49 protein-coding genes, 1 tRNA gene and 1 pseudogene (2 of these 51 cut by a window edge) are annotated in these 56,226 nt (G+C 67.8%); 22 read left to right on the forward strand and 29 right to left on the reverse strand.

Annotated features, from left to right (window positions below):
- From SNE35_RS01855 to SNE35_RS01915, 13 genes are all read right to left on the reverse strand, one after another.
- On the reverse strand, positions 1 to 1,291 hold the 5' portion of the coding sequence (locus SNE35_RS01855; RefSeq protein WP_320421082.1) for a dihydroorotase. The gene continues 17 nt to the left of window position 1, outside the view; the window shows 1,291 of its 1,308 coding nt (coding positions 1-1,291); it begins with the start codon at positions 1,289 to 1,291; the stop codon falls past the left edge of the window.
- Positions 1,288 to 2,250 (reverse strand): aspartate carbamoyltransferase catalytic subunit, encoded by a 963-nt coding sequence (locus SNE35_RS01860; protein WP_320421083.1) that lies wholly within the window; start codon positions 2,248 to 2,250, stop codon positions 1,288 to 1,290. The genes SNE35_RS01855 and SNE35_RS01860 overlap by 4 nt, the downstream gene beginning before the upstream one ends.
- A gap of 3 nt (positions 2,251 to 2,253) precedes the next feature.
- Complete coding sequence (gene pyrR / locus SNE35_RS01865; protein WP_320421085.1) at positions 2,254 to 2,754, reverse strand: bifunctional pyr operon transcriptional regulator/uracil phosphoribosyltransferase PyrR; 501 nt, start codon at positions 2,752 to 2,754, stop codon at positions 2,254 to 2,256.
- Positions 2,751 to 3,158 carry a Holliday junction resolvase RuvX gene (ruvX, locus tag SNE35_RS01870; RefSeq protein ID WP_320421086.1) on the reverse strand — a complete coding sequence of 136 codons (408 nt, stop codon included), beginning with the start codon at positions 3,156 to 3,158 and terminating at the stop codon, positions 2,751 to 2,753. The genes pyrR and ruvX overlap by 4 nt, the downstream gene beginning before the upstream one ends.
- Entirely contained in the window at positions 3,155 to 3,730 is a 576-nt protein-coding gene (locus SNE35_RS01875; RefSeq protein WP_320421088.1) for a YqgE/AlgH family protein, read from the reverse strand. Before SNE35_RS01875 ends, ruvX begins: the two co-directional genes overlap by 4 nt.
- An 86-nt stretch (positions 3,731 to 3,816) precedes the next feature.
- Positions 3,817 to 4,686, reverse strand: coding sequence for a poly(3-hydroxyalkanoate) depolymerase (gene phaZ, locus SNE35_RS01880; RefSeq protein WP_320421089.1), 870 nt, complete (start codon positions 4,684 to 4,686; stop codon positions 3,817 to 3,819).
- Positions 4,670 to 6,445: an alpha/beta fold hydrolase gene (locus SNE35_RS01885; RefSeq protein ID WP_320421091.1), complete on the reverse strand. Its 1,776-nt coding sequence runs from the start codon at positions 6,443 to 6,445 to the stop codon at positions 4,670 to 4,672. Before SNE35_RS01885 ends, phaZ begins: the two co-directional genes overlap by 17 nt.
- Positions 6,446 to 6,536: 91 nt before the next feature.
- Positions 6,537 to 12,359, reverse strand: a complete 5,823-nt coding sequence (locus SNE35_RS01890; protein WP_320421093.1) for a hybrid sensor histidine kinase/response regulator — start codon at positions 12,357 to 12,359, stop codon at positions 6,537 to 6,539.
- 2 nt (positions 12,360 to 12,361) lie between these two features.
- Positions 12,362 to 14,635: a methyl-accepting chemotaxis protein gene (locus SNE35_RS01895; RefSeq protein WP_320421094.1), complete on the reverse strand. Its 2,274-nt coding sequence runs from the start codon at positions 14,633 to 14,635 to the stop codon at positions 12,362 to 12,364.
- A gap of 85 nt (positions 14,636 to 14,720) precedes the next feature.
- Complete coding sequence (locus SNE35_RS01900; protein ID WP_320421096.1) at positions 14,721 to 15,272, reverse strand: chemotaxis protein CheW; 552 nt, start codon at positions 15,270 to 15,272, stop codon at positions 14,721 to 14,723.
- A gap of 12 nt (positions 15,273 to 15,284) precedes the next feature.
- The gene (locus tag SNE35_RS01905; protein WP_320421098.1) at positions 15,285 to 15,650 is read right to left on the reverse strand and encodes a response regulator transcription factor; all 366 of its coding nucleotides are present in this window, start codon (positions 15,648 to 15,650) and stop codon (positions 15,285 to 15,287) included.
- 38 nt (positions 15,651 to 15,688) lie between these two features.
- Positions 15,689 to 16,084 carry a response regulator gene (locus SNE35_RS01910; protein ID WP_320421099.1) on the reverse strand — a complete coding sequence of 132 codons (396 nt, stop codon included), beginning with the start codon at positions 16,082 to 16,084 and terminating at the stop codon, positions 15,689 to 15,691.
- 63 nt (positions 16,085 to 16,147) lie between these two features.
- Complete coding sequence (locus SNE35_RS01915) at positions 16,148 to 16,300, reverse strand: rubredoxin (protein ID WP_320421599.1); 153 nt, start codon at positions 16,298 to 16,300, stop codon at positions 16,148 to 16,150.
- Between the two features lie 231 nt (positions 16,301 to 16,531).
- On the opposite strand from SNE35_RS01915, the gene thiD reads away from it, so the two are divergent.
- Genes thiD through mpl form a run of 3 tightly spaced genes read left to right on the forward strand, consistent with a single transcriptional unit; the run spans position 16,532 to position 20,237 of the window.
- A complete protein-coding gene (thiD, locus tag SNE35_RS01920; RefSeq protein WP_320421100.1) occupies positions 16,532 to 17,485 on the forward strand; it encodes a bifunctional hydroxymethylpyrimidine kinase/phosphomethylpyrimidine kinase in 954 nt (317 codons plus the stop codon).
- A gap of 36 nt (positions 17,486 to 17,521) precedes the next feature.
- Positions 17,522 to 18,808 carry a glutamate-1-semialdehyde 2,1-aminomutase gene (gene hemL, locus SNE35_RS01925; RefSeq protein ID WP_320421102.1) on the forward strand — a complete coding sequence of 429 codons (1,287 nt, stop codon included), beginning with the start codon at positions 17,522 to 17,524 and terminating at the stop codon, positions 18,806 to 18,808.
- 13 nt (positions 18,809 to 18,821) lie between these two features.
- Positions 18,822 to 20,237 carry a UDP-N-acetylmuramate:L-alanyl-gamma-D-glutamyl-meso-diaminopimelate ligase gene (gene mpl / locus SNE35_RS01930; protein WP_320421103.1) on the forward strand — a complete coding sequence of 472 codons (1,416 nt, stop codon included), beginning with the start codon at positions 18,822 to 18,824 and terminating at the stop codon, positions 20,235 to 20,237.
- On the opposite strand, the gene SNE35_RS01935 is transcribed toward mpl, so the two are convergent.
- From SNE35_RS01935 to SNE35_RS01965, 7 genes are all read right to left on the reverse strand, one after another.
- Entirely contained in the window at positions 20,208 to 21,290 is a 1,083-nt protein-coding gene (locus SNE35_RS01935) for a hypothetical protein (protein WP_320421105.1), read from the reverse strand. The genes mpl and SNE35_RS01935 overlap by 30 nt on opposite strands.
- Positions 21,291 to 21,435: 145 nt before the next feature.
- Positions 21,436 to 21,594: a hypothetical protein gene (locus SNE35_RS01940; protein ID WP_320421106.1), complete on the reverse strand. Its 159-nt coding sequence runs from the start codon at positions 21,592 to 21,594 to the stop codon at positions 21,436 to 21,438.
- Positions 21,595 to 21,786: 192 nt separating this feature from the next.
- A complete protein-coding gene (locus SNE35_RS01945) occupies positions 21,787 to 22,050 on the reverse strand; it encodes a GNAT family N-acetyltransferase (protein WP_320421107.1) in 264 nt (87 codons plus the stop codon).
- A gap of 268 nt (positions 22,051 to 22,318) precedes the next feature.
- On the reverse strand, positions 22,319 to 22,474 hold the full coding sequence (locus tag SNE35_RS01950; RefSeq protein ID WP_320421108.1) for a hypothetical protein: 156 nt from the start codon (positions 22,472 to 22,474) through the stop codon (positions 22,319 to 22,321).
- A 156-nt stretch (positions 22,475 to 22,630) separates the two neighbouring features.
- Positions 22,631 to 23,269 (reverse strand): ATP-binding protein, encoded by a 639-nt coding sequence (locus SNE35_RS01955; protein WP_320421109.1) that lies wholly within the window; start codon positions 23,267 to 23,269, stop codon positions 22,631 to 22,633.
- Positions 23,188 to 23,997 (reverse strand): ATP-binding protein, encoded by an 810-nt coding sequence (locus tag SNE35_RS32055; RefSeq protein WP_431312698.1) that lies wholly within the window; start codon positions 23,995 to 23,997, stop codon positions 23,188 to 23,190. The genes SNE35_RS01955 and SNE35_RS32055 overlap by 82 nt, the downstream gene beginning before the upstream one ends.
- Before the next feature lie 290 nt (positions 23,998 to 24,287).
- Entirely contained in the window at positions 24,288 to 27,032 is a 2,745-nt protein-coding gene (locus SNE35_RS01965; protein WP_320421112.1) for a zinc-dependent metalloprotease, read from the reverse strand.
- An 85-nt stretch (positions 27,033 to 27,117) separates the two neighbouring features.
- Between SNE35_RS01965 and SNE35_RS01970 the strand changes: the two genes are divergently transcribed.
- The 12 genes from SNE35_RS01970 (at position 27,118) to SNE35_RS02025 (ending at position 37,982) form a co-directional block, all read left to right on the forward strand.
- Complete coding sequence (locus tag SNE35_RS01970; RefSeq protein WP_320421114.1) at positions 27,118 to 27,705, forward strand: YqiA/YcfP family alpha/beta fold hydrolase; 588 nt, start codon at positions 27,118 to 27,120, stop codon at positions 27,703 to 27,705.
- Between the two features lie 25 nt (positions 27,706 to 27,730).
- The gene (locus SNE35_RS01975) at positions 27,731 to 29,779 is read left to right on the forward strand and encodes a ribonuclease catalytic domain-containing protein (RefSeq protein ID WP_320421115.1); all 2,049 of its coding nucleotides are present in this window, start codon (positions 27,731 to 27,733) and stop codon (positions 29,777 to 29,779) included.
- Positions 29,780 to 29,791: 12 nt separating this feature from the next.
- Positions 29,792 to 30,655: an energy transducer TonB gene (locus tag SNE35_RS01980; RefSeq protein WP_320421116.1), complete on the forward strand. Its 864-nt coding sequence runs from the start codon at positions 29,792 to 29,794 to the stop codon at positions 30,653 to 30,655.
- Entirely contained in the window at positions 30,652 to 31,518 is an 867-nt protein-coding gene (gene aroE, locus SNE35_RS01985) for a shikimate dehydrogenase (RefSeq protein ID WP_320421117.1), read from the forward strand. Before SNE35_RS01980 ends, aroE begins: the two co-directional genes overlap by 4 nt.
- Positions 31,515 to 32,252, forward strand: a complete 738-nt coding sequence (mtgA, locus tag SNE35_RS01990) for a monofunctional biosynthetic peptidoglycan transglycosylase (RefSeq protein WP_320421118.1) — start codon at positions 31,515 to 31,517, stop codon at positions 32,250 to 32,252. The genes aroE and mtgA overlap by 4 nt, the downstream gene beginning before the upstream one ends.
- Complete coding sequence (locus tag SNE35_RS01995; protein WP_320421120.1) at positions 32,249 to 32,851, forward strand: hypothetical protein; 603 nt, start codon at positions 32,249 to 32,251, stop codon at positions 32,849 to 32,851. Before mtgA ends, SNE35_RS01995 begins: the two co-directional genes overlap by 4 nt.
- A complete protein-coding gene (locus tag SNE35_RS02000) occupies positions 32,848 to 33,387 on the forward strand; it encodes a TlpA family protein disulfide reductase (protein ID WP_320421121.1) in 540 nt (179 codons plus the stop codon). The genes SNE35_RS01995 and SNE35_RS02000 overlap by 4 nt, the downstream gene beginning before the upstream one ends.
- Before the next feature lie 131 nt (positions 33,388 to 33,518).
- Positions 33,519 to 33,965, forward strand: a complete 447-nt coding sequence (gene aroQ / locus SNE35_RS02005) for a type II 3-dehydroquinate dehydratase (RefSeq protein WP_320421122.1) — start codon at positions 33,519 to 33,521, stop codon at positions 33,963 to 33,965.
- A gap of 76 nt (positions 33,966 to 34,041) precedes the next feature.
- The gene (gene accB / locus SNE35_RS02010; protein ID WP_320421123.1) at positions 34,042 to 34,521 is read left to right on the forward strand and encodes an acetyl-CoA carboxylase biotin carboxyl carrier protein; all 480 of its coding nucleotides are present in this window, start codon (positions 34,042 to 34,044) and stop codon (positions 34,519 to 34,521) included.
- A 10-nt stretch (positions 34,522 to 34,531) separates the two neighbouring features.
- A complete protein-coding gene (accC, locus tag SNE35_RS02015; protein ID WP_320421124.1) occupies positions 34,532 to 35,881 on the forward strand; it encodes an acetyl-CoA carboxylase biotin carboxylase subunit in 1,350 nt (449 codons plus the stop codon).
- 19 nt (positions 35,882 to 35,900) lie between these two features.
- Positions 35,901 to 36,782: a 50S ribosomal protein L11 methyltransferase gene (gene prmA / locus SNE35_RS02020; RefSeq protein ID WP_320421600.1), complete on the forward strand. Its 882-nt coding sequence runs from the start codon at positions 35,901 to 35,903 to the stop codon at positions 36,780 to 36,782.
- Between the two features lie 39 nt (positions 36,783 to 36,821).
- Entirely contained in the window at positions 36,822 to 37,982 is a 1,161-nt protein-coding gene (locus SNE35_RS02025; protein ID WP_320421125.1) for a zinc-ribbon and DUF3426 domain-containing protein, read from the forward strand.
- A gap of 61 nt (positions 37,983 to 38,043) precedes the next feature.
- On the opposite strand, the gene SNE35_RS02030 is transcribed toward SNE35_RS02025, so the two are convergent.
- The 7 genes from SNE35_RS02030 to SNE35_RS02060 all read right to left on the reverse strand — a co-directional run bounded on the left by SNE35_RS02030 (position 38,044) and on the right by SNE35_RS02060 (position 48,206).
- A complete protein-coding gene (locus SNE35_RS02030; RefSeq protein WP_320421126.1) occupies positions 38,044 to 38,607 on the reverse strand; it encodes a histone in 564 nt (187 codons plus the stop codon).
- A gap of 234 nt (positions 38,608 to 38,841) precedes the next feature.
- Complete coding sequence (locus SNE35_RS02035) at positions 38,842 to 40,035, reverse strand: ribonucleotide-diphosphate reductase subunit beta (RefSeq protein ID WP_320421127.1); 1,194 nt, start codon at positions 40,033 to 40,035, stop codon at positions 38,842 to 38,844.
- Between the two features lie 233 nt (positions 40,036 to 40,268).
- The gene (locus tag SNE35_RS02040; RefSeq protein ID WP_320421601.1) at positions 40,269 to 43,115 is read right to left on the reverse strand and encodes a ribonucleoside-diphosphate reductase subunit alpha; all 2,847 of its coding nucleotides are present in this window, start codon (positions 43,113 to 43,115) and stop codon (positions 40,269 to 40,271) included.
- Positions 43,116 to 43,766: 651 nt separating this feature from the next.
- Positions 43,767 to 45,227 carry a sigma-54-dependent transcriptional regulator gene (locus SNE35_RS02045; RefSeq protein WP_320421129.1) on the reverse strand — a complete coding sequence of 487 codons (1,461 nt, stop codon included), beginning with the start codon at positions 45,225 to 45,227 and terminating at the stop codon, positions 43,767 to 43,769.
- Positions 45,224 to 47,092, reverse strand: coding sequence for a sensor histidine kinase (locus SNE35_RS02050; protein WP_320421130.1), 1,869 nt, complete (start codon positions 47,090 to 47,092; stop codon positions 45,224 to 45,226). Before SNE35_RS02050 ends, SNE35_RS02045 begins: the two co-directional genes overlap by 4 nt.
- Positions 47,089 to 47,346, reverse strand: coding sequence for a PP0621 family protein (locus SNE35_RS02055; protein WP_320421131.1), 258 nt, complete (start codon positions 47,344 to 47,346; stop codon positions 47,089 to 47,091). Before SNE35_RS02055 ends, SNE35_RS02050 begins: the two co-directional genes overlap by 4 nt.
- An 11-nt stretch (positions 47,347 to 47,357) precedes the next feature.
- Positions 47,358 to 48,206 (reverse strand): cytochrome C assembly family protein, encoded by an 849-nt coding sequence (locus tag SNE35_RS02060; RefSeq protein ID WP_320421132.1) that lies wholly within the window; start codon positions 48,204 to 48,206, stop codon positions 47,358 to 47,360.
- A gap of 50 nt (positions 48,207 to 48,256) precedes the next feature.
- Between SNE35_RS02060 and ffh the strand changes: the two genes are divergently transcribed.
- Positions 48,257 to 49,660: a signal recognition particle protein gene (gene ffh / locus SNE35_RS02065; RefSeq protein WP_320421133.1), complete on the forward strand. Its 1,404-nt coding sequence runs from the start codon at positions 48,257 to 48,259 to the stop codon at positions 49,658 to 49,660.
- A gap of 3 nt (positions 49,661 to 49,663) precedes the next feature.
- Here ffh and ftsY read toward each other — a convergent pair whose 3' ends face one another.
- Complete coding sequence (ftsY, locus tag SNE35_RS02070) at positions 49,664 to 50,743, reverse strand: signal recognition particle-docking protein FtsY (protein ID WP_320421134.1); 1,080 nt, start codon at positions 50,741 to 50,743, stop codon at positions 49,664 to 49,666.
- Between the two features lie 83 nt (positions 50,744 to 50,826).
- Here ftsY and SNE35_RS02075 point away from each other — a divergent pair.
- Together SNE35_RS02075 and SNE35_RS02080 are read left to right on the forward strand one after the other, a co-directional pair.
- Positions 50,827 to 50,903: transfer RNA gene (locus SNE35_RS02075), tRNA-Met, on the forward strand.
- Between the two features lie 116 nt (positions 50,904 to 51,019).
- On the forward strand, positions 51,020 to 51,979 hold the full coding sequence (locus SNE35_RS02080) for an acyltransferase family protein (protein ID WP_320421135.1): 960 nt from the start codon (positions 51,020 to 51,022) through the stop codon (positions 51,977 to 51,979).
- A 146-nt stretch (positions 51,980 to 52,125) separates the two neighbouring features.
- On the opposite strand, the pseudogene SNE35_RS02085 reads toward SNE35_RS02080, so the two are convergent.
- Positions 52,126 to 52,602, reverse strand: a pseudogene (locus tag SNE35_RS02085) (transposase); the annotation flags it as partial.
- Here SNE35_RS02085 and SNE35_RS02090 point away from each other — a divergent pair.
- The 4 genes from SNE35_RS02090 to tssA all read left to right on the forward strand — a co-directional run.
- Positions 52,601 to 52,837 carry a hypothetical protein gene (locus SNE35_RS02090; protein WP_320421136.1) on the forward strand — a complete coding sequence of 79 codons (237 nt, stop codon included), beginning with the start codon at positions 52,601 to 52,603 and terminating at the stop codon, positions 52,835 to 52,837. The pseudogene SNE35_RS02085 and the gene SNE35_RS02090 overlap by 2 nt on opposite strands.
- Positions 52,834 to 53,547 carry a response regulator transcription factor gene (locus SNE35_RS02095; RefSeq protein WP_320421137.1) on the forward strand — a complete coding sequence of 238 codons (714 nt, stop codon included), beginning with the start codon at positions 52,834 to 52,836 and terminating at the stop codon, positions 53,545 to 53,547. Before SNE35_RS02090 ends, SNE35_RS02095 begins: the two co-directional genes overlap by 4 nt.
- Entirely contained in the window at positions 53,544 to 55,382 is a 1,839-nt protein-coding gene (locus tag SNE35_RS02100; protein ID WP_320421139.1) for an ATP-binding response regulator, read from the forward strand. Before SNE35_RS02095 ends, SNE35_RS02100 begins: the two co-directional genes overlap by 4 nt.
- Before the next feature lie 118 nt (positions 55,383 to 55,500).
- Positions 55,501 to 56,226: the 5' portion of a type VI secretion system protein TssA gene (gene tssA / locus SNE35_RS02105; RefSeq protein WP_320421140.1), read on the forward strand. The gene runs 270 nt beyond the window's last position; only the first 726 of its 996 coding nucleotides appear in the window; it begins with the start codon at positions 55,501 to 55,503; its stop codon lies off the right edge, out of view.

Raw genomic sequence — 56,226 nt, forward strand, 5'->3', positions numbered from 1 at the left:
AGGCCAGTTGCCCCGCCACCAGCGTATAGCGCACGCGGGCCGGCAGCTCGAAGCCGCTGATCTCGAACGCGAACGGCGTGTGCTTGCCCTGACTGCGCAGCAGCTCAGGTCTAACCGACCAGCTCGCATCGGCGTCGAACACGCAGACGTCCGCCACGCCGCCGGCCACCAGGCGGCCGGCACTGTTGCCCAGCGAACCGAGCGCGGCACCGAGCACCCGCACCGGCTCCGAGGTGATGGCCGCCAGGCCGCGCGACAGCGGCAGCTTCTCGTCGGCCGCCCAGCGCAGCGCCAGGCTCAGCAGCAGCTCCAGGCCGGTGGCGCCCGGCGTGGCCTCGGCGAAGGGCACGTTCTTCTCGTCGGCGCCGACCGGCATGTGGTCGCTGACCAGCGCGTCGATCGTGCCGTCGGCCAGGCCGGCGCGCAGCGCGTCGCGGTCGCGGCCCTGGCGCAGCGGCGGCGTCACGCGCATCGCGGGGTTGAAGTAGCCGATGTCCACGTCGGTCAGGTGCAGCGAGTTGATCGACACATCGGCCGACACCTTCAGGCCTTCCTTCTTCGCCGCGCGGACCATCTCGACGCCGGCGGCGCTCGAGATCCGGCACAGGTGGACGCGCGCGCCGGTGGCCCGCATCAGCTCGAAGAGCGTGTGCAGCGCCACAGTCTCGGCCATCACCGGCACGCCGGAGAGGCCCAGTCGCGTCGCCACCGCGCCGCTGGCCGCCACGCCCTTGCCGAGCCAGGCATCCTGCGGCCGCAGCCAGACCGTGTAGTCGTAGGTCGCGGCGTACTGCAGCGCGCGCACCAGCACCAGCGTGTCCTGCACCGGCACCTCGGCCTGCGAGAAGCCGACGCAGCCGGCCTCGGTCAGCTCGGCCATCTCGGTGAGCGCCTCGCCCTCGAGGTTCTTCGTCAGCGCGCCGAGCGGGAACAGGCGGCAACGGCTGAGCTTGCGCGCGCGCAGCTTCAGCATCTCGACCAGGCCCGGCTCGTCCAGCGTGGGGTCGGTGTCCGGCGGGCAGACGAGGCTGGTGACGCCGCCAGCGGCCGCGGCCTCCAGCTCGGTTTCCAGCATGCCCTCGTGCTCGTGGCCGGGCTCGCGCAACCGCGCGGCCAAGTCCACGAGACCGGGGGCGACGACCAGACCGGTGGCGTCGATCGTGCGCTCCGGCTCGAAGTTGCCGGCATCGCCGATGGCGACGATGCGGCCAGCGGCGATGGCCAGGTCGCCGACCTGGTCCAGGCCGGAGGCGGGGTCGATCAGGCGACCGTTCTTGATGAGGATCTTCATGCTTCGTTCCCGGCCAGGATGCTCATGACGGCCATGCGCACGGCGATGCCGAAGGTGACCTGCGGCAGGATCACGCTCTGCTTGCCGTCGGCCACGTCGGAGGCGATTTCCACGCCGCGGTTGATCGGGCCCGGATGCATCACGATCGCATCGGGCTTGGCCAGCGCCAGCTTCTCCGGCGTCAGGCCGAAGTGCTTGAAGAACTCGCCGGCGGAGGGCAGCATCGCGCCGCTCATGCGCTCGTTCTGCAGGCGCAGCATGATGATCACGTCGGCGTCGCGGATGCCTTCGGCCATGTCGTGGCAGACCCGCACGCCCATCTCGCGCAGGTCGCCCGGCACCAAGGTCTTAGGACCCACCGCGCGGATCTCCGGCACGCCGAGGATGTTCAGCGCGTGGATGTCCGAGCGGGCCACGCGGCTGTGCACGATGTCGCCGACGATCGCCACCGTCAGCTTCGTGAAGTCCTTCTTGAAGTGGCGGATCGTGTACATGTCCAGCAGGCCCTGCGTCGGGTGCGCATGGCGGCCGTCGCCGGCGTTGACGACGTGGACGTGCGGCGCGCAGTGCTGCGCGATCAGGTAGGGCACGCCGGACTCGCTGTGGCGCACGACGAACATGTCCGCGTGCATCGCGCTGAGGTTGGCCACCGTGTCGAGCAGGGTCTCGCCCTTGGCGGTCGAGCTGCGCGCGATGTCGAGGTTGATCACGTCGGCGGAGAGGCGCTTGGCGGCGATCTCGAAGGTCGTGCGGGTGCGCGTGCTGTTCTCGAAGAACAGGTTGAACACCGACTTGCCGCGCAAGAGCGGCACCTTCTTGACCTCGCGATCGTTGACCGAGAGGAAGGTCCCGGCCGTGTCCAGGATCTGGTGGATCAGCGGCCGGGGCAGGCCTTCGATCGACAGCAGGTGGACCAGCTCGCCGTGCTTGTTCAGTTGGGGGTTTCGTTTGCTCAGCATGTCTTACCTGGCTTGGATGTCGAAGCTGAAGCGGCCGGCCTCGTCCTTGGCCAGCTGCAGGTTCTGCGATTCGGCGAGGCTCACCCTCGCGGCCGAGAAGGCCGGCTCGATCGGCAGCTCGCGCCCGCCGCGGTCCACCAGCACGGCCAGCGTGACGCCGGCGGGCCGGCCGAAGTCGAACAGCTCGTTGATCACGGCGCGGGTGGTGCGGCCGGTGAAGAGCACGTCGTCGATCAGCAGGATCGGGCGGCCGTTGACGTCGAAGGGCAGCTTCGTGTGGTCGGGGCTCGCGCTCATGCCGCGCGAGCCGAAGTCGTCGCGGTGCAGCGAGCTGGAGATCACGCCGTGGCTGCCGGCCAGTTGCAGATCCTTCTGCAGACGCTCGGCCAGCCAGGCGCCGCCGGACCAGATGCCGACCAGCGCGGTGTCGGGCTGCAGCAGGCGGCGCACGCCTTTCAGCAGCTCGGCATACAGGGCTTCGGCATCGAGATGGAGAGTGCTCATCGGTCTTCCCTGAGAAATTGTTCGAGGATCAGCGCGGCGGCGGCGGCGTCCACGTCGCGCGCGCCATGGCTTTCAGCTTCGACGGAGGTGTAGCGCTCATCCACCTCATGCACCGGCAGGCGGAAGCGGCCGTGCAGCTGGCGGCCGAAGCGGCGCGCGCGCTGCGTGGTCTCGTGCTCGGCACCGTCGGGATGGAAAGGCACGCCGATGACCAGCGCGTCGGGTTGCCATTCCTTGATCAGCGCGGCGATGGCGTCGAAGGGGGCGTTCCCGGCGATGCTGCGCAGCGGCTCGGCCTGCCCGCTGAAGCGGCTGCCGGTGGCCACGCCGATGCGCTTGGTGCCGAAATCGAAAGCCAGAAAGGAGTTTTGCGAACGAGCGGCTGGAGCTTCCACAGCCGTCATGCGTGACCGGCGTCGCTGCTGAGCATGCGCGGATCGATGCCCAGCAAACCCAGTGCGCGCTCGTAGCGCTGCTCGATCGGCGTCTCGAAGATGATCTCCGGCGCCGCGCTGACGGTCAGCCAGCCGTTGCGGCCGATCTCTTCCTCGAGCTGGCCGGCGGCCCAGCCGCTGTAGCCCAGGGTCACCAGCACGCGCCTCGGGCCGGCGCCGTTGGAGAGCGCTTCCAGCACGTCGCGGCTGGTCGTCATCTCCAGGCCGCCGGGCACGGCCAGCGTGGCGTTGTAGTGGCCGCCCTCGGCGTCCAGCGGTTCGTGGAGCACGAAGCCGCGCTCCGTCTGCACCGGGCCGCCGTAGTACACCGGCTCGGCGGCGAGCTCGTCGTGCGGCAGGCTCAGCTCGACCTTTTCGAACAGATTGCCCAGGGTCAGCGAGATCGGCTTGTTGATCACCAGGCCCAGCGCGCCCTTGTCGTTGTGCTCGCACATGTAGACGACGCTGCCGGCGAACGCTTCATCGGCCATGCCGGGCATGGCGATCAGGAACTGGTTGGTAAGGTCGATCCGGTCGGGCATGTAACCATTTTAAGGCGGAACGGATGGCCGCCGGACCGTCAGGCCGCTCGCCCGAGGGCGGTTTAAGCGCTGGTTCAGGCGGCGCCTCAGGCCGCGCGTAAAAAGTCACCGATCACCTCGGCCGTCTCGGCCGCCCGGGTCAGCAGGAACAGGTGGCCGTCGTCGAACACGTGCAGCGTGGCGTTGGGCAGCAGCAGCGCATGCAGCCGGGCGTTGATCAACGGGATCAGCGGGTCGTCGTTGCCGGCCAGCACGAGCACCGGCATGCGCATCCGCCACAGCCAGGGCAGGCTGCTCCAGCCGAGCATGGCCAGCAGCTGGTACTGGTAGCCGCGCTTGTCGCCACCCTTGGCGTGATCGGTGAACAGCTTGATCGCCTCGGGGTTGTCGCGCAGGTCGCCGCCGTAGAGCTCCGGCGCGATGCGCTTCATATAGCCCTTCTCGGTGTAGCGCTTGGGGCTCGCCATCTTCATCAGCACGCTGGGCTTGCCGGGCACCATCGCCATGCCACCCATCGAGGTGGCGGCGAGGATCAGCCGGCGCACGCGGTCCGCATGCTTGATCGCGAATTCCTGCGCGAGGCCGCCGCCCCAGGACACGCCCATCACGTCGACCGGCCCCGTCACGCCCAGGCGCTCCAGCACCTCGCAGGCCAGGTCGGTCAGGAAGGACAGCCGGTAGGGCCGCCTGGGGGCCGGCGATTTACCGGCGCCGGGCACGTCGAAGATGATCGTCGCCACGCCGGGCAGCTTGGCCATCAGCGGCGCCGCCAGTTCGAGATTGGCGCCGATGCCGTTGAACAGCAGCATCGGCGGCCGGCCGACGGCGCCGGAGTGCCTGGCGGCGGGCCGCACGCCCACGCGCAGCCGCTGCTCGCCGATCGTCATCTCACCGATGTGGACGCCGGTGGCGGCGTCGAGGGTGGCGTCTTTCAGGGCATCAAGCTTCAAGGACATAGGTGCCGGGAGCGGCTTCCATCGGTCGGTATTTGCGATTGCCCGGCTTCTTCGGCGCCACCACGCGCTCGCCGGAGCGGGCGGAGATCCAGCGGAACCAGTGCGGCCACCAACTGCCCTCTTCCCGACCGGCGCCAGCGGCCCAGGCATCGCCGTCCGCGGCCGTCGCCTTGCCGGCGAAGAAGTAGGCCTTGGGTGCGCCCGGCGGGTTCAAGAGGCTCTGCAGATGCCCGGCATTGGCGAGCACGAACTCGCTGCCGGGGCCGTAGATCCGCGCCGTGTCGTAGCAGGCCTTCCAGGGCGTGATGTGGTCGGTGATGCCGGCGACGATGTAGGCGTCGACCTTGACCTGCTGCATGTCGATCGGCTCGTCCATCACGACCATCTTGCCGGCGTTGACGAAGGGACTGTGCTCGAAGATCGCCAGCAGGTCACTGTGGAAGGCGGCGGGCAGCCGCGTCGTGTCGGCATTCCAGAACAGGATGTCGAAGGCCGGCGGGTCGTTGCCCATCAGGTAGTTGTTGACCCAGTAGTTCCAGATCAGGTCGTTGGGCCGCAGCCAGGCGAACACTCGCGCCATCTCGTTGCCATCCACGTAGCCGCGTTTCTTCACCGTGGCGCGCAGAGCCTTGAGACTCTCCGGCGTGACCAGCAGGCCCATCGTCGTGTCGGCCGTCTTGGTCGGGTCCAGCACGCAGACCGGCGAGATCACGTTGACGACCTTGCCGCCCTGCCCCGTGGCGGCCAGCCAGCCGAGATAGGCCGCCACGGTCATGCCGCCCGAGCAGGCGCCCCATAGGCTGACGTCCGGGCTGCCGCTGATCTTGCGGGCCACGTCCACGGCCTCGTCCAGCGCCTCCACGTAGGTGGACATGTCCCAGCCGCGCTGGGCCTTGGTCGGGTTGCGCCAGCTGACGGCGAAGACCTGCACGCCCGCGTCCACCGCGAACTTGACGAAGCTCTTCTCCGGCGACAGGTCCAGCGCGTAGAACTTGTTGACCTGCGGCGGGCAGACAACCAGCGGCCGCTGCAGCACCTCAGGCGTGGACGGCGCGTACTGGATCAGCTCCAGCACCTCGTTGCGGAAAATCACCGCGCCGGGCGACAGGCAGATGTTCTGGCCGAAGGCGAACTTGCTCTTGTCGACCGAGGACGGCAGGCCGCCGTTGTGGCGCAGGTCGTGGACGAGGTTCTTCGCCCCCTTCAGCAGCGAGAGGCCGCCGCTGTCGATCGCGCGCTTCAGCGCGGTCGGGTTCATCAGCGTGTTGCTCGGCGCGATCGCATCGATGTAGATGGACGCGACGAGCTTGGCCCGCGCCCGGTCGCGCGGCTTCAGCTTGACGCTGTCGAGGTAGTCGTTGAGCGCAGCGCCGGTGGTCGCGTGCGCCTGCTGCAGGCGCCGATGGACGGGGCTGTGCTGCCAGGCCGGGTCGGCGAAGCGACGATCCTTCGTATCGGGGGCGGCCTCGCCGTCCTTCTTGCCGCGCAGCACCTGGCCCAGCGCCTTGGCGTAGGCGCCCAGGTGCCTGGCCGCATTGGCCGGCTGGGTGATGAAGGTGCTGAAGATCGCCTGCGCGCCTTCGCCGAAGTCGCGCGGGTTCAGGCCGATCAGCGGATTGACGGCCAGCGTGTTGCGCGCCGCCGCGTCCTCCAGCGGGCTGGACGGCGCCTCCGGAGCCGGCTCGGCGGGCTTCTTGCGCGCCGCCCGCTTGCGGGGCGGCGACACGCGGGGCTGCTCGGCGCGCGGTGACTTCGGCATCAGCTTGTCTCCGGATCGTTATCGGACAAGCTTCGCACGCACCCGGGCGGTGATCCACCCTGGAAACCCTTCATCAGGCTGAAGGGCGCCTCTACTGGACGGCCGCCAGATGCTCCGGGCTCGTGTAGCGCTGGATCAGGCCCAGCAGGTGCTCTTCGTCATAGGGCTTGCCGAGGTAGTGGTCGACGCCCAGCTGGCCCGCGTAGTCGCGGTGCTTCTGCGCGATCCGCGAGGTGATCATGATCACCGGCAGGTGCGACAGGCGCGCGTCGTTGCGCATATTGCGCACCAGGTCGAACCCGTCCATCCGCGGCATCTCGATGTCGGACAGCACCAGCGCGGGCAGTTCCTCGCCGGCCAGCTTCTCCATCGCGTCCATGCCGTCCTTGGCGAGCTGCACGCGATAGCCCTCGCGCTCCAGCAGGCGCTGGGTCACGCGGCGCACGGTCAGCGAGTCGTCGACGACGAAGATCAGCGGCGCCAGCGCCGGAGCCGCCACCACCTGCGGCACATCGGCCTGCGGCTGCTGCGTCTGCCGCACGCGCTCCTGCGCCGCCACCCCGTACCAGTTGGCCAGGGCCACCGGGTTGTAGATCAGCGCCACATCGCCCGAGGCCAGCAGGCTGATGCCCGCCAGGCCCGGCACGCGGTGCAGTTGCGGGCCGAGGTTCTTGACCACCACTTCCTGGTTGCCCATCACCTCGTCCACATGCAGCGCCAGGCGCTGCTGCGCGCTGCGCACCAGCACGACCGGTTGCGTCTTGCCGTGGCCGTGGCCGCGGTCGCTCTGGCCCATCAGGCCGCCGAGCCAGTAGAAGGGCTGGGCATTGCCGTCCAGCTCGATCTGGCCGGCGGCGTAGCCCGCCTCGACCTGGTCGCTGGGCAGGCGCAGCACGGCGTCCATCAGGCCCGCCGGCACCGCCACCGTCTGCTCGCCGCAGCGCAGCACGACGATCTGCGTCAGCGCCGTCGTCAGCGGCAGGCGCAGCAGGAAGCGCGAGCCCTTGCCGGGCGTGGATGCCGTCTCGATCGAACCGCCCAGGGTGCTGACCTCGGCCCGCACGACGTCCATGCCGACGCCGCGGCCCGACAGCTCGGTGACCTTGCCGGCCGTCGAGAAGCCCGGCGCGAAGATCAGGTCCATCAGCGCCTTCTCGTCCGGTGCATCCTCAGGCTTGATCAGCCCTTGCGCGAGGCCGCGTTCGCGGATGCGGTCCAGGTCCAGGCCCTGGCCGTCGTCGCCGAATTCGAGCAGGACTTCGTTGCCCTCCTGGCGCACCTGCACGCGGATCGTGCCGGTGGCGTCCTTGCCGATCATCGAGCGCAGCTCGGGCAGCTCGATGCCGTGGCTGACGCTGTTGCGCAGCAGGTGCTCGAAAGCGCCGGCCATGCGCTCCAGCACCGAGCGGTCCAGTTCCGTCTGGCCGCCGACGATGTCGAGCCGCACCTGCCTGCCCGCGTCGCGCGCGGCCTGGCGGACGACGCGGTGCATCCGCTCGCCCATCGCCGTGTCGAACTCGACCATCCGCGTGCGCAGCAGGTCGTCCTGCAGCTCGCGCGTCAGCCGCGACTGCGCGGCCAGCTCGTCTTCGCCCAGTTGCACATTGCGCTGCAGGCTGCGCTGCACGGTGGCCACGTCGTTGACCGACTCGGCCAGCATCCGGGTCAGTTCCTGGAAGCGGGTGTAGCGGTCGAATTCCAGCGGATCGAAGTCCTGCGAGGCCGCGGCCGCGGCTTCCTGCTGGCGGCCCATCTGTGCCTCGGCCTGCAGCTCCAGCTCGCGCAGCTGGCCGCGCAGGCGGTCGAGGTTGTCGTCCAGGTCCAGCAGCGCGGACTTCATCTGCGCCAGCTCGGACTCCAGGCGCGAGCGGCGGATGCTGACCTCGCCGGCCTGCGCGGCCATGCGTTCCAGCAGGCTGCCGCGCACGCGCACCAGCGCCTGCAGGCCAGTGGTTCCGGCTTCGGACGTGTGCACCTCGCCCTCGTTGGCGGCCAGGCGAGCCCAGTCGATCTGCGGGCCGATCACCGGCTCGGGCGGCATCTCCAGGTCGATGTCCAGCGTGCCATCGAAAGCTTCGGCTACCTCGGTGTCAGCTACCGCCATAGGCATGGTTCGCCCGGCTCGCTGGTCGTGGCACAGCCGCTCGAAGCTGGTCTCCAGCGCGTCGCCGGCGTCCTGCAGCTTCGCCAGGTCGGCGGGCTGCACGGCGCCGGCCGCCAGCACGGCCTCGATCGCGGATTCCAGGTCGTGGGCCTGTTCGCCCAGCTGCATGGCGCCGCACAGCCGCGCGCCGCCCTTGAAGGTGTGCAGCGCGCGCATGCAGGCGGCGGCGCGGCGGCGGTCATCGGGCCGCTCGGCCCATTCGCGCAGCGCGCCGTGCAGGTCTTCCAGCAGGTCGTGCGCCTCTTCCTCGAAGATCGGGAACAGCTCGCTCTCGATCTGGTCCGGCAGGCCGGGCTCGACCTCGTCGGCATCGGCCGAGGGCATCTCGAGGGCAAGCGCCTCTTCGATGTGCGGCTCGGGCTGCGGCTGCGGCTCCGGTTCGGGTTCAGCTTCGGGTTCGGGCGCCGCCTGCAGTTCGGGTTCGGGCGCGGGCGCCTCGACCGGCGAGGCCTCGACAGCCGTGAGTTCCTCCAGCGTCGGCGACTGCGTGCTCGGCTCCGGCACCGGCAGGTAGTCGTTGAGCCGCGCCACCAGCTCGGCGTCGTGCGGCTTCAGGAAGCCGGCGGCGAACTGGTGCAGCAGGTGGCGGATGTCGTCGGCGGCGCGGACGAACATCTGCGCTTCCGCCTCGGTGTAGCGGCTGGTGCGCTGCGCGCGGGCCAGCGCATGCTCCAGCGCGCGGGCCAGCGAGGACAGGTCCTCGTAGCCGACGGTGCCGGCATTGCCCGCGAGCGCATGGGCCAGCGATTCGCTGGCCGCCGGGACGGGGCGGGACAGCTCCAGCGCCCATTCGGCCAGCGACACGCCGAGGCGGCGCGACAGCTCGTCGGCCTCGTTCAGGAACACGTTGAACAGCGCGATGCTGATGCGCAGCGGGCCGATCACCTTGACGTCGTCGTCCTCGCCCTCTTCCTCCGGCTCGGGTTCCGGCGCCGCGGGCGGCGGTACCAGTTCGAGCAACGGAGCCGGCGGGGCGGGCTCGGGCTCGGGCTGGAGTTCAGGCTCGGGCTCAGGGATCGGAGCCACAGGCTCGATCAGCTCGCCGATCTCCAGGTTCAGGTGGAAGTCCGGCAGTTCGAAGCCGGTGGCGGGCGCGGGCTCTGCAGCCGCATCGATCAGCGGCATCGGCACGCTGCTCAGGTCGAGCTCGAAGGGCTCGTCGATGACAGGTTCCGGGATCGGCTCGGGCTCGAGTTCCGGCTCGGGTTCCAGTTCGGCCAGGGCCTCGGGGAAGACCAGGTCCAACGCGGGCTCGGCCACCGGCTCCGGCGGCGGGGCCGAGGCCCAGTCCGCCGGCAGCGCCTCGATGACGGGCTCAGCGATGGGCTCGACTAGCGGCTCAACCACAGGCTCGACCGGCGGCGCCAGCCGCAACGCATCGGCACCGCGGCGCAGCGGGTCGGGCAGGTACTGGCCGCCCTGGCGGCCGGCGATCTGCTCGCGCCAGCCGGCCATGTACTCCAGCGCCTCGCCGACGAAGCCCAGCAGCGGCGCGTTGGCATGCGGCTCGGCATCGGCCAGGCGCGCGTTCATCAATTGCTCGCAAGCCCAGCCACCTTCGCCGAACTCGTTCAAGCCGACCATCCGCGCGCTGCCCTTCAGCGTGTGGAAGGCGCGGCGCAAGGTGGTCATCTGCTCGCGGTCGTGGCTGTCGCGCTGCAGCGCGGCGACCGCACCACGCGCTGTGTCCAGCACCTCGCCGGCTTCCTCGAGGAAGATCTCGAGCATCTCCGGGTCGACGTCCATGACCGGGGCCGGCGCAGCCACCGAGACCGGTGGAGGCGGTGCGGGCGCAGGTTCCGGCACGGGCGCAGGCGCAGGGGCCGGCGTTTCGCCCAGATCCAGCGAGGGCAGGTCCAGCGACGGCAAGTCCAAGGAGGGAAGATCCGGCGGGAAGCCCAGCGCCGGCAGTTCTTCCGCCACGGGCGCGACGACCTCGACCGGCGGCACCGGCCGCGCGCCGCGGCGCCGGCCCATCACCGGATCGAGTCGGCCGCTGGCCTCGTCGAAGCGGAACATGCGTTTGGCCAGCGCCGGCTGGACGCTCAGCATGTCGATCAGGAAGCCCAGCGCGCCGAGATTGTTGGCGAGCCGCTCGAACAGCTCGCGCGGGCCGGGCAGTTCGGGGTCGACCTCGGTATTGGCGAGCTCGTCGACCTCGTCGCGCATGCGCAGGCAGGCGAGCGCGGCCTGGTCCAGGCCCAGCACGGTCAGCACGCCGCGCATCGCCTGCAGCTGGCCCGGCACCGGGATCAGCAGCTCGCGCCGCGAGGGCATGCGGAAGTATTCGTCCGCCTCGCGCTCGATCTCCGACAGGCTGGCGCGCAGCTCGTGAACGACGCTGCCCATGGTCTGGCGATCGGACACGCGGCGGTACAGGTCCTCCATCCAGGCTTCGAGCGCCTCGGGCGCTTCGCCGTGGGCGACGTTCTCGACCCGGCGTGCCAGCCGGTCGACGCGCGCGCCCTGCTCGGGCCGGTCGAAGGCGGCATCGTCCAGCGCCGCTTCCACGTACAGCAGGCTGGTCGCGACTTCCATCGCCAGCGCCGGATGCGGCGGCTGGCCGGAGCGCAGGGTGGCGACGACGGCGCGCTGCAGCACCTCGCCGAGCACCGCGCCGTGCGGGAACAGCCGCGACAGCGATTCGGCCAGCTGGGCGAACTGCTCGTCCAGCCCGGCGACGCGATGCATGTCGCCCTCGGCCGCGCTGGACCAGGATTCCTTGGCCAGCGTGACGCGCCGGCGCGCCTGCTCGACCCAGTTCGGATCGATGCGGCCCAGGGTCTCGTCCTCGTAGTCGCCGCGCTCGTCCTCGCCGAGGCCGTAGCTCTCCAGCACGGTCTGCAGCCGCGGCGCGGACTGGCCCGGCGACAGCGGCCGCGCCTGCGCGCAGAAGAACAGCAGGTCGGAGGCGAGTTGCTCGGCGATGCCGGCATCGCCACGGGCGATCACGCGCAGCTGCGACAGCAGCCGCGAGCCGAGGCGCTTGACGAAGGCGTCGGGCACCAGCAGGTCCAGCGCCTGCGCCTGGAACACCGCGGCGGCCAGCTGCCACAGCGTGCGCGAATGCGGCTGCTCGGGCGGCAGGCCGGCGGCCAGCGCGGCGCACAGCTCACTCAGCGCGGCTGCGTGCGCGGGCTGGGCCTGCGGGTTCTGCTCGCGCATCGCCTTCAGCAGCGCGGCCTCGAAGGCGGCGCGTGCGGACGAGGCCGGCAGCGGCCGGGCGCTCGCGTCGGCCGGCAGCTCCAGCCAGCGCCACTCCTGCTGCCACATCTCGGCCGGGTGGATGCGCTCGGCGTGATTGAACTGCTGCAGCTCGCGGTAGGCCGGGAACAGCGCCAAGGTGGAGGTCTTGTTGCCGGCGAGCGCGCGAGCGATGTAGGACATCAGCGCGAAGTCGGCCCGCTCGATCGTCTCGACGGCCGGCAGGTCCACCGAGGTCGGATGCTCGGCCAGGTTCTCGACCGCACGCTCGGCCGCGCGCAACAGCGTCGCGCCGGCCGGCAGGCCCACCAGTTGCAGCACGCCGGCCACCTGGTGCAGTTGCTGCGCTGCCGCCAGCAGCGGCGGGCTGGGTTGCGGCGTGAGGCCGTCCGCGCCAGCGAAATTGGACAGGCGCGTGTCGGTCTCGCGCAGCATCCGGCGCAGGGTCTTGTGCACGGTGTCCAGCGTGCGCTGCATTTCCTCCTGAACCCAGGCCAGGGGGCTCAGGTCGTCCGGAAATTCCGAGTCACGCGTCAAGGAATCCATGGTCAGTTCACCTTGAAGCGGGCCACGGTGGCCTTCAGCGCATCGGCCGAGCGGGACAGCTCATGCACCATCAGCGCGGTGGAGCGCGTGCCTTCGGAGGTCTGCTCGGTCACCGCGAAGATGTGCTGGATGTTCGAGGCCACCTCGTTGGCGGAGCGGGCTTCGCCGAGCGCCTGCGTGGAGATCTGCGCGATCAACTCGTCCAGGCGGCGCGACACGCTGTCGATCTCTTCCAGCGCCTTGCCGGCCGCGTCGGACAGCTTCGTGCCCTGGACCACGCCCAGCGTCGAGCGCTCCATCGCGGCGACGGCGTCGTGCGTGTCGGTCTGGATGGTCTTGACCAGTGCGGCGATCCGGCGCGTCGCGTCGCCGGAACGTTCGGCCAGGCGCTGCACCTCTTCAGCCACGACCGAGAAGCCGCGGCCCGCCTCGCCGGCCGATGCGGCCTGGATGGCGGCGTTCAGCGCCAGCACATTGGTCTGCTCGGTAATGTCCGAGATCAGCTCGGTGATCTCGCCGATTTCCTGCGAGGACTCGCCCAGGCGCTTGATGCGCTTGGAGGTCTCCTGGATGTGCTCGCGGATCGAGTTCATGCCGGAGATGTTGTTCTGCATCGCCTCCAGGCCCGACTCCGCCGCCTGGCGCGACTGGCGCGCCACCTGGGCCGTCTGCTGCGCCTGGGCGGACACGTCGTTGATTCGGCCGGCCATCTGCAGCACCGCCTCGCCGGTGGCGCGGATCTCGTGCAGCTGTTCCTTGGATGCGGCCAGCAGGTCGGTGGAGGTCTGGTCGACCTGGTCGGTCGTGTCGGTCACGCGGGCGGCGGTGGCCTGCACCTGGCCGACCAGGTTGCGCAGCTCTTCCACCGTGTAGTTGACCGAGTCGGCAATGGCGCCGGTGATGTCCTCGGTCACCGTGGCCTGCTGCGTCAGGTCGCCTTCGGCCACCGACTGCAGTTCGTTCATCAGCCGCAAGATGGCGGCCTGGTTCGCATCGTTGACGCGCTTGGCCTCCTGCTGCTCGGCTTCGGCCTGGCGCTTCTGCTCCTCGGCGAAGGCGGCGCGCGAAGCCTGGTCGGCCACGTAGAGGCGCAGAAAGCCCAGCGCGCCGATGACCAAGGCGGCGAGCGAGGCAACCATCAGCAGCACCAGCCACAGGCTCGCGCCGCCGGTGCCCTCCAGATCGGCGGAGACCTGCTCCAGGCCTTTGCGCAGCGATTCGCTGTCGGCCAGGATGCTGTTCTGCGCCTCGCGCGCCGAGACCAGGCCCTGCAGGTTCGACAGGATGGCCGAAGCCTGCACGCGGGTCTGCTCGTACTGCGTCTGCAGCGTCGACAGCCGCTCGCGCAGCTGCGGGTCCTTGGCGGGCGTGAGCCGCAGGTCGGGGCTACCGGCGAGCAGCGCCTCGTTGATCAGCTTGAACTGGTTCAGGTCCTTGCCGAGCATGAAGGTCGCCTCGGCGCTGACACCTTCCTGCGTCAGGAATTCGTTGGCGCTCTTGCCGATGCGCTGCGTCAGCATCACCAGCTGGCCGGCCGCCGAGATCTCGGCCGGCGAGCCGCCGTGCTCCAGCGACTGGGCGGCCACCGCCTCGGCGCTTTCCAGCAGGTCGCTGGACTGCTTGTTGATCGTGCGCAGCGCCTGGCCGACCTGCGTCAGCACCTTCTCCTGCGACTGCACGAGCTTGCCGTTCTTCTCGGCGCGCTGCACCAGCGGCAGGATCTTGTCCAGGTCGGGCTGCACCGAAGCGGGCGCCACGGAGAGCGGGCCGTAGCCGGTGCGCAGGTTGTTGACCACGTCGGTCAGCGACGCGACCGATTCGCGCAGTTCCGCGAAGGCGGCCGGGTTGCCGACCAGCGCGCCCGAGACCGACTTGGCCATCCGCTGCGACTGCATCAGCGCCTGACCGGTGGCGCGCACCTGGGCAGCGTTGCGGTTGCCGCCGACGAGACTCAGGCCCACCGTGCCGGCAGTGCCGATCAGGCCCAGCGCAACCAGCGCGGTCAGCATCATCTGGCGCTGCGTCTGGCCGGCGGCCTTGCTGCGCTGCGTGGCCGCGGCCAAGGTGCTGTCGGTGGCGACGGTGGACGAGGCGAATGCGCCCGAGGTCTCGACGAACTCGCTGGGCGCCGGTGCGGCGTCGGTGGGCAGCACCTCGGAGATGATCGACGGCAAATCGCCCGCACGCGAGGCCCCCGAATCCTGGCCGATCGTCGATGCGCCGCCCGGCGCTGCCTCGCCCAGGCCCGGTTGCTTGAATTTGTCCAGGAAGCTCATCTCACCCTCGTGACTTTCTGTTCACTGTTCGCGTGTTCGTTGCACCCGCACAGACCAGCGGCGCAAGCAGCCGCCGCCCCGTTCATCAAACCACAATCCGCAGGAATTGTTCGTGTTTCGACAGCGCGTCGAGGTCCAGCTGCTGCCAGGCGTGCCCCGAGGCATCGCGCATGCGCGGACCGGCAAAACGCGGCCGCGGGCCGGCGTTCGGATCGAGCGGCTCGGCCACCAGCTGGTCGTCGCCGCGCAGCCCGACGAGCCGGTCCACCAACAGCGCGCAATTGATGTTCAGCTCGGGGTTCAGCGAGACGAATCGCGCGCCCTGCGGATGGTGCTGGTGCTGCTGTTGGTGCGTCGGCTCGCGCGGATCGCGCAGGCCGAGGAAGGCGGCCAGGTCCACGATCGTGAACAGCCCGCCGCGCAGGTTGGCCACGCCGGCCAGCCAGGGCTGGGCATAGGGCACGGACTTCAGCGGCACCGGCGTGAAGATTTCGGCCGCCTGCTTCAGCGAGAACAGCAGACCCACGCCCGCGCACTCGACGGCCAGCCAGCTTGCCGCCTGGGTCTGTTCCCGCGCCGCCTGCATGCGCTGCGCGAGACGTTGTTGAAGATCGCGCAGGGCCTGTTTGTTCGACACGTGACGGGCCCGTTATCCGAGTGCCTTGATCTTGGCCATCAATTCCTCGGCCTTGACCGGCTTGACGACATAGTCCCGCGCGCCCTGGCGCAGGCCCCAGACCTTGTCGGTCTCCTGGTTCTTGCTGGTGCACATGATCACCGGCACGCCGGTGTAGCGCTCGTCGCGGGTGATCGTGCGGGTCAGCTGGAAGCCGTTCTGGCCGGGCATGACCACGTCCATCAGGATCAGGTCGGGCTTCTCCTCGGCCAGGCGCTTGAAGGCCTCTTCGCCGTTCTCCGCCGTGCGCACCGCAAAGCCGCGCTTGGTCAGCAGATCGGTGAGGTACATCAGCTCCGTCTTGGAGTCGTCGACCAGCAGGATGTTGTGGATGGGCATTGGGCGCTCGCTTTGGCTCCGGCCGGGATTTCGTTCGTTCACGCCACAGGCTTGTACTGTCGTACGGCCTGGAGCAGTTGCTCTTTAGTGAAGGGCTTGGTCAGGTAGTCCTGCGAGCCCACCATGCGGCCGCGGGCCTTGTCGAACAGGCCGTCCTTGGACGACAGCATGATCACCGGCACCTTCGCGAACTGCGGGTTGCGCTTGATGATCGCGCAGGTCTGGTAGCCATCCAGACGCGGCATCAGGATGTCGCAGAAGACCAGGTCCGGCTGGTAGTCGGACAGCTTGGCCAGCGCGTCGAAGCCATCCTCGGCCAGCACGACTTGGTGGCCGCCCTGCTTCAGGAAGATCTCGGCACTGCGGCGGATCGTGTTGCTGTCGTCGATCACCAGCACCTTGGTGCCCGCCGCGGAGCCCTCAGAAACGTCCAAGCGATTTCTCCTCGCCGCTCAGCGGCGTCGACATAGCGCGTTAGTGGGTTCGCCTGATCAGGATCAGATGCGCACCATCTCGAAGTCTTCCTTGCGCGCGCCGCATTCCGGGCAGACCCAGTTCATGTCCACATCGGCCCAACGCGTGCCGGCAGCGATGCCATGCTCAGGGTCGCCGGTGGCTTCGTCATAAATCCAGCCACAGATCAGGCACATCCAGGTACTTGCGTCGGTCACGATAGGAAGAGTTTGCTAACTACAATGGAAAGATTGTAGCCACCCCCTAGGTGGAGTCTCCTCGGGTAAATAGGCAGGCATGCAACAGGCGCACCCAGCGTTTGCGGCCATATTTCACGGCCTGCCGCCCGCGTACCATTGGACACACGCCCAGGTTCGGCACACCGCCCGCGGCCAGCGGATCCTGACCCTCTTGCGCCGCCCCCGAACATGAGCACAAACGATTCCGACATCCAAGACCCCGCGGCCGAGGCCGAAGAACCCGAATCGCCGGCCTGCGTGATGAGCTTCAACGCCAGCGAGGCCAGCGGTGCCGGCGGCATCGCCGGCGACGTCGCAACGATCGCGGCGATGGGCGCGCACTGCCTGCCGGTGGTCACGGCCATCGTGCTGCGCGACACCGCCGAGGTCTTCGAGCAGACCGAACTCGACGCCGACACCGTCGCCGAGCAGGCACGCCACATCCTGGAAGACGTGCAGATCGGCGCCTGGAAGGTCGGCTTCCTCGGCTCGGCCGAGGCCGTCAGCGCGGTGGCCGAGGTGCTCAGCGACTACCCCGACACGCCGCTGGTGTCCTACCTGCCGTCCGTCACTTGGCTCGACGAGGAGCAGCAGCAGAGCTATCACGACGCCTTCCGCGAGCTGATCCTGCCGCAGACGCATGTGCTGGTGGGCAACCACAAGACGCTGACCGACTTCCTGCTGCCCGACTGGGACAACGACCGCCCGGCCTCGCCGCGCGAGATCGCCGTGGCCGCCGCCCAGCACGGCACGGGCTACGTGCTCGTCACCGGCATCAGCCTGCCCAACCAGTTCGTGGACAACGTGCTGGCGACGGCGCAGGGCCCGATCACCGGCGAGAAGTTCGAACGCTTCGAGGTGTCCTTCGTCGGTGCTGGCGACACGCTGTCGGCCGCGCTGGCGGCACTGCTGTCGGTGGGCGCGGAAATCCACGCCGCCGTCGGCGAGGCACTGTCCTTCCTCGACCAGTCGCTGGACGCGGGTTTCCGCCCCGGCATGGGCAATGTGCTGCCCGACCGCTTCTTCTGGGCGCTGCCGCCCGCCGACGAGGTCGACGGCGAAACACCGCCGGCCGAGGCCACCGAGGAGCCGGAGCCCGAAGTGCCCCAGCCGCCCGCACGCCCGCCGCGCCGCATGCACTGAGCGCCGCCCCTTTTCTCTCTTTCTTCTCGCAGTCCCATGTCCGACAACGCAAGCCTGTTCGAGCGCGCCCAGCGCGTGATTCCCGGCGGTGTGAACTCGCCCGTGCGCGCCTTCCGCGCCGTCGGCGGCACGCCGCGCTTCATCGCCCGCGGCGAAGGCGCCTATATCCATGACGCTGAAGGCAAGCGTTATGTCGACTACATCGGCTCCTGGGGGCCGATGATCCTCGGCCACGGCCACCCGGCCGTGATGGAGGCGGTACTGGCTGCTGCGCACGAGGGCTTCAGCTTCGGCGCGCCGACCGAGCGCGAAATCGAGCTGGCCGAGGAGATCCTGAAGCTGGTGCCCAGCATGGAGCAGGTGCGCCTGGTCAGCTCCGGCACCGAGGCCACGATGAGCGCGATCCGCCTGGCGCGTGGCGCCACCGGCCGCGACAAGTTCATCAAGTTCGAGGGCTGCTATCACGGCCACACGGACGCGCTGCTGGTCAAGGCGGGGTCGGGTCTTGCCACCTTCGGCCACCCGACCAGCGCCGGCGTGCCGGAAGCGACCGCCCAGCACACGATCGTGCTGGAGTACAACAACGTCGCCCAGCTCGAGGAAGCCTTCGCGCTGCACGGCGCGGCGCTGGCCTGCGTGATCGTCGAGCCGATCGCCGGCAACATGAACTTCGTCCGCGCCAGCGTGCCCTTCATGACGCGGCTGCGCGAGCTGTGCACGCAGCACGGCGCGCTGCTGGTGCTGGACGAGGTGATGACGGGCTTCCGCGTGGGCCTCGCCAGCGCGCAGGGCCACTACGCCAAGCTGATCCCCGGCTTCAAGCCCGATGTGTCGGTGTTCGGCAAGGTGATCGGCGGCGGCATGCCGCTGGCCGCCTTCGGCGCCAGCCGCGAGATCATGAAGTTCCTGGCGCCGCTGGGGCCGGTCTACCAGGCCGGCACGCTGTCCGGCAACCCGGTGGCCACCGCCTGCGGCCTGGCGACGCTGCGCGAGATCCAGAAGCCCGGCTTCTTCGATGAGCTGTCGGCGAGGACTCGCCGCCTGGTCGACGGCCTGGCCGCCGTGGCGCGCGAGAACGGCGTGCCTTTCAGTGTCGACAGCGAGGGCGGCATGTTCGGCTTCTTCCTGATGCCCGAGCTGCCGCAGAACTACGCGACCGTGATGACGACCGACAAGGAGCGCTTCAACCGCTTCTTCCACGGCATGCTGGACGCCGGCGTCTACCTCGCACCGGCGCTGTACGAGGCCGGCTTCGTCAGCGCAGCGCACGGCGACGCGGACATCGCCGCCACGCTCGAAGCGGCCCGCACCGCCCTGCGCTGAGTTGAGCTGAGCCATGCACATCCACATCCTCGGCATCTGCGGCACCTTCATGGGCGGCCTGGCCGCGCTGGCCCGCGAGGCCGGCCACACGGTCACCGGCTGCGACGAGAACGTCTACCCGCCGATGAGCGACCAGCTCCAGGCACTGGGCATCGAGCTGGTCCAGGGCTGGAAGGCCAGCCAGCTCGACACGATCAAGCCGGACCTGTTCGTGATCGGCAACGTGGTCACGCGCGGCAACGAGCTGATGGAAGCCATCCTCGACGCCGGCCTGCCCTACACCAGCGGGCCGCAGTGGCTGGCTGAAAACATCCTGCAGAAGCAGGATGTTTCGGCGGAGACCGAAGGCCGTAGCCAACATGTGCTGCAAGGCCGGCACGTGCTGGCCGTGGCCGGCACGCACGGCAAGACGTCAACGACCTCGATGCTCGCCTGGATCCTGGAGCACGCCGGCCTGCAGCCGGGCTTCCTGGTCGGCGGCGTGCCGCAGAATTTCGGCGTCAGCGCACGGCTTGGGTCAGGAAAGTGCTTCGTCATCGAGGCGGACGAGTACGACACCGCCTTCTTCGACAAGCGCAGCAAGTTCGTCCACTACCGGCCGCGTACCGCGATCCTGAACAACCTCGAGTTCGACCACGCGGACATCTTCCCGGACCTCGCCGCGATCGAGACCCAGTTCCACCACCTGGTGCGCACCATTCCCGCGAGCGGCCGCGTCGTCGTCAACGCGCGCGAGGACGCCCTGCAGCGCGTGCTGGCCAAGGGCTGCTGGAGCGAGGTGCAGCGCTTCGGCGCGCGCAAGGAAGAGCCCGGCGCGCTGCGTGCCCGCGGCGAGCCGCAGGCCTTCGACGTGCTGCGCGGCGGCCTGAAGGTGGCGCGCGTCGAGTGGAGCCTGATCGGCGAGCACAACCAGCTGAACGCCCTGGCCGCGATCGCCGCGGCCGAGCACGCTGGCGTCTCGCCCGAGCAGGCCGGCGCGGCGCTGGCCTCGTTCCAGAACGTGCGTCGGCGGATGGAACTGCGCGGCGAGGTGCGCGGCATCAAGGTCTACGACGACTTCGCCCACCACCCGACCGCGATCCGCACCACGATCAACGGCCTGCGCCGCCGCATCGCGCCGGCCGAACGAATCCTGGCCATCTTCGAGCCGCGCTCCAACACGATGAAGCTCGGCACGATGAAGGCCCAGTTGCCCTGGGCGCTGGAGGAAGCCGACCTCGCCTTCTGCAACCAGGGCGGCCTCGCCTGGGACGCGAAGGAGGCGCTGGTGACGATGGGCGAGCAAGCCATCGTGGCACCGGACGTCGACGCACTGGTGGCGGCGATCGTCAAGGTTGCGAAGCCAGGCGACCATCTGCTGTGCATGAGCAATGGCGGCTTCGGCGGCATCCACGGGAAGCTATTGGAAGCTTTGGCGGCGCGCGCCTGAGACGAACCTGAGGATCTGATCCCGGGTCTGCGCCTGGTCACGCTCTGAAGCGTCCATGCGCCGAGCCAGCGCGTCGGCCTCGTCCGATCTTCCCAGGGCCTCGTAGCAGGCGTGGACGATCCTGAGACTCTGGACCTCGTTCTGGTGCCAGCCTGTGGCTCGAGCCGCGTTGGCGGCCGCATCGGGCAGGAATTGCAGCGCCTCCTCGAACCGGCGCTGGCGCAAACGCAGCTTCGCCAGCGCCTGTCGCGCCTCGACGACTTCATACGACAACCTGCCGAGCCGTTCGCCCCTGAGCAGACCATCCGAAAGCAGTTGTTCCGACTCTTCCTCGCCTTCGGGAAACAGGCTCAAGATCGCGCCGAAACCGATCATGAGGTTGGCAATGCGCCACTCTTCGAGGTCGGCACGCCGCATGCAGCTGCGAATATGACCGGAGTACAGCTTCAGGCGAAGGCCCACCGCGGCGAGCCCGTCGGCATCACCCTGAGTTTGCGCGGCCGTTGCGATCAGGCCGAACGAGTGGAGCAGATTGCCGTAGGCCAGCGACAGGGCTGTTTGCCCACCGTTCTCCCGTGCGTGCGAGAGCGCATGCATGTGGCACTCCTCCGTCCGGAACAGATCCCCGAGGCCGGCATAGACCAGGGCGGCACAGGACAGCGCCAGCGGCAGCCTGTCGTGAAGACCAGGCCTTCTTGCCGCCTCCAGCGCCGGCAGCGCAAAGTCCAGGGCAAGGGCCGAAAGTCCGACCTCGGAAAGCGAAAACGCGGCCAGCGTGCCGGCGTCGATCAGCAACCCGTCGTCGCCGGCGAGCCGGGCGAGCCCTTCGGCCTGGATCGCACTTCTGCAGCAGGCGGGGATCGCGCCCAGATGCCAACGGGCACGCCCCAGAGCCAGGTAGAGCCATCCCTTCTGCAGAGGCTCGCGCGAAATGCCCAAACCCTGAAGCGATAGCGTGGCGGCGTCCACCCATCGCTCCTCGTCGATTGCGAAATTCGCCTGGGCCAACAGCGAATCCGCCGATGGTTTGGAAGCAGAACTGGCGTCGTGCATGCGGGCTCCATCTCTCTTGTCTCCCGCCTGTATAGGGCATGCAGCAAGGGTGGCCGCGAGAACTTGGGCACCTTCGTCAAGAACAGTACACAACGAGTCGGAAAACTATCGACGGGATGACTCGGAGGGAGTGAGCAATCCAGCTCTAGCCATACCTCGGCCCGACGGCGAGCGGCTTCCTGCGATTGATGTAGAGCGACACCAGCGTGAGCTCAGCCGCTATCGCGCCCAGCCCGATGGACCAATGAAACGCAAAGAAGATGCTGGTCGGCACCAGAACGTAGGACAGCAGCCAGGTCGTCACACCCGTCTGGTGAAAGTTCTGATGGCAGTGCTTGCACCGCAGAGGCTTCATCGCCGAGCAGTTCGACACGGCCCAGCGCGAATGGCCGTGATCGGAGCCACAGCAGGGGCAGGGCTTCTTGACGAACAGTATGGGCAATTCAGCGTTGAAATTCAGCGAGCCGCGAAGTCGTTCCCTGCAGCGAGACCAAGGTCAGGCACTGGCCATACCCGACGCAGCATTGGGTCGCTTGTAAGCCATGCCCACAGAGCGCGGCGCCGTATGCACGAAACCAAACTGCACGTACAGATCCTGCGCCTGACCATCCGCGATGAGGCTGACATAGCCGCTTGCCGGGACATTGGCTTCAATGTATTTCAGGATCTCTCTCATGATTCGCTTCCCAAGGCCCTTGCCCTGATGTTCCTTGAGAACGGCGATGTCCACCACCTGGAAAAAAACACCCGCCGTCTCCAATGATCCGCCCCATTCCGACGGGCTGCGATTCGTAAAGGATCTGGACGGCGAACAGCGTATTGGGCAGTCCACGTACCGCGGCTTCATCCGTCTTCCCACTCAGGCCCGAGCCAATGCGCAATGCCTGATAAGTTTGAACAGATGGGGTCTCAAGTAAGCAGGCGTAGGAAGTCGACATAGTCATCGCTGTAGAAGAATTTGAGGTACCCGCCTGCTGGCTGGCAGCACTGCTGCGCAGTGAAGAAGGCTACTGGGCCAATTCGCGAACTCACAGGTTCTTGCCCCTACCAGCAATCATCGACCAGACCAGCTCAATGAGCGTAGACAGCGCCAACAAACCGAAGGCAGTCTTCGTCTCGCCGGCTAGAGCAACCACTATTGCGGCAAAGACCAGGATCGCAGCGATGACATGTACGGGTTTCATACGGACGTCTCCAGAAATGGTCAACGTTTGAGTTGAGCAGCCTGCGGAGACAGACGGCCATGGCCGCGCGGAGCCTTATGGACCACCGCGTACCTCGGCCAAGGTTGGCTGCCGGAGCGCGTCGGCTTGAGCGAGGGCTTAGGCGCAACCCCGCAACTACTTGACTTCGCGGTACCTAAAATTGAACGCGAGAGCATTCGGATCAACAGGTTCGATCTTTCCGTCTGCCCGCAGTTGCTGCAGTGCCTTCTTCACCTTGTTTATGTCATCCTCTCCGCTGAGAGCGCGTATCTGCTTGTTTGAGACCGTGGCGCTTGGGTTATCAGTGAAGTATTTCAGCACCACATCCTCGATCGAAGCCAAACGTTGATGATTGAGTGTCACTACAAAGCTACTCCCGCGGTGCTCGAACGTGGGCGCAACCAGCCCTGCCTTTCGGAGCTCGGTTCTGGCGGTGTCTAGCCCCTCGCCAATGTCGTGATTGAGCGGCTTTGGCAGGTTGTGCAGCATGCGTACCAAGTTTGGATTGCGGGAAAACCGTTCGTCATATAGGTTCTCCAGTGTCATATAGCCCGGCAATTTGCCTGGACTCTGTACTTCAATCCGGTTGTCGTAGACGCGGACATGAATATCGTCATTCAAAGAGTAGTCGCGATGAAGGACTGCATTGACAATGACTTCATGAATCGCATCCACAGGATATCTAAGCGGACTTAGTTTTCCGTCTTCATAGTAAGTCGCTCCGTCAAGCAATTTGGCAACTTCGTCGATCGTCTTCTTAGTTGCTGATTCCATTGGGCCGTTAATAGTGGTAGGTGCGCCGCCCAGTTGCTCACGCTTGTACTCTGATTCTGTGGTCCGGAGACGGTAGACTTTGATCGCACATCGGGTGTCCAGGTAGCTTGAGGTTCCTCGTCAAATAGCAGCGCGCAGCAAACATTAGGACTTTCAACCTTGTCGCTTTCAGCGAGCAACCTTTGTTTTCGAAGGAATTTCGTTTTTTCAAGGCTGCTTTGGACGCGCGTCATGTAGTCATGTAGGTTTGGCGATTCAACCATCTCGGAGATAGTTACGGTTCGGACTGCCGTTCGCTCATACGCTACCGCTCCTTTCGAGTACGCGAGCGCGGTAACCCGTTCACCCTTAATTTTTATCTTCCCGGCATTGGCACGCACAAAACAGTCACCTGAGGCCGTGTAATGAACTTTCGGGCTCTTGGGAATTGAGAGATGCAAAATGTGGCCGAAACCCTTGGCGTGTAGCAACTCGACCACTACACCTTCTACCGTCGGGTTTGTTTGCTCGAGAAGAACGTGGATGAACGAGTTCGCATCCTCTTTTGCTGCGAACGGGCGGACTCGGTTACCTTTGTGCTTCTTGTCCTCAATGCCAAGGTAGATATCACCGCCATCCGCGTTGGCAAACGCGACGAACGTCTCCTGCAGCTTGCCAGGCAAAACATCCTTGCCCTTCGCGTCGTTGCTTCTGATTCGCCCGTCCAAGGGCGTTTCACCACTATGCATAGTGAGTCGTCGGTGGACTCCAGCCTGCGGACGATCTCGGCAAGTTTCATGATGCCCAACCTGTTGTAGGAAGACAGCCGCGTCCGTCTATCACGGCAAGCTGTCCGCACAACAAGGCAGTTGAAATCGGTCCATACCCGCACCATTGCTCGGTCTGCGCTCTATCTTGCGCTCCCATGCCTCAGTATCAAAACCGACAAAAGCGGCATCCACGGTTTGACAGCCAGCGAAGGTCAACAGGCCAGCGGTTCACCCAATGCATCAGCACGTCGCGGTACCCCTGATGAACATCACCCCTTCACCACCGTCGCCCTCAACGCCTCGCTCAAGCCCGTCAGGCTCTCCGCCAAGTGCGCCCGCGTCTCGACCGAGTACCCACCCCGCGCCAGCGCCGCGCGCAGCTCCCCCTCCAACCGCGTCGCATACAGCCGCGTCAGGCTCAGCGCATCGGGCGGGAACACGCCCGGGCTCTTGACCAGCAGGATCTGCAGGCGGCGCAGGTGTTCGCGTTGCAGGTTGCGGCGCAGGCGGTCGATGTCGCCGCCGGTCTTCAGTTCGGACCAGATCGAGCGCTGCATCGTGTCGTAGACCTCGCTCAGCGAGACGAGGCTCTTGCGCTGCGCGGGCGGCACGTAGTTGGGCATGTCGAGCAGGCGCATCGCGGTGAGCGGGCTCATCAGGCGGTCCATCGCCGCGGTCTGCACGGCCAGCAGCAGGCCGGCGATGTTCAGCGGGCCGCCGCGGTTGAACTCTCGATAGTCCACCGTCAGCGTGGACAGGAACTCGGGCTTGAAGCGGAAGCTGTCGCTGCGGAACAGGCCGGCGTCGATGGCCTGCAGCGCCTCGCGCTGGCGGGCGTTCTCCACCGGCTTGAAGTTGGGCCGGCCGCCGGCGCCCGGCAGGTCGCGCTGCGTGTACATGCCGCCGACGTACTTGCCGGCCACGTCCACCGTGCGGAAGAGCTGGAAGAAGCCGTCGACGATCGCGCGGCGGCGGCGCAGCGGGTCTTCGCCGGGCACGGGTGGCTTCGCCTGCACCCGCGTCCACAGCTCGCGCGAGAGCTGCAGCCGGCGCTTGAAGAAGGCCAGCGGGTCGTTGCCGAGGTCGAAGCGGTTGACCATCGGATCCATGCCGTCGTAGTAGCCGCCGACGCCGGCATCGATGTCGTCCGCGTAGGCCAGGCCCGGTTCGGTCTCGCCGCGCTTGGCGATCTTGGCGAGGTCCGCCGCCTCGGTCTCCTTGGGCAGGGTCTTGTAGGCGTACTCGATGGCCCAGTAGTCGTAGGGGCCCAGCGTGGTGTCGTGGTAGCTGCCCTGGGACTCGCCGTGCGCGGCGATGTTCAGCGCGTTGTAGTCCATCACCGAGCCGGACAGGCCGTTGGCCTCGGTGTAGCCCTTGTTCTCCAGCTGCGCCTGCGTCAGCAGCAGCGAGCCCTTGAAGTTGTGCATCAGGCCCAGCGTATGGCCCACCTCGTGCATCACCACGCCCTTGAGCATCTGTTGGACGAAGGCCTCGGCCTCGGGGCTACCGGGCTCGATCTCGCCGCGGGCTTCCAGCACGTCGAGCGCGAAGGCGGTCTCGCCCGCCGCCTCCTGCGCGTAGTTGCAGACCGGATCGTTGCGGCCCAGCAGCGAGGACAGCGTCGGCATCCGCTTGCTGTCGCCAGCCGGCAGTTCGCCGAAAGCCGTCGTAGCCGTCGTGGCCGCCTGCGGCGCCTCGCTGTGCGCGAACTCGCGGCCGGAGCGCAGCATCGCCTCGCTGATCGAGATGTCGGCGTCGAGGATCTCGCCACTGCGCGGGTCGCTCAGGTGCGGGCCGATTGCGGCGAAGCCGACGTCGCTGCTGGCCAGCCAGCGCACCGAGGCGTGGGCCGCGTCCATGTCGTCCCAGTCGGCGTCGTCGGGCTGCTGCTTGACGACGATGGCGTTCTTGAAGCCGATGCCCTCGAAGGCCTTGTTCCATTCGAGGATGCCGGCCTCGACCGAAGCGCGGTACTTGGCCGGGATGTTCTTGTCGAGCCAGTAGGTGATCGGCGTCACGGGCTCGGACAGCGCAGCCTCCGGCTCCTTCTTCTCCAGGCGCCAGCGGTTGATGTAGTGGACGCGCGGGTTGATGTGCTGGTCGTTGCCGAGGTCGAAGAAGCTGTCGCTGAACAGGCCCACGCGTGGGTCGGCCAGGCGCGGTGCCATCGGCTCGTCCGTGAGCTTCTGGAAGTTGTAGACGTAGCTGATGAAGAAGCTGCGCGGATCGGGCGTGGCCTGCGGCGGCGAGGGGATGGGCACCGGCGGCATCACCAGCGGCGGCGCCGGGATGCGCGGCGTGGCGAAGTGGATGCGCGCGGTCAGCGTGCTCAGGGCGGGGTCGGCACGCGTGCTTTCGAAATAGGAGTTGCCGCGGTCCGGCCCGAAGGGCAGGCGGTAGACGTATTCGAGCAAGGTCGAATAGCCGGGGATGTCCGAGAACAGGAAGGAGGCGTCGATCAGCAGGGACTTGCGCTCCGGATGCTCGGCCGCGGCCATCGGCACCGACCCCAGCAGGCTGGGCGAGAAGCCCTGCTCCACCGCGCGGCGGCCGCCCTGGTCGTCGGTCGCGCGGTACTTGGTGTTCAGCGCCACCAGCTGGATCTGGTTGCCGATGCGGTGGAACTCGGCCACGTCGCCGCCGGTCATCTGGCTGGCGTAGAGGCCCCGCTCACCGACCGAGCGCGAGACGTTGACGCTGAACATGAAGGGCTTGTCCAGCATGTCCTTCGGAATCTCGATCCAGGCCTTCTCGTTGTTGCGCCAGATCGGGAACAGGCCCTCGTCGACCTTGGCGCCGCGCGTGACCTCGGCGAAGGGCCGCGGCGCACCCGGCTCCGGCGGACGCACTGCGCCGGGTACGGCGGCAGACGCTGCCGACGCAGGTGCCGAGGCCGCGACTGCCGCCGCCGGTGCGGCCGGAGCCGCCGGCTTGCCGGTGTTCTGGGGCGCAGCACAGGCTCCGAGCAGAAGCAGCAACGCGACGGCAGACGGCAGGCGGGCAAGTTCGGGCATCGGGAGCGTCCTCGGAGACAGTGGGGCAGCGGCATCATGCCAGCAAGAATCGCCCCATCCCGTTCGACACCTACACTCCGCCGCCATGCGCACACAGCAGCTGATCTACCTGCACGGCTTCCGTTCATCGCCCCGCTCGGCCAAGGCGCTGCGCATGGCCGAATGGGTGGGGCAGCACCGGCCCGACCTGCGTTTCGAATGCCCGCAGCTGCCGCCCTCGCCCGCCGCGGCGATGGCGCTGATCGAGCAGCTCACGCACGGCTGGCCGGCCGACAGCAGCGCCGTCATCGGCAGCTCGCTGGGCGGCTTCTATGCGACCGCGCTGGCCGAGAAGCTCGGCTGCCGCGCCGTACTGCTGAACCCCGCCGTCGACCCGGCCCGCGACCTCGCCAACTACATCGGCGAGCAGACCTGCTGGCAGGACCCGAGCGAGCACTTCTTCTTCCGGCCCGAGTTCGTCGACGAGTTGCGCGCACTGGCGCCGCCGACCGCGCTGACTGAGGTGCAGCGCTATTTCGCGATCCTCGCCAAGGGCGACGAAGTGCTGGACTGGCGCGAGATGCTGGGCCGCTACGCCGAATGCAAAGTCTTGTTGCTGGAGGGCGGCGACCATGGCCTGAGCGACTTCGACACGCACCTGCCCGCACTCATCGATTTCCTGGAATTGGGCTGACACCTGATGCGGCGACAATCGCCGGATGTACGCATTGTTTGATGACGCCGGCAAATTCTTGGCCGGCCGCGTGATGTCCGAGGCGGACAGTTCGATGCAGGTCGAACTGGACTCCGGCAAGCGCGTGAAGGTGAAGGCAGCCAATGTGCTGCTGAAGTTCGACAAGCCCGCGCCGGCCGAGCTGCTGGCCGAGGGCCAGCGCCTGTCGCAGGAGATCGATCTCGACCTCGCCTGGGAGTTCGCGCCCGAGACCGAGTTCGGCTTCGCCGACCTGGCGCGCGACTATTTCGACGCCAAGGCCGGCGTGGCCCAGCAGGCCGCGGCGCTGTTCCGCCTGTTCGAGGCGCCGCACTATTTCCGCCGCATGGGCAAGGGCCAGTTCAAGAAGGCGCCCGAGGAAACCGTCAAGGCCGCGCTGCTGGGGATCGAGCGCAAGCGCCAGCAGGCGCTGCAGATCGAGGCCTGGGCGGAGGAACTGGCGGCCGGCAGCTGCCCAGCGCCGATCAAGGAGCAGATCTACAAGATCCTGTTCAAGCCCGACAAGAACGGGCCGGAATACAAGGCCGTCGTCGAGGCGACGCGGCGCGCCCACAAGGCCCCGCTGGAGCTGCTGCAGTCGGCCGGCGCCATCACCAGCCCCTACCAGTTCCACTGGAAGCGCTTCCTGTTCGAGGAGTTCCCGAAGGGCACCGGCTTCCCGCCGCTGACCGCGCCGGCGATCAAGGACGAGCTGCCGCTCTCCAGCGCCCAGGCCTTCTCGATCGACGATTCGGCCACGACCGAGATCGACGACGCTCTGTCGGTCCAGGGCCTGGGCAGCGGCACGGTGACTTTCGGCGTGCACATCGCCGCGCCGGGCCTGGCGATCCAGCCCGACTCGGACGTCGACAAGGTCGCCCGCGCGCGCTTGTCCACCGTCTACATGCCCGGTTGGAAGCTGACCATGCTGCCGGACGAGGTGGTGCAGGCCTACACGCTGATCGAGGGCCGCGACTGCCCGGCCGTGTCGATCTACTTCACGATCGACGAAGCCACCTTGGAGATCAAGGCCAGCGAGACGAAGCTGGAGCGCGTCGCGATCAAGGCCAACCTGCGCCACGACAAGCTCGACGCGGTGATCACCGAGGCGACACTGACCGGCTCCGCTGAATCTGCCGGTTATGAATTTGCGCCCGAGCTGGCCTTCTGCTTCCGGCTCGCCACGGACCTGAAGGCCAAGCGCGAGGTCGTGCGCGGCAAGCCCGAGACCTTCAACCGCCCGGACTACAACTTCCGCCTGGACACCGGCGGCGCCCACGAGCCCGACGGCAGCGAGACGGTCAGCATCAGCACCCGCGTGCGCGGCGCGCCGCTGGACCTGATCGTGGCCGAGGCGATGATCCTGGCCAATTCGAGTTGGGGCGGCTGGTTGGCCGAGCTGAGCCTGCCGGGCATCTACCGCAGCCAGGCCAGCCTGGCGCCGGGCATCAAGGTGCGCATGGGCACCAAGGCGCTGCCGCACGCCGGCATGGGTGTGGCGCAGTACACCTGGGCCACCTCGCCGCTGCGCCGCTACGTGGACCTGGTAAACCAGTGGCAGATCATTGCCTGCGCGCGCCACGGCCGGACGGCCGCCCTGGTCGCACCCTTCAAGCCCAAGGACGCGCAGCTGTTCTCGATCATCTCGGGCTTCGACGCTGCCTACAGCGCCTACAACGGTTTCCAGAACGGGATCGAGCGCTTCTGGACCTTGCGTTACGTGCAGCAGAACGGCATCACCGAGCTGACCGCCACCGTGATGAAGGACGGCCTGGTACGCGCCGACGAACTGCCGCTGGTCTTCAAGGCGCTGGGCTGCGAGCCGCTGCCGCGCGGCACGCACGTGCGCGTGCGCATCACCGGCATCGACGAGATGACGCTGGACCTGCATGCGAACCTGATCGAGCGCCTGGACGAGGCAGCCGCCGTCGCCGGCGAAGCGGAGGAACCCGACGAGGAAGAGGAAGCTACAGCCGGCCCGCTGACGCTGGCGATCGACGTCAATGAGGCCGAGGGCGACACCGCCACCACCGGCGCCGAGGCCCAGGCCAGCTGATCACCACCATCGATGGCGGCACTCCGGCTCAGCGCGCTGCAACTCTCCCTGCTGATCTCGCTGGGTGTCCACGGCGCGCTGCTGACGCTGCGCATCGTGGATCCGGATGCCTTCAATCGCGTGTTCCAGGACACGCCGCTGGAGGTCGTGCTCGTCAACACCCGCTCCAACGAAGCGCCGGCCGAGGCCAAGGCGCTGGCCCAGGCCAACCTGGCCGGCGGCGGCAATGCCGACAGCGGCCGCGCCACCTCGCCGCTGCCGCCGGCCAAGCTGCTGGAGGTGGGCGAGGCGGCCGAGGAGCAGCACGCGCAGATCGCCGCACTCCAGCAGCAGCAACAGCAGCTGCTGGCGCAACTGCGGCGCGAGATGGCACTGCTGCCCTCGCCCGACCCACAACGCAACGCCAACACGCCGACCGCCCATGAGCTGGCCGAACGTCGCCGCGCGCTGGTGCAACTGCTTGCCGAGATCGAAAAGCGCGTCAACGACGAGAACGCCCGGCCGCGCAAGCGCTACCTGAGCCCGGCCACGCGTGAGGTCGTCTACGCCCAGTACTACGACGCGCTGCGCCACAAGATCGAGGAACGCGGCACGCGCGATTTCCCCGAGCACAATGGCCGCAAGCTGTACGGCGAGCTGACGATGAACATCCACGTCGACCAGCGCGGCCGTGTGATCGACACCGAAATCGTTTCCTCCTCCGGCAACCCGAACCTGGACCGCCGCGCCATCGCGATCGTCAGCGCCGCCTCGCCCTTCGGCGTCTTCACCGCCGCGATGCGGCAGGGTGCCGAGGTGTTGGTGATCACCTCGCGCTTCCGCTTCACCCGCGAGGACGGCGTGGAAACCCGACTCACCGCCAACCCTTCCCCATGAATTCCGCTGAGATCAGTCGTTATGCCGTCGCCGGCAATCCGGTGGCGCACAGCCAGTCGCCATTCATCCACGCGAGCTTCGCCCAGCAGACCGGCCAGGCCGTCAACTATGAACGGCTGCTGTGCCCGCTGGACGACTTCGCCACCACGATCCGCGCCTTTGCGGCCGGCGGCGCGCAGGGTTGCAACGTGACCGTGCCGTTCAAGTTCGAGGCCCACGCGCTGGCCGCCCGGCTGAGCCCGCGCGCGCGCCTGGCCGGTGCGGTCAACACGCTGCGCTTCGACGACACCGAGGGCTGGTTCGGCGACAACACCGACGGCGCCGGCCTGGTGCGCGACATCGAGCGCAATGCCGGCGTGCCGCTGGCCGGGCGGCGCGTGCTGCTGCTGGGCGCCGGCGGCGCCTCGGCCGGCGTGCTGGGCAGCCTGATCGCGGCGCACCCGGCCGGGGTGGTGATGGCGAACCGGACCTTGGACAAGGCGCAGGCACTGATCGACTCGCATGCGGCCTGGGCGCGAGAGCACGGCGTGGCGATCCGGGCTTCGACGCTCGCGGACTGCCCGAACGGTTTCGATGTGCTCATCAATGGCACCAGCACGAGCCTCGCCGGTTCGGGAGTGCCCGTTGATGCGGCCGTGCTGGCGCCTGGCGCGCTGGCGCTGGACATGATGTACGGCCCGGCCGCCGCCTCTTTCCTGGCCTGGGCCCGCGAACACGGCGCGGTGGCGCGCGACGGCCTGGGCATGCTGGTCGAGCAGGCGGCCGAGGCCTTTGAAGTCTGGCGCGGCGTGAAGCCCGAAACGGCCGGCGTGCTGGCGGCGCTGCGTGCGAAGGTCGAAGCCAAGTCCGCCTCGTCATCATGAAACCCGCGCTGCGATTGCTCGCGCTGATCCTGCTCAGCGTGCTGTGCCTGCAGGTCTTCTTCGCCGGCCGCATTGCCCTGATGGCCGTGCTGGCGCCCCAGTCGACGAGCTTCCAGCGTTCCGAGATCTGGCGGCTGGCGGCCGAGAAGCACCAGGTGCTGTGGAGCCAGGACTGGGTGGACGACGACGCGCTGTCCCCCTCGCTGAAGCGGGCCGTGATCGCCAGCGAGGACTCGACCTTCGTCGACCATGGCGGTGTCGACTGGGACGCGCTGGAGAAGGCCTGGGAGAAGAACCAGAAGGCCGAGGCACGCGCCGAGCAGCGCAATGCGGTGGCGTCGGCCAAGGCCAAACCGGTAGCCGCCAAGATCGTCGGCGGTTCCACGATCACGCAGCAGCTCGCCAAGAACCTCTTTCTCAGCGGCGAGCGCAACCTGCTGCGCAAGGGTCAGGAACTGGCGGTCACGCTGATGCTGGAGACTTTCCTGTCCAAGCAGCGGATCCTGGATATCTATCTGAACAACGTCGAATGGGGCGAAGGGGTGTTCGGCGCCCAGGCGGCGGCGCGGCACTACTTCCGGGTCGATGCGAAGAAGCTCTCGCCGGCGCAGGCGGCGCGGCTGGCGGTGATGCTGCCGGCGCCCAAGCGCTACGAGAAGCAGCCGGCCTCGTCCTTCCTGATCGGCCGCGCGGCGACCGTGGGCGCGCGGATGAATGCGGTGGAACTGCCATGAGTGAAGAGAACTCGGTCCAGCGAGAGATCGCCGCGGCCGCGGCGCGGCTGATCGTCGAGGAGGGCATGGAGTACGGCCCGGCCAAGCAACGTGCGCTGAAGGTGTTGGGTCTGCCCAAGCGCAGCGCCCTGCCAGGCAATGAGGAGCTGGAGGACGAGGTGCGCGACTACCTCGCCCTCTTCTGCGCCGACACCCAGCCGGCCGAGTTGCGCGCGCTGCGCGAGGTGGCCGCGCTCTGGATGACGCGGCTGGCCGAATTCCGGCCGCACCTGACCGGCGCCGTCTGGCGCGGCACGGCGACCCGGCTCTCGGCAATTCACTTGCAGCTGTTCTGCGACGACAGCAAGTCGGCCGAAATCGCCCTGATCGACAAGAACGTGGACTACGACGTTGGCGCCACCAACGGCCCGCGCGGCCAGCAGATCGACGTGCTGAGCCTGTCCACGCCCTGCCCGGCGCTGGGCGAGCCGGCGACCGTGCACCTGAGCATCCTGGATTTCGACGACCTGCGCGGCGCGCTGAAGCCCGACGCCCGCGGCCGCAGCGAACGCGGCGACCTCGCCGCACTCAACCGACTGATGGAACAAGAGCAAGCATGAGCAAGAACACCTCCCCGAATGCGACCCGCCGCAACCTGCTGATCGCCGCCGGCGTCGGCGCCGCGGCCGTCGGCGCCACCTTGGCCTGGCGGCACCAGAAGGCCGCCGCCCCGGTGTCGCCCGAGGCCCGGGCCTTCTGGACGGCACGTTTCGACAAGCTGCAAGGCGGCGAACTGCTGACGAGCAGCCTGCGCGGCAAACCGCTGGTTCTGAACTTCTGGGCCAGTTGGTGCGCACCCTGCGTCAAGGAACTGCCGGAGATCAACCAGTTCGCGCACGAGACCCCGGCCTGGCAGGTGCTGGCCCTGGCGGTCGACTCGAAGGAGGCGGTCGAGAAATTCCTGCAGAAGCTGCCGGTGGAGTTGCCGATCGCCCTGGCCGGACTGACCGGCACCGACCTCGCGCGCACGCTCGGCAACGCCCAGGGCGGCCTGCCCTTCTCGGTCGCCTTCGATGCCAACGGCGAGCTGATCTGGAAGAAACTCGGCTCCACCAGCCTGGGTGAACTGCGCGACCTGGCCAAGAAATACGGCTAATATCGCCCTCCCCCTACTTTTAGGGGATGCTCAAAAGGCGGGGAAGGTCAAGAGATAAATTTTCTGGCATTTGCATCGATCGGCCCCTAAAAAGCGTAAAGTCCAGCCTCTTCTGCTTTGCCGCTCCGCCCTTGATGCAAATTCTTGTCCTTCACGGACCCAACCTCAACCTCCTCGGTACCCGAGAGCCTGGGGTCTACGGCGCGACGACTTTGGCGCAGATCGATGCAGATCTCGCTGAAATAGCATCCAAAGCCGGGTTCACGTTGGAGAGCTTCCAGAGCAACCACGAAGGTGCTCTGGTCGACCGCATCCAGGCCAGTGCGCGCGAGGGCTGCCGCTTCATCATCATCAATCCGGCCGCCTACACGCACACAAGCGTCGCGATGCGCGACGCGCTGGCGGCCGTGGCCATCCCGTTCGTCGAAGTCCACCTGTCCAATATCCACAAGCGCGAGCCCTTCCGCCATCACAGCTATTTCTCGGCGCTGGCCGAGGGCGTGATCTGCGGGCTCGGTGCCCAGGGCTACTCGCTGGCCCTGAGCTTCGCCCTGAAGAAGTTGCAGGAGCCGGCCTGATCCAGGCCGGACCTGCCCGATCGATCGCCACAAGACGGTCGACACATTACAAAACCGAAATCGCTGGAGAACCCTCATGGATCTGCGCAAGCTCAAGACCCTGATCGACCTCGTCTCTGAGTCGAACATCTCTGAACTTGAAATCACCGAAGCGGACGGCAAGGTCCGCATCGTCAAGTCCGACGGCAGCGCTGCCGGCGTGCCGGCCGGCATGCAGATGATGGCCGTGCCCGCGCCGGTGGCCGCCGCGCCCGTGGCGGCAGCGGCGCCGGTGGCCGCGGCAGCACCGGTGGCCGCCGCCCCGGCGCCCGTCGTCCAGACCGGCCACATCGTCACCTCGCCGATGGTCGGCACCTTCTATCGCGCGTCCAGCCCGAACGCCAAGCCTTTCGCCGACGTCGGCGGCCAGATCAAGGAAGGCGAGCCGATCTGCATCATCGAGGCGATGAAGATCATGAACGAGATCGATTCGGACAAGACTGGCACGATCACCAAGATCCTGTGCGAGAACGGTCAGCCGGTCGAGTTCGGCCAGCCGCTGTTCGTCGTCGAATAAGGCCTCGGCGATGTTCAAGAAGATTCTCATTGCCAACCGGGGCGAGATCGCCTTGCGCATCCAGCGCGCCTGCCGCGAACTGGGTGTCAAGTCGGTGGTCGTCTACTCGGAAGCCGACCGCGACGCCAAGTACGTGCGCTTGGCCGACGAGGCCGTCTGCATCGGCCCGGCACCGTCCAGCAAGAGCTACCTCTCGATGCCGGCGATCATCGCCACCGCGGAGGTGACCGACGCCGAGGCGATTCACCCCGGCTACGGCTTCCTGAGCGAGAACGCCGACTTCGCCGAGCGCGTCGAGCGCAGCGGCTTCACCTTCATCGGCCCGACCTCCGAGAACATCCGGATGATGGGCGACAAGGTCTCGGCCAAGCAGGCCATGATCAAGGCCGGCGTGCCCTGCGTGCCCGGCTCCGAAGGCGCGCTGCCGGACGATCCGAAGGAGATCATCAAGATCGCCCGCCAGGTTGGCTACCCGGTCATCATCAAGGCGGCCGGCGGTGGCGGCGGACGCGGCATGCGCGTCGTTCACACCGAGGCGGCCCTGGTGAACGCCGTGCAGATGACCCGCACCGAAGCGGGCGCGGCCTTCGGCAACCCCGAGGTCTACATGGAGAAGTTCCTGGAGAACCCGCGCCACGTGGAGATCCAGGTGCTGGCCGACGGCTTCAAGAATGCCGTCTGGCTCGGCGAGCGCGACTGCTCGATGCAGCGCCGCCACCAGAAGATCATCGAGGAAGCGCCGGCACCAGGCATTCCGCGCCGCGTGATCGAGAAGGTCGGCGACCGCTGCGCTGCCGCCTGCAAGAAGATGGGCTACCGCGGCGCAGGCACCTTCGAGTTCCTGTACGAGAACGGCGAGTTCTACTTCATCGAGATGAACACGCGCGTGCAGGTGGAGCATCCGGTCACCGAGATGGTCACCGGCATCGACATCGTGCAGATGCAGATCCGCATCGCCGCCGGCGAGAAGCTGCCCTTCACCCAGCGCAACATCGAGATGCGCGGCCATGCGATCGAGTGCCGGATCAACGCCGAGGACCCGGTCAAGTTCGTGCCCTCGCCCGGCCGCATCACGACCTGGCACGCCCCCGGCGGTCCCGGCGTGCGCGTGGACTCGCATGCGTACACGAACTACTTCGTGCCGCCACACTACGACTCGATGATCGGCAAGATCATCTGCCACGGCGACACCCGCGAGCAGGCCCTGGCCCGCATGCGCATCGCTCTGAGCGAGACGGTGGTCGAAGGCATCCAGACCAACATCCCGCTGCACCGCGAGCTGATGGTGGACGCGAAGTTCGTCGAGGGCGGCACGTCCATCCACTACCTCGAAGGCTGGATGGCCCAGCACAAGCACTGATCGAGCAAGCATGGCCTACCTGCATGAACTGCTGCTGATCTGCAGCGAGGACGACGTCGAGATCGTCAGCGACGCGCTGATGGAGGTGGAGGCGCTGGCCGTGTCCGTCGAGGATGCGGACGCCGACACCGATGCCGAGAAGGCCTTGTTCGGCGAGCCCGGCATGCCGGCGCCGAAGTCGGGCTGGCAGCGCTCGGTCGTTCGAGCACTGTTCCCCACCGAGGCCGAGGCGACCGAGACGGCGACGCTGATCCTCGCGCAGGACTGGGCCGCAGACGTTCACGTGCAGGCGATCCAGGCGGTCGAGGAACAGGACTGGGTGCGGCTCACGCAATCCCAGTTCAAGCCGGTGGAGATCACGCCGGAATTCTGGATCGTGCCGTCCTGGCACGAGGCGCCGGCACAAGCCAAGCAGGTGATGCAGCTCGACCCGGGCCTGGCCTTCGGCACCGGCACGCATCCGACGACACGGATGTGCCTGCGCTGGATCGCGCGCAACGCTGAAGCTTGGCCGCGCGTGCTCGACTACGGCTGCGGCTCCGGCATCCTCGCGATCGGCGCGGCCCTGTTTGGCGCGACGAACATCGACGCAGTGGACATCGACCCGGCGGCCGTCACGGCGACGCTGGCGAACGCCGAGGCGAACAAGGTCAGCGTGCATGCCGCGCTACCCGACGCCGCGAACGGCGAGTACCCGCTGGTGCTCGCGAACATCCTCGCCACGCCCTTGCGGCTGCTCGCGCCGCTGCTCTGCTCACACCTGACCCCGGGCGGCCACCTGGTGCTGGCCGGCATCCTCGAGCGGCAGGCCGATGAGCTGAAAGAGGCCTACGCCCCCTGGGTGCAGCTCGAGGTCAGCGACAGCGAGGATGGCTGGATCCTGATGACGGCGCGCCGCTAGGCGCCGAGGACCGACATCGGCGTGGCATCATCCGCCACCATGAGTCTTGCCACCCGTTGCACCGCCTGCGGCACCATCTTCCGGGTGGTCCAGGATCAGTTGCGCGTGTCCGAGGGCTGGGTCCGCTGCGGCCGCTGCGCCGAGGTCTTCGACGCACGCGAGCAGCTGTTCGACATCGATCGCGAAGCACCGCCTCCCTGGCCCGCGGCTGCCCCCGGCGCCGTCGCCGTGCAGGTGCCGCCGCCTCCGCCGCCCCCTGAACCCCGACCGGTCTGGACCTCGGCACCGACGCCGGTTTCCGCGTCGGTGAACACCCACGCGCGAGCCCCCGAGCCCGCGCCCATCCTGCCTCCGAACCTGCAGGCTCGCACGATGCGCGAGCCGGAACACACCTGGCCCGCGCCCGAGCCCACGGTGACGCCGACCTCGCCCATGCCCGAGGAGGAGCCGCCGATCGAAGCCGTCGCCGACGCCGCCGTCGATTCGTATCCCGAGCCGCAGTGGGTCGAAGAAGATGCGCCGCCGCCGGAGGCGGAAGCCTTTGCACCCAATCCGCCCCCGCCCCCACCTCCGGCGCCGATCGAGGACTTCGGCACCGACGCAATCCTCGCCCCCGGTCTGGCCGAAGCGGCTGCCGCCACCTCCTCGCCGGCAGAGGCCGCGACCGCAGCAGCAGCGCCGCCGCCGATGCCCGAGTTCATGCGCCGCGCGCAGCAGGCTGAACGGTGGCGTCGGCCGCAGGTGCGCATCGCGCTGGGCGCGGCTGCGGCCTTGCTCGTCGCAGGACTGGGCCTGCAGTTCGCCCTGCAGTTCCACGATGCCATCGTCGCGGTTCAGCCGGCCACGCGGCCCGCAATGCAGGCGCTGTGCGAGCTCGGCGGCTGCGAACTGAAGCCGTGGCGGCGCATCGATGTCGTCGGCGTCGAGGCCAGTGCGCTGAACACGGCCGGGCCGAACAACCAGTACCAGCTGAGCCTGAGCCTGCGCAACAAGTCGGGCCTCGAGGTGGCCACGCCCTGGGTCGAGCTGAGCCTGACGGATGCCAGCGGCAGCACTGTCGCGCGGCGCACGCTGGCGCCATCGGACTTCAAGGGCGGCAAGGCCTCGCTGACACCCGGCGCCGAGATGCCGCTGCAGGTGCTGCTGTCGACCGGCGAGCAGAGAGTCAGCGGCTACAGCGTCGAAATCTTCCATCCCTGAACGCCCATAAAAAAGCCCCGCCGAGGCGGGGCTTTGATGGTCGCGAGACCTTGCGCGTTACTTAGGGCTTGTTGCCCGTCGGGAACGGCCATGCGGCTTGCGGGCTCAGTGCCGTCTTGGCAGCCGGGGCAGCAGCGGCAGGCTTCGCAGCAGGGGCAGGGGCAGCGGCAGCCTTCGGCGCAGCGGCCTTCTTGGCAGCAGCCTTCTTCGCCGGAGCAGCGGCCTTCTTGGCAGCGGCCTTGGGCGCAGCAGCCTTCTTGGCCGGAGCAGCCTTCTTCGCCGGGGCAGCGGCCTTCTTGGCCGGGGCTGCCTTCTTCGCCGGAGCGGCGGCCTTCTTGGCCGGAGCTGCCTTCTTGGCGGGCGCGGCCTTCTTGGCCGGTGCTGCCTTCTTCGCCGGAGCGGCCTTCTTCGCGGGCGCCGCCTTCTTGGCCGGAGCTGCCTTCTTCGCCGGAGCCGCCGCCTTCTTGGCCGGTGCTGCCTTCTTCGCCGGAGCGGCCTTCTTAGCGGGCGCTGCCTTCTTCGCCGGAGCGGCCTTCTTTGCCGGAGCGGCCTTCTTCGCGGGAGCCGCAGCCTTCTTCGCCGGGGCGGCCTTCTTGGCCGGAGCGGCCTTCTTTGCAGTTGCCATTTCAGTTCTCCTTGATCAAGTGGAAAAGGCACCGCACGCAGCCGATCGATCTGCCATCGTGCGGTTATCCATCACTCGGAAGTCACCCAGGAGGAGTGCTCCGATGCGATGAATGGGGTGCGAACAGGCATGCCGTTTTTCTATGGATGCAACGGTCAACCGGTTCGTCAATCTTCTTGATCTCTTTTAAAAGAGGACCGAACGGTGAAAGGCTTCTGCGCCGCTCACTTCAATTCAGTCCCAGCTCAATGCGCCACCGGTCTGGTACTCGATGACGCGGGTTTCGAAGAAGTTGCGTTCCTTCTTCAGGTCAATCATTTCGCTCATCCAGGGGAACGGGTTCTCCTCATTGGGGAACAGTTCCTCCAGGCCGATCTGCACCGCACGACGGTTGGCGATGTAGCGCAGGTAGCCCTTGAACATCGAGGCGTTCAGGCCCAGCACGCCGCGCGGCATCGTGTCCTCGGCGTAGCGGTACTCGAGTTCCACGGCCTTCAGGAACAGGGCCTTGATCTCGGCCTTGAACTCGGCCGTCCAGAGCTGCGGGTTCTCGAGCTTGATCTGGTTGATCAGGTCGATGCCGAAGTTGCAGTGCATGGACTCGTCGCGCAGGATGTACTGGTACTGCTCGGCCGCGCCGGTCATCTTGTTCTGGCGGCCCATCGCCAGGATCTGCGTGAAGCCGACGTAGAAGAACAGGCCTTCCATCAGGCAGGCAAAGACGATCAGGCTCTTCAGCAGGGTCTGGTCGTTGGCCGTGGTGCCGGTGACGAAGCTCGGGTCCATGATCGCCTCGATGAAGGGGATCAGGAACTCGTCCTTGTCACGGATCGACTTGACCTCGTGGTACGCGTTGAAGATCTCGCTCTCGTCGAGGCCCAGCGACTCCACGATGTACTGGTACGCGTGCGTGTGGATCGCTTCCTCGAAGGCCTGGCGCAGCAGGAACTGGCGAGCCTCCGGTGCCGTAATGTGGCGGTACGTGCCCAGCACGATGTTGTTCGCGGCGAGCGAATCGGCGGTGACGAAGAAGCCGAGGTTGCGCTTGATGATGCGGCGCTCGTCTTCGGTCAGGCCGTTGGGATCCTTCCAGAGCGCGATGTCGCGGCTCATGTTCACTTCCTGCGGCATCCAGTGGTTGGCGCAGGTGGCGAGGTACTTCTCCCAGGCCCACTTGTACTTGAACGGAACCAATTGGTTCACGTCGGTCTGGCCGTTGATGATGCGCTTGTCGGCGGCCTTGACTCGTGCGTTTTGCTGCTTGGAATCGGCAGCGTGAGCGGAGGCGGCGGCAGAAAGCGGAGTCGGTTGGCTGGCGGTCGCTGCGTGCGTGGCGAGCGACGGGGAGGTGTTGACGAGCGGAGCTTGCTTGTGCGTGACGGCTGCTGCGCTCGAGGACGGTTTCGTTTCTTCTTCCCAGACCAACATGGTGGACTTCCTATGCGTCGAATTATCAGAGTGTTGTGTTCAAACACCAAGGACTTCTTGACATCGACGCGTGTTGCGCGTTGCCCGATCACATCGGGAAGAAGGCCTCGGTGAGCAGTCGCCGATGCATGAGCTCGCTTCCGTCGGAAACCCATGCATCGGCGTTTGTGCCGATGAACACTGGGATCTCTCGCTTCACGGCGTTTGATCCCAGCGTCTTGTGCGCCGGCTTTTTACTGGCAGGCCTCGCAGCCCGGGTCGTCGATGGCGCAGAACTTCATGTCGGTCGCAGGCAACGATTCATCGACCACAGGGGCCGCTGCGACCGGTGCCGAAGCCATCGAAGCACCACCGCTGGACGCCACCGCGTTGAGCTGGCCCGACTTCGTGACCGTGCTCTTCTCCACGCTCGACGCGCTGGTCGTGCGCAGGTAGTAGGTCGTCTTCAGACCGCGCAGCCAGGCGAGCTTGTAGGTCTCGTCGAGCTTCTTGCCCGAAGCGCCCGCCATGTAAATGTTCAGTGACTGAGCCTGGTCGATCCACTTCTGGCGGCGCGCGGCGGCTTCGATCAGCCACTGCGGATCCACTTCGAAGGCGGTCGCGTACAGCGTCTTCAGCTCTTCGGGCACGCGGTCGATGCGGCGCAGCGAGCCGTCGAAGTGCTTGAGGTCCATGACCATCACGTCGTCCCACAGGCCCAGCTTCTTCAGGTCGCGGACCAGCGATTCGTTAATGACTGTGAACTCGCCCGACAGGTTGGACTTGACCGAGAGGTTGCCGAAGCAGGGCTCGATCGAAGCGTCCACGCCGATGATGTTGGAGATCGTTGCGGTCGGGGCGATGGCCACGCAGTTGCTGTTGCGCATGCCGTGCTGGGCGATGCGGGCACGCAGGGCGTCCCAGTCCAGCGAGGTGCTGCGGTCCACGTCCACATAGCCGCCGCGCTCCTGGGCCAGCAGGTCCAGCGAATCGATCGGCAGGATGCCACGGTCCCACAGCGAGCCGCGGTACGAGGAGTAGCGGCCACGTTCAGCGGCCAGCTCGGTCGAGGCCTGGTAGGCGTAGTAGCAGACGGCTTCCATCGAACGGTCGGCGAATTCGACGGCGGCATCCGACGCGTAGGGCGTACGCAGCGCGTACAGCGCGTCCTGGAAGCCCATCACGCCCAGGCCCACCGGACGGTGGCGCAGGTTCGAGTCGCGCGCCTTCTTGACGGCGTAGTAGTTGATGTCGATCACGTTGTCGAGCATGCGCATCGCGGTGGCGACCGTCTTGCGCAGCTTCTCGTGATCGATGCCGCCGTCCTTCAAGTGCTGCACCAGGTTGACCGAGCCGAGGTTGCAGACCGCGATCTCGTTGTCGTTGGTGTTCAGCGTGATCTCGGTGCAGAGGTTCGAGGAGTGCACGACGCCGACGTGCTGCTGCGGCGAGCGCACATTGCAGGCGTCCTTGAACGTGATCCAGGGGTGGCCGGTCTCGAACAGCATCGAGAGCATCTTGCGCCACAGGTCCTTGGCCGGCATGCGCTTGAACAGCTTGATCTCGCCGCGGTCGGCCTTCGCCTCGTACTCGACGTAGGCCTTCTCGAAGGCGGCGCCGAACAGGTCGTGCAGGTCCGGGCAGGTCGAGGGGCTGAACAGGGTCCAGTCGCCACCGTCCATCACGCGGCGCATGAACAGGTCGGGGATCCAGTTGGCGGTGTTCATGTCGTGCGTGCGGCGGCGGTCGTCGCCGGTGTTCTTGCGCAGTTCCAGGAACTCCTCGATGTCGAGGTGCCAGCTTTCCAGATAGGCGCAGACGGCGCCCTTGCGCTTGCCGCCCTGGTTCACCGCCACGGCCGTGTCGTTGACGACCTTCAGGAACGGAACGACGCCCTGCGACTTGCCGTTCGTGCCCTTGATGTGCGAGCCCAGCGCGCGCACCGGGGTCCAGTCGTTGCCCAGGCCGCCGGCGAACTTGCTCAGCAGCGCGTTTTCCTTCAGGGCCTCGTAGATGCCGTCGAGGTCATCCGACACGGTGGTCAGGTAGCAGGACGAGAGCTGCGAGCGGCGCGTGCCGCTGTTGAACAGCGTCGGCGTGCTGGACATGAAGTCGAAGGTGGACAGCACTTCGTAGAACTCGATCGCGCGGGCTTCGCGGTCGATCTCGTTCAGCGCCAGGCCCATGGCCACGCGCATGAAGAAGGCCTGCGGCATCTCGATGCGGACGTCGTCCGCGTGCAGGAAGTAGCGGTCGTACAGGGTCTGCAGGCCGAGGTAGTCGAACTGCAGGTCGCGATCGGCCTTCAGCGCGGCGCCCAGCTTGGCCAGGTCGTACTGCTGCAGCTTCTCGTCGAGCAGCTCGGCCTTGACGCCCTTCTTGATGTAGCCCGGGAAGTACTCGGCGTACTTGGCGTGCATCTCGGCCTGGGTCACCTCACCGCCGATGATCTCGCGGCGGATCGTGTGCAGCAGCAGGCGTGCGGTGGCGCGGCTGTAGCCGGGGTCCTTCTCGATCAGCGTGCGGGCGGCCAGGATCGAGGCCTTGTAGACCTCGTCGATCGCGACGCCGTCGTACAGGTTGCGCTGGGTCTCGGCCAGGATCGGCTCGGGCTTCACGTCGGCGCCGAGGTTCTCGCAGGCGGAGACGATCAGGCCGCGCAGGTGGGCGATGTCCAGCGGCACGCGCTGGCCCTTGTCGATCACCGTCAGGCCGGTGGGCTCGACGGCTGCATCCGCCTCACGCTGGTGGCCACGCTCCTGCGCACGGCGCTCGCGGTACAGCACATAGGCGCGCGCCACTTCATGATGGCCACCGCGCATCAGGCCCAGCTCGACCTGGTCCTGGATGTCTTCGATGTGGAAGGTGCCGCCGGCCGGGCGCGAGCGCAGCAGCGCGCGCACGACGTTCTCGGTCAGCTGGTCCACCGTCTCGCGCACGCTGGCCGAGGCCGCGCCGCTGGTGCCGTGCACGGCCAGGAAGGCCTTCATCAGCGCAACCGCGATCTTGCTGGGCTCGAAGGACACGACCGCGCCGTTGCGGCGGATGATCTGGTAGGCCTGATACGCCGACTGGGGCAGATGCCCCTCGGCGGCCGGCATGGCGCGCACCGCGCCTTCGGGTCCTGTGCTGGCGACAGCAGTTGCGTGTTGCATCGATATTCCTCTTCTGGTCTCTATATGAACGCGAAAAAAGCGCGGCCGGAGGCGCGCGCTCAACGCGCCTGGGCTTCGCTATCTCGTGGGTTTGATCCGGCACGCGGGATCGGCTGCTAGCACTTGCAGCCGGCAGGCGTCACGGCGGCCCGATGCATCCTTCTCGAAGAGCCGGCAAGCGGCCTGAGCGGCGATCGGGCAATGGTGACGCATCGCGTTTTTGCCTAGGCTGAAGGATAGCATGAGGACACTATATATGTGGGCTCAGCCCCCTTCAAGCACTAGCGATAGTGCCTTTCATCGAAAGGGGGAAGGGCCCGCCCGATAGCAATCGGCATGCCCGCAAGGTCGTTGCGAGGCGCTCCAGGGGCCGCGTCTTGCGTCTTTTCCCGATGCCTTCTGCAAGCTCTTTCGCGAACCCGCATGGCGCCTGCGCTGGCGGCCCGAATCGGCCCGCAAACCCGCGCCGATTGGTGCTCCCGCGCAGCGCGGGTCAGGTCTTGATTGGCGCCCGCCGGCGGGTCGAAGTCGATACGGCCGGTTTCATCAATCGGGCAAGTCCTAATAGGGTCTCATGCCACACATCGACGGCATGGTTCACCCCTCGCCCACACCGATGTTCAGCCGTGCCATCCGGTAGCGCATCTGCCGCAGCGAAAGGCCGAGGCTGGCGCCCGCCGCCGTGCGATTGAAGCGGTGGGCCTCCAGCGCGCGCAGCAGGATGCTGCGCTCGACCTCGTCGAGATAGACCGCCAGGTCGCGCGGCAGTTCGGCCGGTGCGGCGTCGGCGGCGGAGCCGCTCGGCGCGGGCTCCAGCGCATCGAGCGCGCCGAGCTGCGAGTCGTCCAGCAGCGACTCGGGCAGGCCGAGGTCGCCATCGTCGATCAGCTCTCCGCCGGACAGGGCCAGCGCCCGGTGCAGCAGGTTCTCCAGTTCGCGGACATTGCCGGGGAAGGCATAACGCGCCAGCTGCGACAGCGCGGCCGGCGTCAGCCGCGGCACCGGCGAGACACCGGCATCGCCGGCGATGCGCGTCAGCACGCGCTCGGCGATCAGGGGCACGTCCTCGATGCGCTCGCGCAGCGGCGGCACGCGGATCTGGATCACGTTGAGCCGGTAGAACAGATCCTGGCGGAAGCGACCGGCGGCCACCTCCGCGCCCAGGTCCTTGTGCGTGGCGCTGACGATGCGGACGTTCACCGTCGCCTCGGTCACCGCACCGACCGGCCGCACCGCCCGCTCCTGGATCGCACGCAGCAGCTTGCTCTGCATGGCCAGCGGCAGGTCGCCGATCTCGTCGAGGAACAGGGTGCCGCCGTCGGCCGCCTGGAAGAAGCCCTCGCGGTCCTCGGCCGCGCCGGTGAACGCGCCCTTGCGGTAGCCGAAGAACTCGGCCTCCAGCAACTGCTCCGGGATCGCCCCGCAGTTGACCGCCACGAAGCGATGCCGCAGCCGCACGCTGCAGTCGTGGATGGCCCGCGCGACCAGTTCCTTGCCGGTGCCGGACTCGCCCTGCAGCAGCACCGGCGCCATGCTGCGCGCCACCTTCTCGATCAGCGCACGTACCTGCTGCATCGCCTGCGACTGGCCAGCCAGCCGTTCCAGCGCGGCCGGCGGCGCGGCCTTCGGTGCCGTGCTGGGCTTGGGCGGTGCTGCTGTCGCGGCCGGTGGGGCCGCCGATGCGCGGCCCAGCGCGGTGGCGACGACGAGGCGGAACTGGCGCAGGTCCACCGGCTTGGTCAGGTAGTCGTAGGCACCGGCCTTCAGCGCCTCGACCGCCCCCTCGGCCGAGCCGAAGGCGGTGATCACCAGCGCCTTCTCGGGCCGGCCCTGGCCGTCCAGCCAGTTCAGGATGTCCAGGCCCGAGCCGTCGGGCAGGCGCATGTCGGTGATGACGGCGCTGTAACGCCGCCGCGCCAGATGCTCCAGCGCCTCGCCGACGCTGCCCGCCGTCTCCAGCTCGTAGCCTTCGCGCAGCAGGGTCAGTTCGTAGAGCGTGCGCAGGTCGGGCTCGTCGTCGACGACGAGCAGGCTCAAGCCGGGGGCCGTGCTACTCATGATTGGGGCTCGGTCGAAGGAGAAGCGGTGGCGGAATGGAGGCGCAGCCTCACGACGAATTCGTTGCCCGCCGGCGTGTCGGCCTGCGCGGCGCGATATCGGTACTCCAGGCCGGCGCCGTGGCGCTCGCAGAGCTCCCGGCAAATGTACAGGCCCAGGCCCGAGCCCCGACTGCGGGTCGAGAAGAAGGGCTCGAACAGGTGCCGCTCCACCTCCGGCGGAATGGCCGCACCAGCGTTGAACACCGACAACAGCGCACGCTCCGCGGGCGCCCGCGGGTCGGCCGACAGCGCCACCTGCACGCAGCCCGGTGCGCGCTCCGCATGGCGCAGGGCGTTGTCGAGCAGATTGACCAGCACGCGGCGCAGGTGCTCGGTCTCGAAGCGGACGACCAGCGGCTGCAGGGGCACGCTGCAGGTCAGCGGATCGTCCGGCCCCGGCGGCAGACCGTTGGTGCGCGCCCAGTCCAGGCAGGCCTGGGCGACCAGCTCGCCCGCGTCCACCGGCTGCGATTCGGCCATGCCGTGGCCGGGCGCCAGCTCCATCACGTCGTCGACGATGCGCTTGAGCCGCTCGACGTTGCTGGCCACCATGCGCATCAGCTGCTGGGCGCGCGGGTCGGTGCTGTCTTCGGCCAGCAGCGCATTGGCCTGGGCGATGGCCGCAAGCGGGTTGCGGATCTCGTGCGCGATGCCCACCGACACGCGCCCCATCGCCGCCAGGCGCTCCTGCTGGCTGCGCTGCTGCACCTGGCGCTTGTCCTCGACGAACAGCACGCAGACGTCCTCGCTGGTCTTGGACGCACGCCGCTGCGTGAAGCGCATGCGCAGGCGCAGCGCGCGCGGCTGTCCGTTGGCCAGCCGCAGCGTGACGTCGCGCCCGGCTTCCGGCCACGCACCCGCCGCAAAGGCCTGCTCCACCGCCGCCACCAGCGGCTCCCAGGCGGCCACACCGCGCAGCTGGAAGGGCGCCGCGCGCACCGGCCGCTGCGGCGCCTCGGCCAGCAGGATGCGCGCGGCCGGATTGGCGGCGCGCACGCGGCCGCGACGGTCAACGACCATCACGCCCTCCTGCATCTCGTCGATCACGAGGCGATTCAGCTGCGCCTGCTGGCGTGCGTATTCCAGGCTGCCGCGCGCGGCCTGCTGCTCGCGGCGCAGCCGGTTGGCCATCTCGTTGGCCAGCAGGCTGATGGCGAAGAAGCCGGCGCCGACCAAGCCCGCCTCGGTCATCCGCAGGCCCACGTCCGCGCCGCTCAGCAAGGTCCAGCCGGCCACGCCGAGCATCAGCAAGGTCGCCATCGCGGCGGTGGCCAGCGCGACGAGCCGCGGCGTCAGCACGCCGGCCATCAGCACCGGCAGCACGAACAGCGCGCCGTAGTTGATGCTGGCGCCCTGCCCCAGCGCATGCAGCACGCCGAACACGGCCAGGTCCAGGCCCATGCTGGCCCACCATTGCGGACTGGAGACGCGCGACAGCGTCTGCACCGTCGCGCCCTGCTGCAGCGGCCGGAATAGCCGCAGGCTCAGCGCCTGCGCGGCATAGCCGAGCACCAGCGCGATGGTCCAGCGCGGCGCGGACGCGCCGAACAGGCCCGCGCCCAGCAAGGCCAGCACCAGCGCGACGCCCAGCGCCGCACGTGCCAGCAGGAAGGCGCGGAACAGGCGCACGAAGGCGCTGTTCTCGCCGCTGCGCTCGGCGCGCCGGCGTTCCTGCTGGAAGAAGAGTTGCGTATCGGGGCCGCTGGAATCGCCTGACGACGAGGACGACCGCGGCTGCGTCGTCGGTGCGTCGATGGCCTCCAGGTCCTCGTCCAGGCCCGAGTCCGTGCCCGGTCCGAACCAGGACGGGGCGGCGTCGGTCATGCCTGCGGCCCGCTCGCCGCTTCGTATGCGGTGCGATGCGCGGCGCCGCAGAACATGCCGCCGCGGCCGGGCAGTGCCTCGTCCTGCGGCAGATGCAGGCCGCACTGCGCGCAGCGGACGATGGCCTTCGGCGGCGCGGGTGGAGGCGGCGTCGGCGGCGTGCTGCGGCGCTCCTCCGGCTCCGCGGTGCGCTGCTTGGCCCCCAGCATGAAGGCCACGACGGCGATCACGATCACGATCAACAGGAACTTCATCAAGACGCGAATCAGGAAGGGATGGGACGTTGCAAGATCACTTCGAGTACGAAGCGCGAACCGGCGTAGGACAAGAGCAGCAGCACCGCGCCGAAGTAGAGCCAGCGCGTGGCCCGCCGGCCACGCCAGCCGAAGGCCCGGCGGCCGGCCAGCAGGCCGCTGAGCACGAACCAGCCGAGCACCGCCAGCAGGTTCTTGTGGTCCCAGCGCCAGTGCGGCGTGAACCACCAGCCCAGCACGATCGCCAGCGACAGCACGACCACGCCGGCGGCGACGAACTGGAAGGTCAGCCGCTCCAGCCGCAGCAGCGGCAGCCCCGGCATCGCGCTCACGCTCGAGGGCTTGTTGCGCATCTGCCGCTCGGCCCGGTTCAGCAGCACCGCATGCAGCACCGCCACGCCGAACAGCCCGTAGGACGCCAGGCCCAGCACCCAGTGCAGCGGCGCCCAGGGCGACACCGCCAGCGGCCGGCTCTCACCCGGGAAGATCATCGCCAGCAGCACGGCCAGCAGGCCCAGCACGGCCAGCACGCGCCGCGCGCTGGCCAGCGGCAGCAGCCGGCTCTCGACCAGGTAGACCGCCAGCACCAGCCACATCGTGGCCGACAGCGCCGGCGCGAAACCGAAGCGCGCGCCCGGCTCCGGCAGGCCGATGCCGGCGATGTCCACCGTCAGCGCCACCGCCTGCGCAAGCCAGGCCGCCAGCAGCACGAGCTGCAGCCGCGGCTGCGCCGTTTCGGGCGCCTTGTCCGCCGCCTTGCCGACCAATACAGCGACCGCCAGATAGGCCAGCGCGGCCACCGCGCTGGCGGCGATCAGGACTCGCCCGGCGGTCTCCGAAGATGCGGCAGATAAAATCATGGTCCACAGTGTACTTTTGCGCACCCGACTCCAAGGGCGGCGCGACCCCGATGGCCTCCACTCTGACCGATCGCCTGAGCCAGCTCGTCAAGACGATGCGCGGCCAGGCCCGCATCACCGAATCGAACGTCCAGGACATGCTGCGCGAGGTGCGCATGGCCCTGCTGGAAGCGGACGTCGCGCTGCCGGTCGTGCGCGACTTCATCGCCCGCGTGAAGGAAAAGGCGCTGGGCCAGGAGGTCGTCGGCTCGCTGAACCCGGGCCAGGTGCTGGTCTCCGTCGTCCACAAGGAACTCGCTGCGACGATGGGCGAAGGCGTCAGCGACATCAACCTCGCCGCCCAGCCGCCCGCCGTGATCCTGATGGCCGGCCTGCAGGGCGCCGGCAAGACGACGACCACCGCCAAGCTCGCCAAGCACCTGATCGAGAAGCGCAAGAAGAAGGTGCTCACCGTCAGCGCCGACGTCTACCGCCCCGCCGCCATCGAGCAGCTGAAGACGGTCACCCAGCAGGCCGGCGCCGAATGGTTCGCCTCCACGCCGGACCAGAAGCCGCACGACATCGCGCTCGCCGCGATCGACTACGCTCGCAGGCACTACTTCGACGTGCTGCTGGTCGACACCGCCGGCCGCCTGGCGATCGACGAAGCGCTGATGGCCGAGATCCGCGACCTGCATGCGACCTTGAAGCCGGTCGAGACGCTGTTCGTCGTCGACGCGATGCAGGGCCAGGACGCGGTCAACACCGCCAAGGCCTTCAAGGACGCGCTGCCGCTGACCGGCGTCGTGCTGACCAAGCTCGACGGCGACTCGCGCGGCGGCGCGGCGCTGTCGGTACGCCAGATCACCGGTGCACCGATCAAGTTCGCCGGCGTGTCGGAGAAGATCGACGGCCTCGAGGTCTTCGACGCCGAACGCCATGCCGGCCGCGTGCTGGGCATGGGCGACATCGTCGCGCTGGTCGAGGAAGTGACCAAGGGCGTGGACATCGCCGCCGCGCAGAAGCTGGCCGACAAGATCAAGTCCGGCAACACCTTCGACCTGAACGACTTCCTCGCCCAGATCTCTCAGATGAAGAAGATGGGCGGCCTCTCCGGCCTGATGGACAAGCTGCCCGCGCAGATGACCGCCAAGGCCGGTGCCGCCGACATGGACAAGGCCGAGCGCGACATGAAGCGCATGGAAGGCATCCTCAGCGCGATGACCGCCAAGGAGCGCGCCAACCCCAAGCTGCTGCTGGACGGCAAGACCAAGGCCAGCCGCAAGAAGCGCATCGCCTCCGGTGCCGGCGTGCAGGTGCAGGACGTCAACCGCGTGCTGAATCAGTACGACCAGATGGCCGGCATGATGAAGAAGATGTCCGGCGGCGGGATGATGAAGATGATGAAGAAGCTGGGCGGGATGAAGGGCGGCATGGGCGGGATGGGAGGCATGCTCCCGCCCGGCATGAAGTAAGTTTTATTCCAGCAGCGCCTGCGCGAATTCGCGGGCGCTGAAGGTCTGCAGATCCTCCAGCTTCTCGCCCACGCCGATGAAGTAGACCGGCACCGCGCGCTCCCGCGCGATCGCCGCCAGCACACCGCCCTTGGCCGTGCCGTCGAGCTTGGTGACGATCAGGCCTGTGAGGCCCAGCGCATCGTCGAAGGCCTTGACCTGGGACAGAGCGTTCTGTCCGGTGTTGCCGTCCACGACCAGCAGCACCTCGTGCGGCGCGCCTTCCTGCGCCTTGCCGATCACGCGCTTGATCTTCTTCAGCTCTTCCATCAGGTGGATCTGCGTGGGCAGGCGGCCAGCCGTGTCGGCGATCACCACATCCTTACCGCGCGCGCGGCCCGCGGCCACGGCATCGAAGGTCACCGCCGACGGATCGCCCCCCTCCTGGCTGACGATCTCTACCGAGGTTCGATCGGCCCACACGCTCAACTGCTCGCGCGCCGCCGCGCGGAAGGTGTCCGCCGCGGCCAGCAGCACCGTCTGGTTGGCCTCGGCCAGGTGGCGCGTCAGCTTGCCGATGCTGGTCGTCTTGCCGGCACCGTTGACGCCCACGACCATGATCACCGTCGGCGTGGCCTCGCCCACCGTCAGCGGCTTCTCCAGCGGCCGCAGCAGTTCCGACAGCGAGTCGATCAGCAGGCCGCGCACGGCGGCCGGATCGCTCGCCTTCGCGTCCTTCACGCGCTGCCTCAAGTCACCAAGCAGATACTCGGTCGCCTTGACGCCGGCATCGGCCATCAGCAGCGCGGCCTCCAGTTCCTCGTACAGTGCATCGTCGATCTGCGTGCCTGTGAACACCTGGGCGATGCTTGAGCCGGTCTTGCGCAGACCGGCACGCAGCTTGTCCATCCAGCTCTTGCGCGGTGGCTCGGGCGGTTCGGGCAACGCAGGCGAGACGGGCACAGGGGCCGGCAACGGCGCCGGCGGCGCAGCAACGACGACGACGGGTGGCGGGGCCTCCGCAGCTGCCGGCACTTCCGTCACCGGAGGCGCGACCGGCGTCTCCGATCCAAGACCGAACTTCTTCTTGAAAAAACTGAACATGGATGATGAGTAGCAGGCCCGAAAAGAAATTTCGAGCAACGATTGCATTGTCCGCCAAAAGCTGGCTAGAATAGAGGGCTTGAGGCGCTTTAGCTCAGCCGGTTAGAGCGACGGAATCATAATCCGCAGGTCCGGGGTTCGAATCCCTGAAGCGCCACCAAATAAATCAACGGGTTACGTCGCAGGGCGTGGCCCGTTTTTTCTTTTCGGGCGGCGAATATCAGACAGTTGTCTGATATTTTGTCCGCTTGGGAGCCTAAGGAAAGGAGCACGGGCATGTTGAAGTCGCTTCAAGCCGGCCGCGCGATCGCGGCGCTGATGGTAGTCCTGTACCATATGGGGCCCGCCGTCGAGAAGTACTTCGGCTTAGGCGCCCTGGCCGCCCCGTGGGGTCGCGCCGGCGTCGAGTTCTTCTTCGTCCTGAGCGGCTTCATCATCGCCAGCGCCCACTGGGACGACATCGGTCGACTTGATCGGCTGGGCCGCTTCGCCTGGAAGCGCTTCGTGCGGATCTACCCGATCTACTGGGTCGTCTTCCTGTTGGCCTTTACCGGCGCCTACCGCCTGCTGAACCTGTCGGTTGCCGAGGTGCTGCACGGACTGCTTCTCACGCCCACAGGCGTGGCGCCCGTGATCTCGGTCGCCTGGTCGCTTCAGTGGGAAATTGTCTTCTACGTGCTCTTCGCGTCACTGATCGTTCACCCCGCGCTTGCGCTGGCGGTGCTGGCCGCGGTGCTGATCGGGCTCCCGGGCAGCCCGAAGTACTTGATGCTGTTCCTGGCGGGCGTCGCGTGCGCGGTGGTCGACCGCCGCCAGCTCGCGGTGCCTGGCCGCCTGGTGGCGCTGATAGGCACTCTGGTGTTCGCTGCGGCGAGTGCAGTCGAGACGGTGAGCGGCGGTCAGCCGGTCTTTTGGTACGGCGTCGGTGCCGCGCTGCTGGTGCTTGGCCTGGTGAGGGCGGAACGCGCGGGGCACATGATCGGGGCGCATCCGGCGCTGCAGCTACTGGGCAACGCCTCATACAGCATTTACCTGCTGCACTACCCCTTTATCAGCGCGGCCTGCAAGGTAGCCGCCGCAGTCGGCCTGCGTGGGCCGGCCTGGGGCGCGGCAGTCTATGCCGTGGTGCTGATGGCGGCCGTCGCGGCCGGGGTGCTACTGCACCTGTACGTCGAGCGGCCCCTGATCGATCGCCTGACCGCACGGCGCCCGGTGCTGGCGCCAGTGGCTGACTGAGGGCACGTCGTCGCCCAAGGCGGCCGTCCGGCACTTCTCGTACTGCCCTGCCGTGTGCTGCGCCCGTGCGCAATGCTGCTGGACGCGGCTGGTGTACTCGATGTGACGGAAGAAGCCGTCGAGCTGCTCGGCAACGCGGACATCATCTTCATCGCTTGGGTCACTTCTTCCGTTTGCAAGGTGGGATGAACGCGCCAGCCAACGATCTTGCGTGAGTGAGCGTCGGTCACCAGGCTCAGATAGACAGACAAACTTCTCAGCGGTGGGCAAGTAGGTGATGTCGGCCACCCACAGTTGTTCGCTTCTCGTCACCTCGATCTGCTCGCGGCCTTCCTTGACCAGGTTCGGATGACGCCGATACCGATGACGGCTGTCCGTGGTCTTGTGATATGCCCGGCGCCCGTCTTATCTATCGGCATTGCCGCCGATGATGCCGTAGGCGCCCATCCCTGGCGACTGTGCTTGCGCATCCAGGTCAACACTGTCGAGCATCCCCGAATTCCATACTTGGCCTGCGCCTGCTTGTAAGTCAGCTCGCCTTTTTCGACCGGCTCTACGACGCTGAGCTTAAACGCCACCGCGTAGTCGCGCTGCTTCGCTTCAGGCCCGTATCCATCACACATGCTCTTTCTTGAAGGCAAATGTGTCAACGCAGATCAGGACGGGTCATTGCAAGGTGCATGTCCGGCATTACAGTTACAAGCCGCTGCAAATGTGAACCCGGATCTCCGCTTTTCTGTGGATGTGTTCACCATCGAACGAGCGCTCAATGGCCCCCGCACCGAGGCGTGGACCCCGGTTCCGGATGCGATGAGTCACGGCACGTGCCGTGCTCCTGCCAGCAAAGGACAGCCATGAACGCTTCACCGATGCTTCCCCAGACCCATGCGGCCCTGAACGAGACTCCCATTCCCGCTGCAGCGCCGGGCTGTGCACCTGCCACGCTGCTGCTAGTCGACGATCACGAGATCGTCCGCTGCGGCGTCAAGAGCAGCTTCGAGGAACTGGACGGCGTACCGCTGAACTGGCTCGAGGCGGACTCGCTGCAGGATGCACTGCAGATCTATGGTCGCGAGGAGGCGATCAACGCTGTGCTGCTCGACCTGAACCTGGCGGACTGCAAGGGCCTTCAGGGTCTGCGCCGCTTCCTGCAGGAGTTCCCGGAAGCGAGCGTGGCCGTGTTCAGCGCGACGCGCGATGAGTTCGTCGTTCGCCAGGCGCGCGCGCTCGGTGCCGCCGGCTATGTGCCCAAGGGCGCGGCGGCAGGCCAGGTGCGCGATGCGTTGAAGGCGCTGCTGTGGCCGCGCACCAGCGGGCAGCAGCGCTACCCGACGCCGCCGGTCCAGGCGCTGTTCCCGTCGTTCCCGTCCTCGGCCATGTTTGACCGGGTCTCGGAGCTGGGCGCGCAGCATTTGGAGATCCTGGAACTGGTACTGTCCGGCTGCACGAACCAGGAGATCAGCGCGACGACGCACCTGTGCCTGGGCACAGTGAAGAATTACGTCTCCTCGCTGCTGCTGGCGCTGGACGTGCGATCGCGCTCGCACATGGTCAGCCTGTTCCGATGAGCCCTGGCCGACCGGCGAACGCAGCAGCGCCGGCCGCCCGCTACGTGGTGGTCGACGGGCAACACGTCGATGCCGAAGCTGCCGCGATCGACCCGAGCGGCCCAGCCTCACCCGCACCTGCTGGCGTACTGTCCAGCACGGCCTGGACGACGGTGACGGAGACGGCACCGCTGCTGTCCGCCGCCGGTGTCGGGGCGATCACCTGCGGCCTGCTGACTTCCGACCTGAGCGCATGGTCGATCGTCTGGGCTCTGGCCGGTGCCGGGCTGGTGGCCGGATGGAGCCTGGCCCTGGCCTTCCCGTGGCGCTTCACCCCGCTGCGTTCGCTGATCTGGCACCACCGCACCGTGAGCTTGCTCGCGGTGCTGCTGATGCTCTGGTCGCTCGGTGCCCCCGAGTCGCTCACGGATCTCCCGCCCCATACCGCACCGGAATTGCTGCGGCACTCAGCGGCGGTGCTGGTCGCCTGCGGCGGCGCCTTCGTCTTCGGCCCGCTGGTGCGCCTGGGCATCCCGGCCATCGCCCTGCCGCCGCTGCATCTGCTGCTGGACCGCTCCACCGCGCCCGCCAGCTGGGCGCCTTCGCCCACGATCCTGCTCCAGGCGCTGCTGGCCACCATGCTGGCCACCGCGCTCGCGCTGGCTGCCCGGCAGGCCTGGCGGCGCCGCGCCGCGGCCCAGCTCGCCGCGGAACGGCGCATCGCCGAGGCCGAAGCCGCCTGCCGGGCCGCGCTGCGCGCCGATGCGGACAAGACCCGCTTCCTCAGCGCCACCAGCCACGATCTGCGCCAGCCGGTCCATGCGCTGGGCCTGTTCGCCGCCACGCTCGACAAGCGCCTGCGCGGCACCCGCGACGAGCCGCTGGTGCGCAACGTCGTGCGCTCGGTCGAAGGCCTGGACCGCTCGCTCAACGCAATGCTCGACGTCTCGCGGCTGGACGCCGGCGTGGTCGAGCCGAATTTCCAGCACTTCCCGCTGCGCGATCTCTTTCGCCGCCTGCACATGCAGTTCGCCGGCCAGGCCGACCTGGCCGGACTGAGCCTGCGCTTCTCGCCCGGCGGCAAGTGGGTGACCAGCGATCCGCAGTTGCTCGAACGCATCCTGGCGAACCTGATCCAGAACGCGATGAAGTACACCGCACACGGCGGGGTCGTCGTCGTGGTGCGCAGCAGCGCCCGGCATTTCAACATCGAGGTCTGGGACACCGGCGTCGGCATCGCGGCTTCCGAGCTGCCGCACATCTTCGACGAGTACTACCAGGTGCCGGGCCACAAGGCGCTGCGCCAGCAGGGCACCGGCATGGGCTTGGCGATCGTGCGCCGGCTCGTGCGCCTGCTCGGCCACCGGCTGACGGTCGCCTCGCAGCCGGGGCGCGGCACGATGTTCCGGCTCAGCGTCCAGCAACGCGGCTCACCCGAAGTGCAGGACCTGACCGCGCCGGCCGACACCTTGCCGATGCCGGCCGGCCGCGCGCGCACCGTGCTGATCGTCGAGGACGACGACGCCGTGCGCGAGGGCCTCGCGCTGCTGCTCGAGGAATCCGGCTACGCGGCGCTTCAGGCACGCAGCCTCGAGGACGCGCGCCAGACCTTGCGGATGATCGAACTGCCGCCGGACCTGCTGCTGACGGACATGCGCCTGGGCTCCGGCCCCGACGGCCTCGAGGTGATCGAGGAAGTCCGGCGCGAATGCGGCTTCGAGCTGCCGGCCATCATCGTCACCGGCGATGCCGTCAGCGACGACGACCAGCCGCTGGGCAACGGCGCCCATCCTGTGCTGTTCAAGCCGGTCGATCCGCGAAAGCTGCTGCTGCGCATCCGTAGCCTGGTCGCGTGATCGGGCACGGCATCGGCGCCACCTGCACAAAGTGACTTTCGGCTGCTGCGCCGCAGCCGCTCGATCCATAGAGTCAAGCTCAGACAAGCCCTTCGACCGTCCTGCCTCATCCCAATCCATGACCGAGCTCGAACTCCAGACGCTGACCGCACCGCTGCCAGGCGACGCGCCCTGCGGCGCGGACCTGCAGTTCGATGCGGACTTCCTGGCGCTCGAAGAGGCGGCTGCGGGCCAGCCCGAGCGGGAGTACGGCAAGACGCTGATTCCCGCTAAGGGCCCGGACTGGCGCAGCGTGCGCCAACTGGCGATGCAACTGGCCCTGCGCACACGCGACTTGCGCCTGGCCGTCTGGCTCACGCGCAGCGGCGCACACCTCGGTGGCCTTGCCGATGCGGCGCGCGGCCTGCAGTTGGTCCACGCGCTGCTGCAGCAGCACTGGGACACCGTGCATCCGCAGATCGAGCCGGTGCAGGCACAGGGCGAAACCTCGCGGCTCAACGCGATCGCCCCGCTGCTGCGCGACGACGCCGGCCTGGCCGATCTGCGCGCGGCGCGACTGTCCTCGCAGCGCGCCGCCATTACCGTGCGCGAGATCGAGCTGGCCGCCAACCCCGGCCTGGCGCGGAAGGGCGAGCCGGCGCCGACGAAGGAAGGCGCGCTCGCCGGTATGGCCGCCGCCCGGCAGGAAGTGACGGAGCTGAACACGCTGATGCTGGCCGCCCACACCGCCGCCATCGGTATCGACGAGGTGCTGACGACCCGGCTCGGCGCGACCCGCACGATGGAGCTCACCCCGCTGACCCGGCTGACGGCGGCGCTGGCCCAGATCGCAGCGCTGGCGGCC

The sequence above is a fragment of the Roseateles agri genome (assembly GCF_034043675.1).
Taxonomy (GTDB): domain Bacteria; phylum Pseudomonadota; class Gammaproteobacteria; order Burkholderiales; family Burkholderiaceae_C; genus KK5.

Bases quoted from the DNA above. Each gene is read 5' to 3' on its own strand.
- SNE35_RS01860 (WP_320421083.1), bottom strand. From the start codon at position 2,250: ATGCTGAGCAAACGAAACCCCCAACTGAACAAGCACGGCGAGCTGGTC.
- pyrR (WP_320421085.1), bottom strand. From the start codon at position 2,754: ATGAGCACTCTCCATCTCGATGCCGAAGCCCTGTATGCCGAGCTGCTG.
- ruvX (WP_320421086.1), bottom strand. From the start codon at position 3,158: ATGACGGCTGTGGAAGCTCCAGCCGCTCGTTCGCAAAACTCCTTTCTG.
- SNE35_RS01875 (WP_320421088.1), bottom strand. From the start codon at position 3,730: ATGCCCGACCGGATCGACCTTACCAACCAGTTCCTGATCGCCATGCCC.
- phaZ (WP_320421089.1), bottom strand. From the start codon at position 4,686: ATGTCCTTGAAGCTTGATGCCCTGAAAGACGCCACCCTCGACGCCGCC.
- SNE35_RS01885 (WP_320421091.1), bottom strand. From the start codon at position 6,445: ATGCCGAAGTCACCGCGCGCCGAGCAGCCCCGCGTGTCGCCGCCCCGC.
- SNE35_RS01890 (WP_320421093.1), bottom strand. From the start codon at position 12,359: ATGGATTCCTTGACGCGTGACTCGGAATTTCCGGACGACCTGAGCCCC.
- SNE35_RS01895 (WP_320421094.1), bottom strand. From the start codon at position 14,635: ATGAGCTTCCTGGACAAATTCAAGCAACCGGGCCTGGGCGAGGCAGCG.
- SNE35_RS01905 (WP_320421098.1), bottom strand. From the start codon at position 15,650: ATGCCCATCCACAACATCCTGCTGGTCGACGACTCCAAGACGGAGCTG.
- SNE35_RS01915 (WP_320421599.1), bottom strand. From the start codon at position 16,300: ATGTGCCTGATCTGTGGCTGGATTTATGACGAAGCCACCGGCGACCCT.
- thiD (WP_320421100.1), top strand. From the start codon at position 16,532: ATGAGCACAAACGATTCCGACATCCAAGACCCCGCGGCCGAGGCCGAA.
- hemL (WP_320421102.1), top strand. From the start codon at position 17,522: ATGTCCGACAACGCAAGCCTGTTCGAGCGCGCCCAGCGCGTGATTCCC.
- mpl (WP_320421103.1), top strand. From the start codon at position 18,822: ATGCACATCCACATCCTCGGCATCTGCGGCACCTTCATGGGCGGCCTG.
- SNE35_RS01935 (WP_320421105.1), bottom strand. From the start codon at position 21,290: ATGCACGACGCCAGTTCTGCTTCCAAACCATCGGCGGATTCGCTGTTG.
- SNE35_RS01950 (WP_320421108.1), bottom strand. From the start codon at position 22,474: ATGAAACCCGTACATGTCATCGCTGCGATCCTGGTCTTTGCCGCAATA.
- SNE35_RS01955 (WP_320421109.1), bottom strand. From the start codon at position 23,269: ATGGAATCAGCAACTAAGAAGACGATCGACGAAGTTGCCAAATTGCTT.
- SNE35_RS32055 (WP_431312698.1), bottom strand. From the start codon at position 23,997: ATGCATAGTGGTGAAACGCCCTTGGACGGGCGAATCAGAAGCAACGAC.
- SNE35_RS01965 (WP_320421112.1), bottom strand. From the start codon at position 27,032: ATGCCCGAACTTGCCCGCCTGCCGTCTGCCGTCGCGTTGCTGCTTCTG.
- SNE35_RS01970 (WP_320421114.1), top strand. From the start codon at position 27,118: ATGCGCACACAGCAGCTGATCTACCTGCACGGCTTCCGTTCATCGCCC.
- SNE35_RS01975 (WP_320421115.1), top strand. From the start codon at position 27,731: ATGTACGCATTGTTTGATGACGCCGGCAAATTCTTGGCCGGCCGCGTG.
- SNE35_RS01980 (WP_320421116.1), top strand. From the start codon at position 29,792: ATGGCGGCACTCCGGCTCAGCGCGCTGCAACTCTCCCTGCTGATCTCG.
- aroE (WP_320421117.1), top strand. From the start codon at position 30,652: ATGAATTCCGCTGAGATCAGTCGTTATGCCGTCGCCGGCAATCCGGTG.
- mtgA (WP_320421118.1), top strand. From the start codon at position 31,515: ATGAAACCCGCGCTGCGATTGCTCGCGCTGATCCTGCTCAGCGTGCTG.
- SNE35_RS01995 (WP_320421120.1), top strand. From the start codon at position 32,249: ATGAGTGAAGAGAACTCGGTCCAGCGAGAGATCGCCGCGGCCGCGGCG.
- SNE35_RS02000 (WP_320421121.1), top strand. From the start codon at position 32,848: ATGAGCAAGAACACCTCCCCGAATGCGACCCGCCGCAACCTGCTGATC.
- accB (WP_320421123.1), top strand. From the start codon at position 34,042: ATGGATCTGCGCAAGCTCAAGACCCTGATCGACCTCGTCTCTGAGTCG.
- accC (WP_320421124.1), top strand. From the start codon at position 34,532: ATGTTCAAGAAGATTCTCATTGCCAACCGGGGCGAGATCGCCTTGCGC.
- SNE35_RS02025 (WP_320421125.1), top strand. From the start codon at position 36,822: ATGAGTCTTGCCACCCGTTGCACCGCCTGCGGCACCATCTTCCGGGTG.
- SNE35_RS02030 (WP_320421126.1), bottom strand. From the start codon at position 38,607: ATGGCAACTGCAAAGAAGGCCGCTCCGGCCAAGAAGGCCGCCCCGGCG.
- SNE35_RS02035 (WP_320421127.1), bottom strand. From the start codon at position 40,035: ATGTTGGTCTGGGAAGAAGAAACGAAACCGTCCTCGAGCGCAGCAGCC.
- SNE35_RS02040 (WP_320421601.1), bottom strand. From the start codon at position 43,115: ATGCCGGCCGCCGAGGGGCATCTGCCCCAGTCGGCGTATCAGGCCTAC.
- SNE35_RS02045 (WP_320421129.1), bottom strand. From the start codon at position 45,227: ATGAGTAGCACGGCCCCCGGCTTGAGCCTGCTCGTCGTCGACGACGAG.
- SNE35_RS02050 (WP_320421130.1), bottom strand. From the start codon at position 47,092: ATGACCGACGCCGCCCCGTCCTGGTTCGGACCGGGCACGGACTCGGGC.
- SNE35_RS02055 (WP_320421131.1), bottom strand. From the start codon at position 47,346: ATGAAGTTCCTGTTGATCGTGATCGTGATCGCCGTCGTGGCCTTCATG.
- SNE35_RS02060 (WP_320421132.1), bottom strand. From the start codon at position 48,206: ATGATTTTATCTGCCGCATCTTCGGAGACCGCCGGGCGAGTCCTGATC.
- ffh (WP_320421133.1), top strand. From the start codon at position 48,257: ATGGCCTCCACTCTGACCGATCGCCTGAGCCAGCTCGTCAAGACGATG.
- ftsY (WP_320421134.1), bottom strand. From the start codon at position 50,743: ATGTTCAGTTTTTTCAAGAAGAAGTTCGGTCTTGGATCGGAGACGCCG.
- SNE35_RS02080 (WP_320421135.1), top strand. From the start codon at position 51,020: ATGTTGAAGTCGCTTCAAGCCGGCCGCGCGATCGCGGCGCTGATGGTA.
- SNE35_RS02090 (WP_320421136.1), top strand. From the start codon at position 52,601: ATGCTCTTTCTTGAAGGCAAATGTGTCAACGCAGATCAGGACGGGTCA.
- SNE35_RS02095 (WP_320421137.1), top strand. From the start codon at position 52,834: ATGAACGCTTCACCGATGCTTCCCCAGACCCATGCGGCCCTGAACGAG.
- SNE35_RS02100 (WP_320421139.1), top strand. From the start codon at position 53,544: ATGAGCCCTGGCCGACCGGCGAACGCAGCAGCGCCGGCCGCCCGCTAC.